The following is a 55,650-nucleotide window of genomic DNA, read 5'->3' on the forward strand; positions in this document are numbered from 1 at the left end:
TGGTAAGCTCAAGTGCTTCCGGCGTATCGCCACTCGTTACGATAGGAAGGCCCTGTACTATAAGTCTTTCGTGTATCTGGCAGCTTCTCTAATGTGGCTATGATCCGCAAATGTCGATTCTGCCTAGGGTACGATGGTTGTTGATTGAGTACGGTTGGGTCGCGCCGAGCTTACTCGGGGAAGGAGTATCATGCAGGTTTTCGGACTCGATGTCGGCGGCTCCGGGATAAAAGGGGCCCCGGTGGACACGCAGACGGGGGAGCTCCTGGACGAGCGGGCGCGGGTGGGCACGCCGGACCCGGCGACCCCGGAGGGCATAGTAGAGGCCGCCGCCGAGGTAGTCTCCCGCTTCGGCTGGAACGGGCCGGTTGGCTGCGGATTCCCGGCGGTAATGAAAGGCGGCGTGGCCCACACCGCCGCGAACATAGACGAGCAGGCGGTGGGCTTCGACTTCGGGGGCGCGCTGGAAGAGGCGCTGGGGTGCAGGGTGGGTCTCGTAAACGACGCCGACGCCGCCGGTCTGGCCGAGGCACGCTGGGGGGCCGCCCGGGACAACAACGGCCTGGTCCTCGTGCTCACCGTCGGCACCGGCATCGGGACGGCCCTGATCTCGGACGGCACCCTGGTCCCGAATACCGAGCTCGGCCACATAGAGCTCGGGGGCCGGGACGCCGAGAGCTACGCCGCCGACGCCGCCCGTAAGCGGGAGAACCTCGGCTGGAAAGAGTTCGCCGGACGCTTCAACGAGTACCTCGGAGCCATGGAGCGGCTCTTCTGGCCGGACCTCATAGTGATCGGCGGCGGGGCCAGCAAAAAGGACGAGAAGTTCTTGCGGCGCCTCGAAGCCCGGGCCGATATCGTACCGGCCGAGATGCTCAACACCGCCGGTCTCGCCGGGGCGGCCCTGGCCGCCGCCGACAACATCGGGGCCCCCGCGTAGCGGGTTCCCGGCCGGTGAGTGCTCTGGTGTAGAATCCCCGGGTCATCCTGGACAGCGACGCGAGAGGACCCGTGGAAGCGTTGGAAGATGCGGCTTCCCCCGGCATGCGAACAGGCATCCTGGCTGCCAGGACACTCGAACGGGCCTGCCGGGAACACGAGCCGCCCCCCGGCGACGCCCGGCTCGGGCTCTACCTGAATTCCGTGCAAGACCTGGCCCGGAGCCTGGGACTGGAGCTCTCCGCGCTCTCGCAGAGTGCCGGTCTGGAAACGCAGGGCCTCACACCTCCGGGAACCGTGGGAAGTTCTACAAGTTTGGGCAACTCGGGAGGCTCGGGAAGTTTGGGAACGGCGCTGGTAAGTGCTGCGCTGCTCGCGGCGGACCTCGCGACCCTCGCCGCCTGCACGGCACCGGAGCTGCCGCCGGAGAGCGCCGGTTATTTCCGGGCTATAGAGGCCTCCCGTCTGGCGGCCGCCTCGGCTCAGTCAATGGTCTTGGAGCACCGGGCGTTTTGGGCCGCAGGCTCTTCAGGAGAGCCCGGGGATTACGAGAAGCGGGATCTCCGGGGGGCCGAATGGCGGGCCAGCCTCGTCTCCCGGCAGATCGAGGACATGCTCCGGGAGGAGGATTAGGCGCGCAGGATAGCCCGGGGAGCCGTGGGCGGAGGTTTCGGGGTTCCGGCGTTTGACACTCGGAGGCTAATCCGGCATCCACGACGCCCCCGCGAACCCTCCTACGATGCCCTACGGGACTACGAGACCCGGAAGACCTCTCCCGGATCCTCCCCCGCGAGGCGCGCCGCCGCTGCCCGGGCGACCATTAGCGGGTAGCGGTCGTCGTTTGGTACGAACTCCTCCAGCGTTACCGGAGTCCGCCGGACCGCGCCTCCGGCGGCCCACTCCTCGGCCATTATCTCCCCGCCGCTGTAGAGAAGCTCGACGTCCGCCAGCCGCAGCTTCAGCAGCGCCTCCACCTCCTCCTTCTGGAGCCGCACGTCCCCGGGCTCCAGGCTCTCTATGAGGAGGAATACCTCGTGCAGCTCGCGGTCGGTGCCGAGGGGTATATCCTGCTCGACCCGCCTGGAGCCCAGCGGCACGAGGCGATCCGGCTCCGGCGAGATACCAAGCTCTTCCTCGACCTCGCGCAGGCCGTCGAGACCGGACTCCCCGGCCGACAGATGTCCGGCGGCGGTCGTGTCGAGCCTGCCGGGCCAGTTCTCTTTCTGCGCCGCCCGGCGCTGGACGAAGAGATGCGGCCCCGCTGCGCCGGCTCCGGGCGAGACGATCCAGCAGTGGAAGCACCGGTGGTAGAGGCCCCGGCGGTGGGCCTCGCTCTTCCGTACGGTCCACCCGGCAGACTCGCCGGAGGGATGGAGCACGTCGACCATCTCTTCGGTATCTCCAGCCTCTCCGGTATGCCTCATACTCTGGAGGTTAGCAGAGAGTTATCAGAGAGTTGGTAGAGAGTCGCCGGTAAGTCGCCGGGGAAGCGGGCGTAGAGTCTAGCCGGCCAACCGGAGCCCGAGGTAGACGAGATCGCGCTCCACCCCGTCCATCTCCGCGACACGGGGCATGTGGGCCCAGCGGGAGAACCCGAAGCTCTGGAAGAGCCCGAGGCTCGCCTCGTTGTGGGCGAAGATGCCGGCGATCAGGGTCCGTATCCCGAGCCCCCGGCCGTGGCGCACCGCCTCGCCTACCAGCAACCGTCCGACGCCCGCCCCGCGCCACTCCTCCGCTATGTACACCGCGACCTCGGCGGTGGCGTGATATGCGGGCCTGGGATGGAAGTCCCCCAGGGCGATCCAGCCCGCCGGTGCGCCGCAGGCGGCCTCCGTTCCGGGCTCGGCAACCCACACCGGTCGGCGCGCGTCCCGGTCAAGAAACCAGCCCCGGCGGGTCTCGACGGACACGGGCTCGGTATCCGCCGTGGCAACGCGGCCAGGGACGGTGGAGTTGTAAATTCCGACTATCCCCGGCAGGTCGTCCAGGGTGGCTTCGCGAACGCGCATCTTCTTCCTCTTTCCTGTTCTTACTGTTCTTGGTGTTCTTGATGTTTTGATGTTCTTGCCGCCGCCGGGGCCGGGTTTTACGGTAGTGCTTGCATCCGGTTTGTCAAAGCCACCGGGATGGTATAGTTTGCCAGTATTATTATGGATCTGGTGGATCTCAGCGAGACATCGAGTATCAGCGCGCTCCCCCACGGGGGGCGCTACCGGCATCGCCGTAATAGCCGTAAGACCCGGCCCCGCCAGATCTCCTTCCGTGCAGTTCTAGTCTGGGAGTAGCCCTGGAAGCCGCCATATTACCTAGCGTGAAGATACTCGCCTCCCTGCTCCTGGTGGCGCTCAACGGCCTGTTCGTCGCCGCGGAGTTTGCGTTCGTCAGGATACGGGCGACCCAGGTAGACCGCATGGTGAGAGAGGGCAGGACCTCGTCGAACCTGGTCCAGACGGCGACCAGCAGGCTGGATCAGTACCTCGCCGTCTGCCAGCTCGGGATCACGATCTCGTCCCTCGGTATCGGCGCTTTGGCGGAGCCCGCGATAGCCCATCTCATAGAGCCCATCTTCGAGAGCGTGGGCGTTCCGGGCGCGCTGGTCCATCCGGCCGCAATCGCCATCGCGCTCCTCATAGCCTCGTTCTTCCACGTGGTCTTCGGGGAGCTCGCGCCGAAGACGCTCGCGATCCAGAAGGCGGAGGGCACCTCGCTTTTCGTCGCGCCGTTCATGCGCTTTTTCTACTATCTGCTGTACCCGTTCACCAAGGTATTCAACGGCACGGCAAACGCCGTCACCCGGGCGTTCGGCGTGCCGCCGGCGGGCGAAGGCGAGGAGTCGCACACCGAAGAGGAGATCCGCACCCTGATAAGCCAGTCCACCCGGCAGGGATTCCTGGAGGCCGACGAGTCCGAGATGATCGGGGGCGTCTTCGAGCTCGGCGACACGACGGTGCGGGAGATCATGGTCCCCCGGCCGGACGTGGTCTCCTTCTCGGCTGATACGCCTCTTAGCGAGCTGGTCACGGGGGCAGCCGCGGGCAACTACACCCGCTACCCGATCTACGAGGGCGAGACCGGGGATGGGATCATCGGGGCGGTGCACGTCAAGGACCTCTTGCGGAGCACCGCGGAGTCGGTTGGAGACACGAACCTCGAAGCCACCCCGGTAGAGAGGGAGATCGTACGCGAGGTTCTTACCGTGCCCGAGAACCGCCGCATAGACGATATCCTGGACGACTTCCAGAAGCGGGAGATCCAGATGGCCGTGGTCATAGACGAGTGGGGCTCTTTCGAGGGGATCGTGACCATAGAGGACATCCTGGAAGAGATAGTAGGCGAGATCCGGGACGAGTTCGACGAGGAGGAGCCCCTGCTGCGCAAGCTCTCCAGCGGAGCCTACTCCGTGGACGGGCGAATCCCGATAGGCGTGGTAAACGAGGCCCTCGAAGCCTCATTCGAGAGCGAGGACTTCGACACCATAGGCGGCCTGGTTCTCGGCCAGTTAGGTCGCGCCCCCGAGGAGGGAGACGAGGTGCTCGTGGACGGACACCTGATGCGCGTGGACGAGGTGGACGGCTCCCGGGTCTCCCAGCTACTGGTGCAGGAGGCGGAGGAAGAGCACGGGGATCATGGAAAGGAGCCGGAGCCCGGCGTCCGGCGCTCCCAGGAGCCTTCCGAAGGGCACGAGGGGAAGAACGACTCCCACGACGAAAAGGATTAACCGCCGACTAGCCCGACTAAGCGCCGGAGGCGAAAGATATGTAGATAATCGCCACCGCTATCGTGATGATTATCGAGACGATCAAGAGCTCTCTCACGTTTTCTCCCCCGTAACTCTACTGTAGAGGCCTGTAAAAAGCCGGTAGCGGCGATGTTACACGAGTTTATACCCCCGTCGGACGGTAAGGGCGGCAACCCGGAAGGCCTGATTATCCCGGCTCATCTACCCGGTAATCCCGCGTTTCAGGAAAAGGGCACTTACCCTCCGCCGGTTCTGCGGGAAATCTCCTCTGGACGGGGCGGTGAGTATCGGCTCTCGGTGGCTCGCTCCCGGCATTCTCCGTGCGTAGCCCGTCTCGGGGCATCGGGAACCATGTCGTTCGTGCTGCGGACTCCGACTCTATACTGGGTTCCGCTCCTCCTGCAGGGAGTAGAGGCGGGCGTAGAGTCCGCCGGCGGATATCAGGCTCTCGTGCGTGCCGCTCTCGGCGATCAGGCCATCCTCGAGCACCAGGATGCGGTCCACGCCGCGCACCAGCCTGAGCTCGTGAGCGATAATGAACGAGGTGCGGCCTCCGGTCAGGGTGCGCCAGCTATCCTCGACCGCCTCGGCGGCCTCGGCGTCTAGACCGGCCTCCGGCTCGTCGAGTATGAGGACCGGTGCGTCGCGGAGCATGGCGCGGGCGATGGAGACGCGCTGGCGCTGGCCGCCGGAGAGGCTCTCGCCGCGCTCCGACAGGAGCGTGTCGTAGCCTTCGGGCATCTCCCGCACGAAAGTCTCCGCCCCGGACAGGGCTCCGGCGCGTTCGATCTCCTCCCTGGTGGCTCCGGGGTGTCCGTAGGCTATGTTCTCGGCGACCGTGCCGCGGAAGAGCATCGGCTCCTGGGGCAGGAACGCGACCGAGTCCCTGAGGGACTTCAGCGTGTACTCCCGGACGTCGCGGCCGTCCAGCGTCACCCGGCCGGAGGTAGGGTCGTGCAGCCGGGCCATGAGGCTGGTCACGGTGGTCTTTCCCGCGCCGCTCACCCCCACGAGCGCGACGCGGCTGCCGGGCTCGGCCTCGAACGAGATCCCACGCAGCACCTCCTCGGTCTCTGTAGCTTCCCTCCCATCCTTCATCCCCTCGGCGGCGTCTCCCCCGGCCCGGCCGTCCCCGGCGTAGGGGTCCTCGTAAGCGAAGCGGACGTCCTCGAAGGCGACGCGGCCCGCGAGGTTGCGGGCGGGCACGGCGTCCGGACGCTCGACTATGGAGGGCTCGGCGTCGAGAAGGTCCACGATGCGCTCGCCGGAGACGAGGGAGGTGCCGATCTGGTTCATCTGCCGCGAGAGGGCCCACAGCGGGGCGAGGAAGAGCCCGAGATAGGTAAACGCTACGGTCAGCTCGCCGGGCGAGAGCTCTCCGGCGAGCACCAGCCGGGCCCCGAAGTACAGCACCAGCGCGGTCCCGAGCCCGCCGACGAGCCCGAGGACTATGCTGAACTTCGCCTCGATGCGGGAGGAGTCCACGCTGGCCCTAAGAGACTCTCGGCTCTCGGTGCGGAAGCGGTCCAGCTCGTGCTCCTCGCGACCGAACATCTTCACGGCCCGGATGCCGGTGATGGACTCCTGCATCACGGAGGTTATGGCGCCCTCCCGCGTGCGCACGACCCGCATCCGCTCCACGAGCGAGCGCCGGTAAAGCCTCACGGCGATAAACAACCCCGGCACGGTCAAGAGCGCGAGCCCGGTCAGCGTCGGGCTCATCCACAGCATCACGACCAACATCCCCACGAGCACGAGCAGGGACGATCCAACCTCGACCAGGGAGTCTATGAGCAGCGTGCGGACCTCCTTGACGTCGCTGGTGACGCGGGTGATGGTGTCCCCCGTGCGGCGTCCGCCGTGGTAGTCGAGGCCGAGGTCGTGGACCTTACGGTACAGCGCGTCGCGCATGTCGAAGACCGTCTCCTGTCCGAGACGGGTCAGATAGTAGCGGCGGAAGGCGGATATGCCCCGGCTCGCCACGGTTATGGAGATCAGGAGAAACGCCGCGAGCGCGAGTATCATTTCCGGCCGCCGGGCGAACTCCGGCAGCCATTGTGGAGGAGGGGCGGAATCCGGGACGACGGAGTTGATCGCTATCGCCAGCGGCCAGGGCTGGGCCAGGCTCGACGCCGTCTCCAGCAAGAGCAACGCGAGCGAGGCTAACAGACCCTTCTTGCGAGGCCTCAAAAACGGCGCAAAGCTCGCGAATATGCCCCTGGTACGGCCCAAGCCGCGTCTCATCTCGGTAAAACGGCCTTTCACCAGGTTAGGATAACGCACGCCCAGGGGTTAAGATGTGTTATTGGCGACTCGCCGGCGGCCCCAACGCCGGTGACCGAGCAGCACGCAAAAGAACGTAAAAGCACGTATAAGAGCGTATACGGGAGAAGCCGGGTTTGACCCAGGAAGCTCAGGATGCACGGGAAAAGCGAGAGACTCACGGGATCATGGCCGCGGTAGAGGATCTCATGTTCAAGAGCAAGATCTCCGAGACCGCCGCCACGCTCGGGGTCGAGGCATCCTTTCCGCGCAGCCCGGAGAAGCTCCTGGACGCCGCCCGCGCCGCACCGCCGAACCTCCTAATACTGGACCTCGCCTCCTCCCGTTTCGAGCCGCTGGAGCTACTGCGCACCCTCGGCTCCGACGAGACTCTGTCCGGAGTGCCGACGGTGGGATTTCTGCCCCACGTCGAGAAGGATCTCGCCCGCGCCGCGAAAGAGGCGGGCTGCGGCAAGATCATGGCCCGCAGCGCCTTCACCAGGGACCTGCCGAAGGTGGTCTCCGGGGAGAAGGTTTGAGCGATTCCGTAAGCCCCGGGAACCTCGGCTGGGAGCTTCTCTCCTCCGAGGAGCTCCATAGTACCCCGTACTTCAGGCTCCGCTCGGACAGGCTGCGGCTGCCGGACGGAGCTGTAAAAGACCCTTACTACGTCCTCGAACGCCCGGACGCGGCGATAATCCTGGCCGTTACGCCCGATAACGAGGCGGTGCTCGTGCGCCAGTACCGCCCCCCGCTCCGGAGCGAGGAACTCGGGCCGCCGGCCGGGCTCGTGGAGGCCGGGGAGGACCCGGAGAAGGCGGCGCGGCGTGAGCTCAGGGAGGAGACGGGCCACGGCGGCGGCGAGTGGGAGCCGCTAGGAGCCGTGGCGTCCTCGCCGAGCCTGAAAGATAACTGGGCCTACCTGTACCTCGCCCGGGGCGTCGAGCCCGTGGGGGAGGAGGACCCGGACGAGTTCGAACGCCTCGTGGTCGAGACCGCGCCGGTCAGGGAGCTCGAAGCCATGATCTCCCGCGGCGAGATAGTCAGCTCCAGCGGGGTGGCGGCCATAATGCTGGGCCTGGCGAGGATGCGAGGGGGACCGGGAGAGCCTTGATATTCTTGATACAGACCACTAGAGCAAAGCGGGGTGCGTGGTGCCGGTAGAGCTACTGCAGTTCGGCGGCCTGGTGGCGGTGATCGCGATCATCGCCCTGTTGTGGTTCGTCTTCGTGTACAAGGCCCGCCGCACCGGAGAGGGAGACGGAACCCCGCGGGGCGGACCCCGCGAGGAGGAGACCCGGCCCGGAGCCGGCGGCGCGGAGGGCAGGGAAACAGAAGAGTAGCCCGGAAATAGCAGAGCCCCGGGGATCTCCCGGGGCTCTGCTAACCTTTGCTAACCAGCGTGGGGCCGGAGGTTTCCCGGCCCGCTTCCGGCGGGCTCTAGCAGGTGAAGGAGCTACCGCAGCCGCAGCCGCCCTGGACGTTCGGGTTGTTCACCGCGAAGCCGGCGCCCATGAGGCCGTCCACGTAGTCGAACTCCGAGCCCGCGATGTAGGGTACGCTCATCGCGTCTATCAGCACCTTGACGCCCTTCAGGTCCAGCACCTCGTCGTCGTCGTTCGTCTCGTCGTCGAAGTAGATCGAGTACTGGAACCCGGAGCACCCACCGGGCCGGACGCCGATGCGCAGGCCGAGATCCTCCTCGCCTTCCTGCTCCATGAGCGCCTTCACCTTCTCGGCGGCGTTGTCGGTCATGGTTATGAGAGTCTCCTGCTGCTGCTCCATTAGCACCCCCTGCAAAATGCCGTAGTGGGCCAATCAAATTAACGATTCGATTATTACACCGCTTACCTCCGAGTTCAATGCAGCCCCCTCGCCGCTCCTACCTCCGCTCCTACCTCCGCTCCTATCCCCCTCCTACCGCCGCCGGAGCCCGCGCGGCCTCCAGCCGGCCCGGAGTCTCCCCGGCGACCGGCGTGAGAGTGCGGCCGAGCCGCGCCGCGCCAGCGAGGCCGGGTTCACCGCGCCCAGGGCGCGTCGCCAGCGCGGCAGCCGCCGACAGGCAGCCAGCGCCCCGGTGTGGGCGGAGAGGAGGTCGGAGGCGGGATCGGGGGCATAGAGCCGTTCGGAGTAGGCGTGGGCCAGGTAGAGGAAGGGATCTTCCGGTAGCCCGGCCCCCCGGGCCAGCCCGGAGAGCGTCTCGGCGGGCGTGAGGGAGGCGGGAGCCGAGGCCTTTCCAGGCATGCCATCCTCCAACCTGCCGGTAATGTCCCTGTAGTAGTCTCCCGGACGGCCCCGGCGCAGGAGGGCAAGCTTTGTGAGCGGGACGGCGACGAGTGCGGCGGCTGCTGCCAGGGCGGCGACCAGCGCGTAGGGGAGCATCCGGGGTCCACTCTCGCCCTCTTCCCGGGCGCCGCCGGAGTCCTCCTGGGGGGTGGGCTCGGAGGATGGGCCGGACTCCACCCAGGGGCTGTTTCCGGAGCCCTCCAGGGCCGGGTTCTGGGCCCGCAGGTCGTCCGCGTAGGAGGCTCCTCCGCCGGAGCTTGGGGCGGGGGCATTCTCCTGCATGGCGTCCGTTACGCCGAGACCGGGGGTCGGGTCGAACGGGTACCACCCGACCTCCGGGAAGTAGACCTCGACCCAGGTGTGCATGTTCTCGCCCCGCACCACGTACTCGTCCTCGTTTACCTCCTCGCCGGTGGTCGCGCCGTAGACCACGCGGGTCGGGACGCCCATCTCGCGGGCCACGAGGGCCATGGAGGTCGCGAACTGGGTACAGAAGCCCTCCCGGCCCTCGCCAAGAAAATGCTCCAGAGCCTGGTCGGCGCGGCGGTAGTCCACGGCGAGGTTGTAGGTAAAGCCGCCGTCGTAGAGCAGGTAACGCTCTATGGCCCGGGCGGTCTCGTAGGGATTGTCGGGAGAGTAGTCCCGCTCGATGGTCCGGGCGGTCTCGGCAATCTCCTCCGGCCGGTCGGGGGGCATCTGCAGAAAGCGCGCCCGGACCGCCTCGGGGTACCCGGTTCCCGCCTCGGAGAGCTGTCTCGTGGTGGGCTGCGGCACCTCGGAGACTACGCCGTACCTCTCGCCCTCCTCTAGCCTGCCGCTTACGGACCAGGAGCCGTCGGCGTTCGACTCGGCGTAGGGGAGGGATACGTCCTGGATGTTGTAGGCGCCGAACACGAGTCCGGTCTCGGCCTCGAGTATCTCGACGCTCTGGCGGACGGTCTCGGTCTCCACGCCGGGGGCCACCTCCTCGCCGTCGCCCTCATCGCTGCCGAGGGTCGAGGACCACCGGACGCCATCGAACTCGTCCAGGGTACCGCCGCGCCAGTACAACGGCTCCGGGCTGCGGACCCGGATCAGCTCCGCATCCCGGCCGGACTCCAGGTAGGGTCCGACGTCGGCCTCGGTGGCCAGCCGCGAGGTCTCGCCGGTCCCGATCTCGGTCCAGTCGAGGAGCGCGGGCTGGATGACGGCCCCGGCGAGCGGCGTCTGGGGCAGGACTAGCGCGGCGGCGGTCACCACCAGCGCGGCCACGACGCCCCGCAGCCCGAGCCCGGCGAGGCCGGGGCCGACGGTCAGGAGCAGCAGGGCCACCGCCGCGGCCAGGAAGACGGCGAAGTACGGCCCCACCCCCCGCTCGAAGCCGACGGTCGAGATCACACCCAGGGTGACGCCCAGGATGGCGACGCTAAAGACCGGGCTCTCCTCGTAGAGTGTCGCGGAGACGGAGAGGCCGGAGACCAGCACCGCCACGGGGGCGAGCAACAGGGTTAGCCCGGGGTGCGCGTCGTACGGTACGGGCTGGGCGTACATCGTGCCCAGGGCCTGCGGCACGTCACGCTGCAAACTCTCCACCAGCCCGGAGCCGCCGGTGAGGCCGAAAGGGTTCAGGGCGGCCGGACCATAGGCCGCGACGACTCCGTACAGAGGCGCCGCCGGTACCATGAGCCAGAAGCGGTACCCGCCGGCGGAGCCCGCCAGCGCGCCTACCAGCCCGGCCCCGAGCATGGTGACGGTGGCCGCTCCCCCGTCGCCCTCGAACAGCAGCCCGAAGGACGCCCCTACCGCGAGCGCCGCCGCGTAGAGTGAGATCCGGGCGACGATGCCGTAACGGGCGCGCACCCTAGACTCCTTGAGCCTCGGAAAGCCCGGAGGCCCCGCTCCCCCGGCGCAGCACCCGCACGCCGGCGCCGGTGCCTCTTATCTCGTCCACGAGCCCTTGCAGCGACGCCTCCCGGTCCCCACTACCCTGCGGACCCGGCGGGTGGGCGCGGGAGGCGAGCAGGATCACGGTGGCGGAGAAGCCGGGGGAGGATAGCTCCCTCAGGGCGTCTACGAGAGCCCTCCGGCCCCCGGGACGCTGGGGCTCGCGTTGGATCAGGATCACGTTGTCCCCGAGGCCGTCTGTATCGGCCTCCTCGCGCAGCGCCTCGCCGCTATCCACGCTACCATCGGCCTCCGCGGCAGCCAACAGCCGCATGGCGGCGTGATACTGCGACCGGCCGCCCGTGGCGCCGGACCCGAAGCTCGTGCAGGAGGCGGCGCGGTCCGTGAGCCGGAGCCGGTACGTGAGCCCGGCCCCGTCCAGGTACGAGACCACGGAGGCGGCGGCCGAGACGGCCTCCTCCACCTCCTCCATCATGCCGCGCCCGGCGGGGACGGTTCGCGGCCCCAGGAGATCCAGCACCACCGAGTACCGCCGTGGCGCGTCGGGGTCGAACTCCTTGACCACCATCTCGCCGGTGCGGGCCACGCTCTTCCAGTGGATAAAGCGCCGGTCGTCGCCGGGCCGGTACTCCCGCAGGCCCGAGAACTCCTCTCCCCGGCTCGCCGGGCGGATGCGGCCGCCCGGCTCCTCGACGCCGCGAGCCGTCAGGAGCCCCGCGACGTCGTGGACCTCCGGGTAGACGAGCACCTCCCTCTCGAGCCCGGCGTCGCGCCGGAAGCGCAGGAGCCCGAAGGGGTCGGTGGAGGCCAGCCGGACCGGGCCTATCGTGTACAGCCCGCGCCGGGGAAAGGACACGGCGCTCTCCACGGGCCGCTCGCCCCCGGCGGGCACGGCGGGAGGCCGGAATACGTGGCGGTGCGGTAGCCGGTCCTCGACCTCGACCCCGGAGAGGTCGAGCCGGGAGCCGTTGGTCAGGCGCAGCCCGACGGTGGTGGAGTCACCGGCGGTTATCCCCTCCGTGCGGGAGAGCCGCCGCTCCGCTCCCAGGGCCCGTGAGCCAACCAGCCCGAGCACGAGGGCGGCCCCGCAGAGACCGATCAGGGCGTAGGAAAGCTGGTAGAACTGCGTGGTGCCGAGGGAGAGCGCGACGCCGAGGGAGCTCAGGCCGACGAAGAGCACCTGCCAGCCTCGTCTGGTGGGCAGCACCCGCACGCGAGGCAGCCCGCCGGATGCCTCGTGCGGGCGGCCGGCCGGGCGGACCAAGCCCGGTTAGACCGCCTCCGGCACCGGCACGGAGCCGAGTATCCCGCGCACGAGCCCGGCCTCCGGCCCCCCGGCGACGCCGGCTCCGTTGCTACTATTGCCGCCGCTGCCCGGTTTGCTGCCGTTAGCGCCGTTGACGCCGTTAACACCGGGGCCGCCGTTCTGGTTCCCGGCCCGGCGGGCCTCGGGGGAGAGGATGATCCTGTGCGCCAGCACGTGCGGGGCCACGTACTTCACGTCGTCCGGGGTGCAGTATGGTCGCCCCTGTATGGCGGCCCGGGCCCGGGCGGCGGCGAGCAGCATGCGGCTGGCCCGCGGCGAGGCCCCGAGGCTTACCGAGGAGTGGCCCCGGGTGGCCGAGGTAACGTCTACTACATAGCGCATCACGGCCTCGGCGGCGTGGACCTCCTCGACGAGACGCCGCATCCCGACGAACTCGTCCAGGTCCACCACGGGCTCTATGGCGTCGAGCGGGTCGGCGGAGAGCCGGAGCATCTCGAGCTCGGAGTCGGCGTCGGGGTATCCGAGATCCAGCTTTACCATGAAGCGGTCCAGCTCGGCGTGGGGTAGCGGGTAGGTGCCCTCGTGCTCGACCGGGTTCTGGGTGGCCAGCACCCCGAAGGGCCGCGGCAGGGCGCGGGAGTCACCGTCCACCGTGACCATGCCCTCCCCCATCGCCTCCAAAAGGGCGCTCTGGGTCTTCGGGGAGGCGCGGTTGATCTCGTCGGCCAGCACCACGTTGGCGAACACGGGACCGGCCCAGAACTCGAACGAGGAGTCACGCTGGTTGTACACGTTGAGGCCCGTAACGTCGGACGGCAGGAGATCGGGCGTGAACTGTATCCGGCGGAACTCCGCCGCGACCGAGCGCGCCAGGGAGTGCGCCAGGAGCGTCTTACCGACGCCGGGCACGTCCTCTATGAGCGCGTGTCCCCCGGCGAGCAGGGCGACCAGCGAGAGCATCGCGCCCTCCCGCTTGCCGGAGATCACCCGACTGACGTTGTCTATTATCCTCTCCGCCGCCTCTGCGAGGCCCTCGTAGTCCAAGCGTATCTTCCAGTCTCTGCCAGCTATCCAAAACGTCCGTGTTAGGTCCCGCGTACTTACCCGCTACCGGAAGCCGAAAAAAGCTCCGAAAAACTCCGGCCCCGGCTTCGCAGCTTGTAAGCTCGTAACAACATCAACGTAGTCGTCCCCAGAGATAGATACCACATCTCCGGGCGGAGAGGCGTAACCGGCGGCCTCCCGGCCCGTAAAAGCCTCTAAAATCCTGAAATCCTAAAAGTCCCTGAAAACCCTCCAAAGACCCTCTAAAAACTCCGAGGCGGTTAGACGGCGGGCTCTCCGTAGAACTGCTCGACGTAGCGGCGCTGCGTCTCGTTCAGTCCCCGCGAGTACCACACCATTACCACGTAGCGCGGCTCTTTGGGGGTGGTCTTCGGGTACATGCCGCACTCCATCGGCAGGCGGTTGGCCTTGCGGGAGTTGCACTTGGTGCAGGCCGTAACGACGTTGTCCCAGGTGTTCTCGCCGCCGCGCGAGACCGGCTTCACATGGTCGCGGGTCAGGGACTCCTTGCGGTTCAGCTCGTTCTGGTGCTTGCCGCAATACTGGCAAGAGTAGAGATCCCGGGCGAAGAGGATGGTGTTGGTGACATGCCGCCTGAGGCGGCGCGGTATCTCGACGAACTTGATTAGCCGGATCACCAGCGGGTAGGGATACTCCTCGTTCTCGGAGCGGAACTTGCGATCCAGTTGCGCCTCGACGATCTCGGCCTTCTCCGAGACGACGAGGACTATGGCCCTCTTGGTCGTGACCAGGGCCACAGGCTCATAGCTGGCGTTCAGCGTCAAGCATTTAGCCACGTCGGAAGTCTAACATACCCGGATGCTTGTCAAACGCGGAGAAGTGTGGAACCGCCGTAGAGAACCGCTTACACCCCGTTAATGCCCTGTTTCACCGGCCGGCGAGGTCTTCGGGGAGGCCAGTATCGCGTCCAGCAGCGGCCCCGTTCCAAAGGCCGGGCCCCGGAACGGGTCGGCCGCCGGCAGCCCGGTCTCGGCGGCGACCCCGTCCACGAACAGCGCGGCGGCCTCCTCGTCGAGCCCGGCGGTGTTGACGCTGACGGCGACGACGGGCGCGGACTTTACGAGACCGGCGACCGCTTCGTAAATGCGGGCGACGGCCGCAGGGCCGGGCCTCGGGACCCCGGGCACTATGGGCTCGTCGGAGGCGTCGGCGCAGAGGAGCAGACAGTCCGGGCACGAGCCGTGCAAGAGCCCGGCCGTTACCCCGGAGTAGGCCGGGTGACCTATGGAGCCCTGGCCCTCGACCAGGATGAGATCCGGCTCCGTCCGGGCGGCTTCCAGCACGAGTTGCTCCGAGGCTCCGGCCACGAAGTCCGAGACCACCGCATCCACGCAGACGCCCCAGCCCGAGATCACGACCCCCGTCTGTCCGGTGGCGGCGAACTCCGTGGAGATACCCCGCTCGCGGGCGGCGCGCTCGACCTCCAGGGTGGCCGTCATCTTGCCGACGGCTGAGGAGGTGCCGACGGCGAGGGCGACCTTCGGCTCCACCGCGAACCCCTCGCCCGAGAAGATCGGCACCTCGGGCGCGTGGCGCACGTCCCACACCCGGGCCTCCGGGAGCTCCGGCGCGAGCCTCTGGTGCAGCCCGCTCACGATCTCGATCCCCTCCTCCGCGGCCTGGCGCAGCAGCCGCATCCAGGGCTCCAGCAGCTGGCCGCCAGGCGGGGCGAGCCCGACGAGGAGCGAGGTCGGCTCGTGGAGCAGCGCCTCTTGCAGGGTGGATACTATCGGGGCGTCGCGCTCCTCGGGGACGCCGCCGATCACGTCGCGGACGCGGCCGCCGGCGAGCGTGGAGTCTATTACCGCCACGACCTCTCCCGGACCGCCGCGCCCGTAGCGCAGCAGGCCGTGGGCCGTCTTCGCGTGGCGGTTCGCGAACCAGCCCTCGGCCAGCACCGCGTAGCGCCGCCGGGGCGCGTCGCCTTCCGGGCGCAGCTTCACGAGCCCTCCGGAACCGGGTCGACGCCCAGACCCGGACGGTCCGGCACCGTTATCTTCGCGCCCTCGTATTCGAGGCCCTCGAAGGGATCATCCGCCAACAGCAGCGCGCCGTCGAGGTCCACGTAGTCCACCAGCCCCGAGACCTGGGTCGCGGCGGCGATCCCGAGCGAGGCCTCGACCATACAGCCGAGCATGACCCTCATCCCGTGGGCGCGGGCGGTGTGGATCATCTCCAGCGCCCCCCGGATGCCGCCGCACTTCGACAGCTTGACGTTCACCCCGTCGGCGTATCCGGCGAGCGGCGGCACGTCGGCCGCGACCAGCGCGCTCTCGTCAGCGATCACGGGCACCCCGCCGGAGGCCCCGGCGGCCCGGCCAAACGCCTCCGGCCCCGCGCCGGCCGGTACCGGCTGCTCGATCATGACCACCCCCGCCCCGGCGAGCTCGCGCACCGCCTCGGCGGCCTCGTCCGGCGCGAACGCCTCGTTCGCGTCCACCCAGACCTCGGCCCCGGTCTCCCGAACGACCTCCCGCACGGTCTCTATGTCCCGCGCCCCACCAACCTTGACCTTGAGGACCGGATACCGGGAGAGCTCCCGGGCCCGGTCGAGGGTCGCCTCGGGCTCGTCTATGCCCAGGGTGTAGGAGGTGGTGGGCCGGGGCCCGGTGAGCCCAAGCAGCCGGTATACCGGCACCCCGAGCCTGCGGGCCGCGAGGTCGTGCAGGGCCGAGTCGAGCGCGCAGAGGGCGCTGGACGGCAGATGGGCGTTCGCCATCAAGGTCCCGCGCAGGTCCCAGGGGTCTCTTATCTCCACGCTTTCGAGGGCTTCGAGGACGCCCCGGGCGTCCTGACCGTAACGCCCGCTCGGGGCCGCGAGCCCGCGCCCAGTGTGACCAGCCTCGCTCACCGTCAGCACGACGTTGTCGAAGGCGTCGGAGGAGCCGCGAGCTATGGTGAACGTACGTTCGGGATGTACCGTGACCGTGTCGGCCCGTATCTGCAGCGTCATCCTTCCTCCCCACTCATACCCGGCCCATTCCCGGCCGCCGCCGCTTTCAGCGAATACCGGAGGCTACCAGAACAGGCCGAGCGCGGCATCCAGACTGTAAGATCCCGCTCCAGCCAGGATCAAGGCCAGCGACACCACCGCGAGCGCCACGTTGTACTCGTATCCGCCGTTCTGGATAAAGAACCCCCGGCCGTCATGCGCCCTCAGCGCGGCGACCACCATCGTGGCCCCCAGCACGAAGGCGGCCAGCGGCGTCAGGAGCCCGAGGAGCACCAGCGCCCCGGCCCCGAGCTGCAGCACCCCCGTAAGCAGCGACATCTCGCGGGCCGGGCGGATACCGGCCTGCTCGAACCGCCACGCCTCGTGCCCGGGGCTGGAGCCCCCGACCCCCGGCACGAGCTTCTGCGCCCCATGCGACACGAACACCAGCGCCAACAGCGCCCTCAACAAGAGCAACGCGAGATCTACCATACCTAAACCCTTCTTTCGGCTAAATTACGAGACGCGGAAAAGGATACGGGTTGTGGAGCGTATGTTGATAGTTTGAGCTTATCTGGAACAGAAACGCGGTAGACGATTCACGAACGCTCGTTTTTGATTTAAAGAAAACTAAATATCATGACGTAGACTTACACACATGTTGAGCTACGTTGAATTGAAGTTTGGGTCAGCCTCAGGAGCTACACCGTTGGGCTTTGACCCTGGTACTGTAACTATCTTCGTTGGCCCCAATAACTCAGGCAAGAGCTTGTTGCTAAGAGAGATGGAGCAATACATAGTAGAGCAGCAAATGCCAGATACCAAAATCATTGCTTCTATCGTTCCTCGGCACATGGATGCGGATGCGATAGATCGAACGATCGAAGAAAGGGAAATTACGCCACCCACTGAACATAGTTCTGGTGGTCCCGGGACTGTTTTTGTACGTCGTCCTAGACCTGCGGGAGTTAGTTCAGGTAGGTCTGCAGGCTGGGTTAGGCCTCATCACATCAAGGAGTCCATGAGGCAGGTCAGCACTGCGACAACTAATGGGCATCCCGATATAAGAGATGTGTTCCACAACTTACTAGCACTATTTCTTATAAGGTTGGACGGTCTATCCCGCTTTCAGCTAACGCAGCCGCAACCAGCGGGAGACTTGATGGCTGAACCAGAGAATCACTTAATGGCTGTGTTCCAAGATCCAGACGCCCGAGCACGCATGCGGGAAATCACTTATGAGGCTTTTGGAGAATACTTTGTACTAGACCCAACCAACATAGGCCAACTTCGTATTAGATTCGCTGATAGGCCACCTGAAGATTCTTCCGAAGAGCAAAACTGGGATGATCGTACAAGAGCTTATCATTCTGAAAATGTACTGATAGACGAAAAAAGTGACGGGGTCAAAGCATTTACTGGACTGGTCGCAACACTATTGAGCGACGACTATAGAGTGATGTTGGTAGACGAGCCAGAGGCGTTCTTGCACCCGGTGCTAGTCAACAAGCTGGGATCTAGAATGACTAAGATAGCCGCTGAACGTGGCGCCAACGTTTTTGCCTCTACGCACAGTTCGGAGTTTCTAATGGGATGCGTAGAAGCCGGTGATGTAAACGTCGTCCGGCTAACTTACAAAAATGGCTCTGCTAGCGCCAGACATCTTCCGGCTGATGAACTCCGGGAATTAACTAGCGTCCCGCTATTGCGGTCAACGGGAATTCTTAGCGGGTTATTTTACGAGGGCGTTGTAGTCTCGGAAAATGATACTGACCGAGTGATCTACCAAGAAGTCAATAACCACCTTCTAGAGGCTAGAGCCGGAGGCGCGTCAGACACTTTATTCGTTAACGCCTACGAAAAGTCCACGCTGCGGCGCATCATTGAACCTTTGCGTAATATGGGGATTCCGGCAGCTGCCATTACGGATCTCGACATTGTTAAGACCAATGATTTTAGCAATCTGCTGAGATCGGCAGCAGTACCAGAAGCTACGAGAGACTCGTTGAACACTCTCAGAAGCCGAGTAAAGCAAGCCTTCGAACGTGGTGGTCTCGATATGAAGGATGTCGGTATTGGGGGCTTGGCAGGCAGCGACAGAGAGGATACACAAAACCTCATAAACGCCACTGCCGAGTATGGCATATTTATCGTACCCGTGGGAGAGCTCGAACACTGGTTTCGTAGAACGCACTCACTGACAGACCAGCCAGGAAAAAAGTCCTGGGTTCCTTGGATTCTAGACCTTATGAATACGCGCCCAGAGCTATTTGAAGTAGAGGACGACGACATCTGGGCTTTCCTAAGACAAGTCGGAGAGTGGGTAGAGAACCCTGAGAGGAAAGGAATGCCGAGGCAACCGTAGTCTTGCTTCACAAACGGTGGTTTTTGAGATAATAGCCATAAAGAGCTCCCTGATAGCCGGTCGCTGAGAAGGGCTTCTCTGACCATCGGGAAGCTCTTCTTGCTCTTATGGTAGGCGTGTTCATCCTATAATCATTCGTCCTCTTCCGCATCCTCCGCTTCCTCTTCTATCGCAGCGGCGGAGGTAGCTATAAAGACCAGCTCCTTGCCCCTGTCGGGGTAGTCCACGAGCTCCACCTCTCCGGTTATGGCTACCTGCTCGTCTATTAGCTCTTCCACGTTCTGTACGGCGGAAACCTCGACCTCCACGCGCAGGACGTAGCCCGTGTGCTCGCCCTCATCTCCGGTGTCGTGTCTCTGTAGACGTCCCTCCAGATAGGCCACTCGTCTCTCCTTTCGCAGTTTTGTGAGAGTGCAAGGCATTGTAGATGCTTTGCGGGGCGAGAGGGCGGGGTCTTGCCGTTGCGGGAGGCTTTGGTGAACAGTCGGTGGTCGTCGTGGCGAGCCCGGCTCCGTGGCCTATATTCCTCCGCGCGCCAGAGACAGGATGACCGTGTAAACGGCTACGGTTTATACTCCGCGCGTAGGCGCCAGCTACTCGAGCTACTCAACCGACGCGGGGTGGTCCTTTTGGCGGATACCGTGGTAGAGGTCCTGATCGTCGAAGACGATCCGGTGATACTCAACACCCTCTCCTACAACCTCTCCCGGCAGGGGTACAGCGTAAGCAGCGCGGCCTCCGGCTCGGAGGCCCTGAAGCTCGCGCGCGGGTCCAGGCCGGATCTCATCCTGCTGGACATCATGCTCCCCGGGGAGTCCGGGCTGGACGTGTGCTCCCGCGTCCGCGCAGAGGATAACGACGTCGTGATAGTCATGATCACGGCCAAGGACGCCGAGGACGACAAGGTGCGCGGCTTCGAGGCCGGCGCGGACGACTACGTGACCAAGCCTTTCGGCATGAAGGAGCTATCCGCCAGGATCGGCGCGAACCTCAAGCGGAGCCTCGCGCAGTCCCCGGGCGGGCGGGGCAGGATCATCGAGGCCGGGGACCTGGAGCTCGACACCAAGAACTTCGTCGCCCGGGTCAAGGGGGAGCCGGTGGAGCTCCGGCTAAAGGAGTTCGAGCTGCTCGTCGCGCTGGCCTCCGCCCCCGGCGAGCTCAAAGGCCGCGAGGAGCTCGCCAAAGAGGTCTGGGGGCACGCCGGGGTAGGATCTTCCCGTACCATAGACGTTCACGTCCGCCGCGTACGGGCCGCCCTCTCCGAGAGCTCCGGCTACGAGTACATATCCACCGTCCGGGGCCGGGGCTACCGCTTCGAGGCCCGGCCCGCAGAGGATACGGAAGACGGCCCCGAGAGCTCCCCGGTATCTTCGACCGGGATCGCGGAGTAGCGGCGTCCGGCGGCCGTCCGGGAAAGGTTAGCTAGAGGAGTTGGCGCGACGGCGCGAAGATTCCGAGCCCGTAACCCCGGCGGAGCTCGCGCGGGTAGACAGGATGCGGCGCGACTTCGTGGCGAACGTCTCCCACGAGCTAAAGACCCCCGCCACGAGCCTCCAGCTCCTCGCTGAGAGCCTGCTGGAGGTGCTCGACGATGATCCCGGGCAGGCCCGTTTCTTCGCCGAGCAGCTAAAGAGCGAGACCGGCCGCATGAACCAGCTCATCTCCGACCTGCTGGACCTCGCCCGGCTCGAAAGCGAGGAAGGCGTCCCGGACCCCCGGCCCGTGGACGTGCGCTCCGTACTCATGGTGGTGCTCGCTCGCATGAGACAGGTCGCCCGCGGCAAGGAGATAGATCTGCGCTGGAAACGCTACGGCGAAGCCTCCCGGTACATCATAGAGGGCGACGAGACCCAGATCACCTCCATGTTTACCAACCTCGTGGACAACGCCGTGAAGTACACCCCGCCCGGCGGCGTGGTCGAGGTGATAGGCGACGCCGCCGGGGGCGGAATCTCCGTGAGCGTGTCCGACACCGGGATCGGCATCCCCCGGGACAAGCTCTCCCGGCTCTTCGAGCGGTTCTACCGGGTGGACAAGGCCCGCTCCAAGGAGACCGGCGGCACCGGACTCGGGCTCTCCATAGTCCGGCACATAGCCGAGAAGCACGGCGGCCGGGTCTCCGTGCAGAGCGCCCCCGGAGAAGGCTCCACCTTTACCGTACATCCCCCCCGCCGGTAACCTCCGGTAACCGCTGGTAACCACCGGCAGCCTCCGGCAGGATCAAGCGGCTTCGAGCCAGAGACCGGACGTGCGGCTCGCGGCGTACCTGGCGGACCCGGCCCGGCGGTTGGCAGAGCCCCGGTCCGGGTCCGGGGCTAGCCTCTTCTACCGGCGCGCCACAGCACGGTCCGCACCCGGGCAGCGAGCTCGTCCGGCGAGAAAGGCTTTACCACGTAGTCGTCGAGACCGGCTTCCAGCCCCTCGATTATGTCGCGCTCGCCGTGGCGGGAGGTGAGCATTATGACCGGCAACCCGGCAAACCCTTCGCTCTCCCGCACGCTGCGCACCAGCTGCAGGCCGTTCATCCGGGGCATCAGGCTGTCGGTAATGAGCAGGTCCGGCGCCTCCTCCTCGAGAAGATCCAGCGCCTCCCATCCGTCTTCGGCCTCCTCGATCTCACACCCGAGCCCGGAAAGCTTCACGGTGACGATGCGGCGCACCACCCTGTCGTCGTCGGCCACGAGTATCCTGGCGCCTTCCAACTCCATACCAAAGCCCTCCTCATCACAAGACCTCACGGGCGTGAAGCATCCTGATGTACGCGATTTGTACACAATTTGGTTGTACTCGATACAATTTGCCCTGTCAGGGTCTCATAGAGTTCCCGGACACTATAAATATAGTAGACAACGTCCGACAATCTAGCCGGGATGTATGGATCTAGCTCTGACATATCGTACGTGATGCTGATAGTGGTGGCGCTCATGGCGTTTCTGATACTCGCCTTGATCCTCGCCACGGCGGGCGTAAAGTCCGCCCGTCATGCGAGAAACCTCCTCCGGAAATCCCGGCGGAGACAGATAGAGCCGGACCTAGAACGCTTCCTCATCGAGGGGGACTCCTCGGGCCTGCACGGCCTTCACAGCCTTCACAGAGGCGATAGGGATCGCTATCTGGCCCCACTCATGGTGGAGCGCATGGACGTGCTCCGGGGATCGGAGAGGCTCCGCATAGCCGGGCTCGCGGGGGAGCTGGGGCTGCTCGACAAGTATCTGCGCGACCTCTCCTCGCGGGGCAGGTGGCGCAGGGCCCGGGCGGTGGAGCGGCTGGGCTACTTCGGCGGGCCGGACGAGGCTCCGGCGGTAGCGGCTCTCCTCGCGGACGAGGACGAGACGGTGCGGGCCGTGGCGGCCCGGAGCCTGGCCCGCATAGGCTCGGAGGCGGCGGTCGAGGCCCTGGTCCGCACCCTGGACGACCCATCAGAGCTGACCCGCCTCCGGGTCGCGGAGAACCTGGACCGCGTGGGCCGGCCCGCCGTTGCCCCGCTGGTGGCGCTGCTCGAGGAGGCCGCGGTGCCCCGGGCAGGGTCCCGTGGGGAACGAGCCCCGTACGGACCGGCCTTCGCCTCCCGGGTGCTCGGGGGGTTGCGGGCCCAGGAGGCTCGCCCGGCGCTCCGGGCCGCCGTCCAGGGCGACGACGAACCCGACATCCGGGCCCAGGCCGCCCGGGCGCTGGGCATGATCGGAGACACGGAGGACGTGGCTCTGCTGGTAGAGGCGGCGGGCGACAGGCAGTGGCCCGTCCGGGTCCAGGCCGCCAACGCCCTGGGCTCCATCGGGGAGCCCGAGACGGCACCCGTACTGGAAAAGATGGTCGCCGACCGGGAGTGGTGGGTGAGGTCGGCCTCGGCCGGCGCGCTCGCGAACATGGGACGCCCCGGCGAGGACGCCCTCGTCGGCCTGCTCGGCTCCCCCGACCGTTACGCCCGCGACCGGGCCGCCGCCACCCTGGAGAGGAGAGGCATAACCCGCCGCTTCATCAGACAGCTGCCGCTGGAGAACGCCCGGGGAGAAAGGGCCCGGGCGGCGCTCTCCGCGCTGGCCGCCAGCGGCGTCACCCGGCACCTCCACGACCTCCTGCAGGAGATGCCGGAAGGCGAGGAGAAGAGGATGCTGGAGGGTATCGTGCAAGCGCAGGGTAAGGGAGCCGGAACAGAGCCGGATACCTCAAGCCAGAGCCCCGGAAAACCCGGAGAAAACCGGGCGTCTTGAGCGTCTTGAGCGTCGCCGGCTTCATCCTGTGGGTCAACTACGCGATACTCGTCTACTTTCTCCTGATAAACGGGTTCTACCTCTTTCTGTACCTGATGTCGTTCGTGAAAATCTCGGACTACGCCCGGCGGGAGGCGTTCTCGGGCCTTTCGGAGCTGATGGTCTCGCAGTACGCGCCCCCGGTCTCGCTCATAGTCCCCGCCTACAACGAGGAAGCAACCATAGCGGCCAGCGTCCGCTCCTTTCTCGCGCTCCACTACTCGAGTTTCGAGGTCGTGATCGTCAACGACGGCTCGACGGACCGGACCATCGAGATACTCCGGGAGCAGTTCGGCCTGACGGAATCCGATCAGCCGGTAAGAAAGCAGCTACAGACCAGGCCGATAAAGGCGGTCTACGCCGCGGCCTCCGAGAGCCTGATCGTGGTGGACAAGGAGAACGGCGGCAAGGCCGACGCCCTGAACGTCGGTATCTGCGCCGCGAACTACCCGATAGTGTGCTGCATAGACGCCGACGTAATCCTCGAAGAAGACGCGCTCCTGCGCATAGCGCGGCCCATGATCGAGTCAGCCGACGTCTCCGCGGTCGGCGGCATAGTCCGGGTGGCCAACGGCTGCGAGGTCGACTCCGGCAGGGTCGTCGAGGTCGGCACCCCCCGGAGCGCGATCCCGAACTTCCAGATCGTGGAGTACCTGCGGGCCTTTCTCGCCGGGCGCACCGGCTGGGGCGTGCTGAACGCGCTGCTCATAATCTCGGGGGCGTTCGGCATGTTCCGCCGCCGGGACCTCATAGCGGCGGGCGGCTACGTCCACGACACCGTCGGCGAGGACATGGAGCTCGTCACCCGGCTGCACCGGGTACTGCGCGAGGAGAACCGCCGCTACCGCATAGAGTTCATCCCGGACCCCGTCGCCTGGACCGAGGTGCCGGCTACCGTGAAGGTGCTGCGCCGTCAGCGGGACCGCTGGCACCGGGGCCTCATAGACACCCTCGTCAGGCACCGCAGGATGTTCATGAACCCCCGATACGGCACCGTCGGGATGCTCGCGATGCCGTATTTCTTGTTCTTCGAGTTTCTGGGCCCGGTGATAGAGCTGACGGGCTACGCGGCCTTTGCCCTCGGCCTCGCGCTCGGCTACCTGAGCTTCGCCTTCGCCGCGGCATTCTTCCTGGTCGCGGTGGGACTCGGGATCGTGCTCTCGGTCGGGGCGATCTTCATGGAGGAGCTGCGGCTCAAGCGGTACCCGCACTGGAAAGACCTCGCCAAGCTCACCTTCTACGGCGTAATAGAGAACTTCGGCTACCGCCAGCTCGTCACCGTGTGGAGGTTCCTCGCCATAATCTCCTTCCTGCGCAACAACCAGTCCTGGGGCTCGATGGAGCGCCGGGGCTTCGACCCCGCCAAACGCTCGAAGAAAAAGGGCTGAACTCTACTCCCACCCTCGCCGGAGCCCTTCCTTCCCTGCGCTAGACTCCGTAACGATAGTGGAAGCGGAGAAAGGAGCCGCATTGCGCGACACGCTACCGGAGCAGAGGACCGGGTTCACCGCGGAGCTGTGGGGCCGCGCCAGGCCCGTGTACGAGCGGATACTCGGCCACCCGTTTCTCGCCGGGCTCTCCGACGGCACGCTATCCGGGGACCGCTTCAGACACTACGTTACCCAGGATGCGCTCTACCTGGCGGACTACGCCCGCGCCCTGAGCCTCGTCGGCGTGAGTTCCGGCGAGGGCGAGACGCTGGAGATGTTCAACCGGCACGCCGGGGGAGCCATCGTCGTCGAGCGCGAGCTACACGGCGGCCTGCTGGCCGGGCTCGGGGTCTCGGAAGGGGACGCGGAGCCCGCCCCGACCACCCTGGCCTACACGAGCTATCTCCTGAGGACCGCGGCCCTCGAGCCGTATCCAGAAGCCCTGTGCGCCGTGTTGCCGTGTTACTGGATCTACCGCGAGGTAGGCGACGCCCTGGCCGAGAAAGGCTCCCCGGAGGATCTATACGACGACTGGATACGGACCTACGCGGGAGAGGATTTCGACTCCCTAGTCTCGGAGGTGCTCGACCTCACCGACCGTGCGGGCAGGAAGCTCTCGGGACCCGAACGGGAGAAGGCCGGGCGCGCCTTCGAGACCGCCGCCCGCTACGAGTGGATGTTCTGGAACATGGGCTGGACGCTTGAGGGCTGGCCCGTGGGGTGACCCGTGGACTGCCCCCGCGCACCGCACGTATCCCGCGCGTAAACGCGTAGAGGAGGGCCGAGGTATCCGGCCCTCCTCTACAAACCCACTATGGAGCCCGTGGGGACTCTCTAGCTCTCGGAACCCTCGACCTGCCCCTGCGAGCTTTCGGAGCCCTCGACCCGGATGCGCTCCGGCTGCCGCACCTCGGCGGCGCCCTTCAAGGTCACCTCCAGCACGCCGTCGTCGAAGCGGGCGTGGACGTCGCCGCCGCTAACGTTGTCGGGAACCCTGAAGCTGCGGCTAAACGAGCCATAGTGCAACTCCCGGGAATGATACCCGGAGCCCTCACTCTCCTGCTCGTCCTGGCGCTCGCCAGAGATGGTCAGTACCCCGTTGGAAAGCGTAACCTCCAGGTCGTCCTGCTTTACGCCCGGCAGCTCGGACCTGAGCACGAGATCCCCACCGCGGCTCAGGACGTCCGTGGCCGGACTCAGCAACTCCGGCTGCGCCTGCCGGACCGGACGCCGGCCAAACCTGCCGACCATCTCGTCCAACATCCGGTTCATCTCACCCTGCGTGTCCATAAAACCCCTGAAAGGACTCAGCATATCCGCCTCCTTCTGTACTCCCCCGCATCCTCGCGGGCTTCCTCCGATTACGATCCCATAATAGCCCTTTAATACAGTTTTTCAACAGCTTTTCTACAGAAATTTACGAAATTTTTCCAGTTAATCTCGTGTTTTAATATGTTCGTCACGGGCTTACGATTACGGGAATTGCGGGAGTCAGGGAGCGGGAGAAGAAGGCGATGCAGGAGCGGGATGTCGGCGGGTATTTGATACGGGTTCGCAGGACGCGGATGTGGACCCAGGGCGAGCTCGCGCAGGAGGCGGGGGTTAGTCCGACGACGGTTTCCGGCATAGAGAGTGGCAAGATCTCCCGGCCCCACTTCGGCACCTTGAGGAAGCTGGCGCGGGTGCTGGAGGTGAACCCGCAGGATTTTTTCGAGCAGGAGCCGGCGGAGGGCGTAGGTAGATCCCCCGCCGCCCTGAGTCTGAGATGGGCGAGATCCACGCGGGATCTTGAGTTCGAGCGCGAGCTGGACCGCGCCTCTTTGCAGGGATTGAAACGGCTGATCCGGATACTTGAGGAGGAGCGCGGGCGGCTGCAGGGGCTCTATGGTGAGTTTCCGCCGGGTAGCGAGGAGCGGCTCCGCGTCAAGGGCGAGCTACGGCACATCGCCGCGCGATCCGAGTCCGTCTCCACGTCTATGCTATTCCACCCGGAGAGGCGAGAGGGTTAGCGGTCCTCCTTGCGGCGCCACTCGCCGTTTTCATCTTTCGTGTACTTCGTCTCTACGGTGCTCCAGGCCACCCGGTGGGCGCGGCTCTCCTCGCCGTACTCGTCCAGCGCGCCGTTGAAGGCCTCCTTGTAGATCTCCTGCGCCGGCTTCGGCAGGTTGTCCTTGACGCCTTTCGGCAGCTCGGTAATCTTTTCGTAGGGCATATTCTCCTCCTGTTTCACTACTCTCGGGGGAGCCGTACCCACTCTCACCTGACACTACTCCGGTAAAGAAACCCTACGGCCAAAAACAGTGCCGCCATGTATATAACGGTGCGGTCGGCAAGCTCGGGGAGCAGGACGCCCACGATCAGGGCCGCGGCGAACACGAACCGGAGCATCATAAGAGCATCATAAGAGCGTCATTATGCTAGAAACCCGGCCCTTCCGCCCGCGCCGCGGTTACCTCACCTCTCCACTCTTCCTCGTCTGCTCGCCTGCTCGTCTATGTATTCGTCCATCTATCCGGGCCACCGAATCTGGCCATCATCCCGGTCCCCTTGTCCCGTATCCGAGAGCACGGCCTCCACCTCCCGCCGCACGCCATCCGCGCCGGGCAGATCCCCGCAGAACCTTGCGACGTCCCGGAGATCATCGGCTGCTTTCTCCCGCAGCCCGGTCTCCAGCAGCGGGGCGCCGAGCCTTACGGCGTGTAGCGCCAGGTTTGCGGCGTCACGGGGGTCCGTGATCTCCTGCGGCGCCAGCCGGGCCACGGCGAGCGCGCGCTCCCACAGTGAGTAAAGACGCTCCTCCATCGGGTTGGCCCGCATCGCCCGGCCCACCAGCTCCAGAAAGCGGTCCAGCACCGCGACCTGTCCGCTGGTAAATGCGGAGCGCCGGATCTGGTCCAGCCCGAGCCCGACCACGTCGTCGAAGCCATAGTAACCGACCCGCAAGATCACCTCTGAGCCCTGTAGCTCGTAGTGATGCAGCCCGCCCGGCATCTTCTTGTCTCCCAGGGCGATCAGAATCGCCTCTATCCGGTCCATCGCCTGCATCGAGGAGGTGGGGTCGTTCACCCCCGGTGAAAGCCCGAGTATGGCGATGTCTGCGAGCTGCCTGAGTCCGAAGGCGAAGTCCTGCTGAAAGGAACGCTCCTTACCCGTGATTATCGCCTTGTGCAACTTATCTTCGATCTCACCGTCCATCTCCACCCCCTCGGAGGCCCAGATCCTGGCTATTGGCAGCCCGGCGGAGATGAAGAAACCCTGGCCAGAAGGGAGGTCTACGAACGTCTTGCCGCCCCCGTCTCCCGAAAGACCTCCAACAACCTCCGCTATCGAGCGCCGGTCCAAGTGCTGTACGTACCCACTCTTCCGGCAGAGCAGCACCGCTGGCGCGCCCCCGGTTACGGGGGGCTCCTCGGCATCCGTCCGGCTATCTCCCTCCAGGTCCTCGAGGTCCCGGATGTATCGCAAGGAGTCGAGGTGGGCGCCCTTGACGATGGACGAGGACTGGATCATGTCCGCGACGTGGTGGATAAAGTAGATGAGGAGACCGACGCAGCCGAGCGCCAACAGCATGGCAACCGTAAGCCCGAGTACCGGCACGAAAGGCTCTGCCGAGGAGCCGGTCGGGGTGCGGATTATCCGGAGGACCTGTATGCAGTAGGTAAAGGTGCCCAAGAACGTTCCGAGCACCACCTGTATCCCCCGGTCGGCCAGGAAGTTCTGCATCACCCGGGGTGTGTACTGTGAGGAGGCAAGCGTCAACGTTACTATGGCCAGTGAGAAAGAGGTGGCGGTGACCGTTATGATGCCGCCGGATATGGCACCCAGCAGCGAACGCGCGGCGTCTGCGCCCCCGGAGAAGATCAGCGGCGACCCCGTCACCCCGGACACGAACCTCCTGTCCGCATACTGCATAGCGAAGAACAACAAAAGGCTCGCGGCCACCAGGAGAGCCGGCACGAACCAAAAGCTGGAGTTCAGCCTGCCCCACAGAAAACTCAACCTCCGCTTTAACAAGCACACTCCTAATATCTCTGGACACGAAAAGCGTACCCTTTACCCGGATACGCGCCAGCTTCACCGACCCAAGCCTCAACTACCCATTCTAGCCCCCGGTGGAGAAGTGGTCCCAGCCAGAGAGCGACTCCTGCCTCTCGCCGCGCCGCAGAAACTCGACTCCGGGGTGGGCCGTGATCTCGCCCACCACGCTAACCGGCGTGCCGCAGGCCGCACGCATCCGGTCCAGCGTCTCCTCCGGGGCGGCCACGAGCAGCTCGTAGTCCTCGCCGCCGGTCGCCGCGAGCATCCCCGGGTCACGGCCCTCCGACTCGGCAAACGCCCGCGTGTCCCCGGCTACCGGCAGCCTCTCGAGCTCTATGCGGCAACCAACCCCGCTGCGCTCGCACAGGTGCCGCACGTCAGAGGCCAGGCCATCCGAGAGGTCTATCATCGCCCGGACCCCCGCCGCCGAGGCCGCCCTGCCGGCCTCCACCCGGGGCTCTGGGCGCAGGTGCCGCTCCGCGAGCCGCGAAGCCTCTGTCCCGCGTCCGGCCTCCAGCGCCAGGAAACCGGCCGCCGAGGCCCCGAGCTCCCCGGTTACCGCCAGGAGATCCCCGGCCCGGGCCCCGCTCCGCAGCACCGGCTCCCCACCCGCCGGAACGCCCCCGATTATCGTGACGTCCACGGTGAGCGCCGCCGCCCCGGTGGTGTCGCCCCCGAGCGGGTACACCCCGAACTCCCGGGCGGCCTCCAGCATTCCTTCCATGCACCGCAGGGCCGTCCCGGAGTCCGGTGACCCGCCGGAGCAGAGTATGAAGCGGGGCTCGCAACCCATCGCGGCCACGTCGGACACGTTCACGGCGACCGCCTTGTAACCCACATCCTCCGGCGTGGCCCAGTCCAGAAAGTGGTGCCCGTACACCAGCATGTCAGCCGCGACCACCCACTCCGCATTACCGAGCCTTACCACGGCGCAGTCGTCGCCTATGGGCACCACCACCTCGGGCGGCCTCTCCGGCAGCCCGTCATACAGCCTGCGTATAACCTCGAACTCTCTCACCGGAGCGCGGTCTTCACATTCTGTATTTTTGTATTATAGTGTTGATGCACATTCACGATTCAGGCTCTCCCGGCACGGTTCATGCGCTCGATGGCGGACCACAGGTCTTGTATCTCGCGGGGTTTGTACCAGGTCTTTAGGCTCTCCCACTCAGATCTCGTGGCCCAGACGTGGGCGTCGTGGGCCTCGTCTTCGAGGCGTATTGCTCCGCCTGTGTAAGGCGATACGAAGCCGACGCCGGCGTATAGCTCGTGGTCGTCGGGGCCGCGCCAGGGCTCTACCCGCGCCCACCACGCCGGCCCGGGATGAGCGTCTACTCCGGTCTCTTCCAGGGTCTCGCGGCGGGCGGCGGCGGCGAAGTCCTCGCCCGGCTCCAGCATGCCGCCGGGGTTCTCCCAGAGGCCGACGGGCGGTTTGCGGCGGCGCAGGAGCAGGGCTCGCGGCTCTGTATTATCGTCGCCCGGGTTCACGAGCACCGTACCGGCCCCGAGGTTCGCAACCACCTCTGCGGGCTCCCGGGATTCGGAATCACCGGGGCCAGTGCCGGGGGTGGCGCGCGGCGGTGAGAAGGGCGCGGAGGGCGTGGAGGGCGTTACGGGCAGGGTGTCGAGCACCCGGGGGACGCGCCGAATGTCATCCAGGCTCCACCAGCTAGGCAGGGTGAGCCACTCCTCTACGGTGGCCCAGCGGTGATCCAGGTGCTCGGCTGAGAGGCGTACCGCGCGCTCGGTCTCGACGGGGGCCCGGGAGGCGAAGAACACGCTCCCGAGGAGGTCTCCGGCGTTACCCCCCGGCCGTGGTCCGACCCAGGTGGCGAGTATCCTTTCGGGGTGCAGGGAGAGCCCGGTCTCCTCTTGGAGCTCGCGGATCGCCCCGGCGGAGAAATCCTCGCCGGGGGCCAGCCGTCCGGCGGGCGGCTCCCAGGTGCCGCCCGGGCGTTGTAGGAGCAGCATCCGGTCGTCGGATAGGACGGGCAGGATCCCGGAGACGAGCGAGGCTCTGACGCTCAACCGGTGGCGCGGGACCGGGGAGCCGGGGGCAGGTAGGCGCGTAGCTCGCGGGCGGCGGCGGCCGGGTCTTCGGCGTCCAGCACGGCCCGTACCACGGCGAACCCCGGCGCGCCCGCCTCGGCCACCTCGCCGGCGGTCTGCAGGGTCACGCCGCCAATGGCGAACCACGGCACCGGCGGCTGCTCTTGGGAGAGGGCACTGACAAGCTCCAGCCCGCCGACGTCGCCGCCGGGCTTCGTCGGGGTGGCGTAGACCGCGCCGACGCCGAGGTAGTCCGCGCCGTTTCGCAGCGCCTGCCGGACCTCCTCGACCGTTCCCGCGGACCTCCCGATCACGGCTTCCGTTCCGAGAGTCCGGCGGGCCTCGGCGGTCGAGGCGTCGTCCTGGCCGAGGTGGACGCCGCACTCGATGCCCTCGGCGGCGCAGAGCCGGGCGAGCTCCAGATCGTCGTTTACCGTGAAGATCGCTCTGGAGCCGCCGGAGCCGTCGGTGTCTCCGGCAAATCCGGTGTCGCAGGCGGCCGAGATCTCCCGCGCCAGCGGCAACAGCTCTGCCGCAGGCCGGCCCTTCTCCCGGAGCTGCACCACGTCTACCCCGCCCCGCACGGCGGAGCGTACCCTCTCGGCGAGATCCGGGCGCGGGTCGGTAACGAGCAGGAGACGGGCATCTTGCAGCCGTTGCCGGGGCCCGGTCGGGCTCAACTTCCGACCCTGCGCGGCGCCCACGCGACGACCTCCAGCCTGCGGGAGAAGTGCAGGAGGGGCGCAGAGTCCGGGAGCTTCAGGCCGATCTGGCCGGTCATCTCCAGCTCGGAGACCTCGGCCTCGGCGGGCTGGAGCCGCCAGTCGTCGTGGTGGATCTCACCCCGCCGCAGCCGGCCCGCGCTATCGGCGGCGTAGAGACAGTAGCGATCCGTTAGGAATCGCTCCAGGTCTCCGGCCTCCACGGGCGGCCCGGTTGGCCGGTAGCGGGCCGTGAAGCGCGTGTCGTGGGCGCGGCGGTGGGTACGGACGCTGCGGTAGTCCACGCCGTCAGACCCGTGCGGGCGGCAGGACATGGCCGCGTCGTAGTACGGCAGGCTGAACGTGGCGCGGGCCAGGCGCACGGCGAGCGGGTTGTGGGCGTCGAGGCTGAAGAACCAGATCCCCGGCTTGCCGCCAGCGGTCACGTAGGTGCGCAGATTCAGCTCCGGGAAGTCCGAAACGTGCGGCACGCCGGGCAGGTACCGGGGACTGACGCCGCTCATCCTGAACGGGACCACCCCGAGCCAGGCGCTGCCGTCGAAGGTGTCGAGATCCAGGGCCGGCGGTATAAGGGGACGGAGCGCGTCGTATCCGACCGGCCAGTGCATGAAGAGCAGGTCGTGCCAGCGCATCGAGAGCGCCCACCGCCCCTCCGGCGGCGGATAGGGACGATGATCCCCGCGCTCTAGCAAGCTGTTTTCGGCGCCGTCCGGCATCCCTCTATCCTAGCACCCGGCTTCCTCGGAGCACCCGCAGCAGGAAGTACCCGATCACTGCGCCCGGGATGGCGGACAGCGCGAACGACCCCGCGAGCACCAGAAACCCGCTGGTCGCACCGGAGAGCCCGGCGAGCGGCGCGAACAAGAGGGCACTTAACGAGGCCCCGATCAAGACCGTCCCGAACGGCTCCGCAAAGGCCGCCGCGTCGCGTCGCAGGGCCCGGTAGGCGAATCCGACCGCGAGCGCGCCGAACGGGCTGCCGGGGAAGGCGAAGATGCTCCCGGTTCCGGTTGCGAATCGCAGGGTCGCGGTAACGAGCGCCGAGCCCGCCGCCCACCACGGCCCGAGCGCGACCCCGGCGATTACGTTGATCGCGTGCTGAAAAGGAAACACCCGCGCCCCGCCGACCGGCACCGAGAACAGCCCGAGCAACACCCCGAGCGCAGCCAGTAGTCCGGCAAGAACGAGCTTGCGGGTAAGCCCGGAGACCGCACTCCCTTCCTGACTTCGAGTGCCGCTGTTCAACCTAGGTATCCAAACTACGTCTCTCGCACCCGCGGTTCGCCCAGGCCTCCAGGGTCCTGCGCGAACCGGGCGAGCGCATCCAGCAGCCGGGGCTCGAAGGTCCCGGGGCCGTCGGCATCCTGAGCGGCGGCCTCTCCGGCGCGCCCGAAGTACGCGAGCGCGGCTGCGGCGGTCTCGGGGTCGAGGCCGTCCCGTGTGTCCTGTACGGCGGCGAAGCAGCCAATGGCCGCGGTCGAGGCGCAGCCGGTGCCCACGACGCGGCCCATGAGCGGGTGTCCATTCTCGACGGCCAGCGTACCGCCCGGGCCGGAGACGTAGTCGGTGGGGCCGGTCGCAGCCACGGTGGTGCCGAGCGTGCGGGCGGCCTCCACGGTGGCCTCCCGGGCGTCGCCGTTTTGTAGAGAGAGGCTCTCCACGCCGCGCACCTCGCCGGAGAGCCCGGCGAGCGTCGCGACCTCCCCGGCGTTGCCGCACACCGCGGCGACGGAAAGCTCCGAGAGCACGCGCTCTGCGGAGCGGGTCCTGAGCGCGGTGGCCCCGGCTCCGACGGGATCCAGCACGACCGGCGCGCCCCGGCGGTTCGCCTCTTTTCCGGCGGCGAGCGCGGCCTCCACGAAGCCGGGGTCCAGGGTGCCGAGGTTTATCACGAGGGCGGAGGCGGCGGAGGCCATCTCCTCTACCTCCTCGGCGCTCTGGGCCATCACCGGCAGCGCCCCGGTGCAGAGTGTGACGTTCGCCACCAGGTTCACGGTGACGTAGTTGGTCAGATGGTGTACGAGCGGCCTGCGCTCTGCGAGCCTTTCGAGTGCTTCCGTCGCCTCCACTAAAGATCCTCCTCCGGTAGCGTAATTACCCCGCCGAGGGCGTGGACGGGTCCAGCCCCGGCCCCGATCTCGTCCAGCCCGTGTCTCACGGCCCCCGAGGCCACCTTCCGTGCCCGCCAGGCCGCCGCCTCCAGCCCGAAACCCCGCGCCAGGAAGCTTGCCAACGCCGAGGAGTGGGTACAGCCCGCGCCGTGTGTCGCCCGGGTGTCGTGGAGCTCGCCTTCTATTCGGATAAACGTCTCGCCGTCGTAGAGCAGGTCGTCGCCGCTCGCGGTGTGGCCGCCGGTTATGAGCACGGCGCGCGGGCCGAAGCCGTAGAGTATCCTCGCGCACTCCTCGATACGCTCCTCATCCACAGGCTCACCGGGCAGGGCCAGGGCGAACGCCTCGTTCACGTTCGGCGTGATCGCGGCCGCCAGCGGGAACAGCCCCTGCTTGTAGATCTCGACGGCCTCGTCTTCCAGGAGCACTGCGCCACTCTCCGCGACCATTACCGGGTCCACGACGAGGTTCGGCAGCCCGAGGCGTTGTACCGTCCGCGCGACGGCGGAGATGATCCCGGCACTGAAGAGCATCCCGGTCTTTACGGCGTCAGCGCCTATGTCCGTGGCGACGGCCTCGATCTGCTCCGCCGCGACCTCCGGCGGCAGGGCGTGAATACCCTCGACCCCGAGGGTGTTCTGGGAGGTGGTCGCAACGACCGCCGTCGTCCCGTACACCCCACAGCGCAGAAACGACTTGAGGTCGGCCTGTATCCCGGCGCCACCCCCGGAATCGCTGGTGGCGACGCTGATCACCCGCTCCAATCCTCCTCCTTCCGGTAGTTCGTCAGCTGAATAATCAGATGCATCACCAGGCGAATCATCAGGTGGCGCGGGCCGCCCCCTCGTGGGCCTCGACCTGCCGCCGCGACGGCCTGGCCTGGGCGAGGGCCGCCAGCAATAGCCTCACCCCGACCACGGCTATAACCAGGCTCGGCACCAGGTACACCGCGTTGTAGGCGGCCGAGTACACGGCCGGATTCCAGCCCTCGGGCGCGTAGGTGGCGAAGAACACCACACCGCTAAAGAAGTGCGCCACGAACCGGGCGGCGGTGGCGGCCAGCGTACCCAGGATGGTGCCGAGCGTCGTCGGCCGGAAGAGCCCGGCGAGGCCCAGCGCCCCGAACGCCACCGGATAGTCGAGCAGCACCTGGACCGGGTGCACGATGAACGGATCCACCATCAGGCTCAGGAAACCGTACACCACCCCGGCCAGCACGCCGGGCACGACGCCCTGACGCAGGGCGAACAGGATCAAGGGCACCATCTCCAGTGAGATGGACCCGCCGAACGGTAAATCCAACAGCTTCACGAAGCTAAGCACGAACGCGAGCGCTATGGCCAGCGCCGCCTCGGTAAGCACCCTTACATTCCGTACACTTCCCACCGCGACCTCCCTGTCTCGACTACGAAGGTAGCGGGGAGGCTCACGGCAAAAGAACCTCCCTGCGCCGGCATTATCCGGATCAGGTCCACGGGTCGGTTACCAGACGCTTCTTACGCTCCTCACGAGCTCCGTCCGGCACCCTCTCAGCCTCTCGGCTCCCCGGTTGCCTATTAGACGTTAAATGTACCCTAATGTATCGCCACGGGCAAGCGCACCGGCGGTCTCCTTTACGCGAGCACGGCTATTCTTTCGCCGTCACCCCGGAGGCCCACAGGAGCCCGAGAACCGTGGTGGAGGCCGTGATCTCACCTGACCGCACCTTGGCGAGGGCCTCCGCGAACGGCATCTCCACCGCCCGCAGAAATTCCGTGGGCTCCGGCTCCGGTCCGCGCCCGTCGGGCACCGCCCGGCAAGAGAACAGGTGACACACCTCCGTGCTGCGGCCCGGGCTGGTATGTACGGAGGTGAGGTGCTCCAGCGCCTCCGCCCGGTAGCCGGTCTCCTCCAGAAGCTCCTTGCGGGCGGCCTCGCGCGGGTCCTCCTCGAGCTCCACCCCGCCTCCAGGAAGCTCCAGCGTCGTGCCGCCGACGGGCTGGCGGTACTGCCGCACGAGCACGACCCCGCCGGCCTCCGTAACGGGCACCACCACCGCGAACCCGGAGCTTTCGAGCACCCCGTACTCTATGCCGGTCCCGTCCGGCAGCGTAACGTCGTCCACCCGGAAAGAGCACCACGGGCTCCGGTACAGGTACTCCATCCCGAGCGTGCGCCAACTCTCACTCACAGAACCACAGTATAGTGCCCAAGTAAGAGAAGACGCACAAAAAGGAGGGGCCCTCGGGCCCCTCCCCTATCCTTCTTATCTCCGGCCCCCATGAGAAGGGCCGTCACCGGCGCCCGGCTACTCGAAGTGCTCGGCGGCCTTGGTGATGTAGCTCTCCATCTCGTCCGGGACCTCGTCCTCGGGGTAGATCGCCTCGACCGGGCACTCCGGCTCGCAGGCGCCGCAGTCGATGCACTCTTCGGGGTTGATCATGAAATGATCCCCACCGTCGTAGATGCAGTCTACCGGGCAAACCTCTACACAGCTCTGGTCCTTGGTGCCGATGCACGGCTCGGTAATTACGTAAGTCATATCGCTCCTCTCAAGCTACTCTCAAAGCCCCTGTGTTTTCTGGTCTGACGCCGTTATACCAGCGCAATCCCGGCCACACAGCGCCCGAATGACGACCGTCGCCACAGGGCTTGAGCAGCATCACGCCTGCATGTGACCCAGATCAAATACACAGGATTTTTGCCTGCAAATAGGACTTATTGGGAAGCGGTTGCAATAGTATAGCAGGTCTCTGGTGCCGGAGGTGCGGCTTGTGTGGGACTTGTGTGGGTCTGGCCCGGGGCTCAGGTCTTGAGGCGGAGCCCGGCCGGGTCGAGGATGGTGATGGTCTTGGCTTCTAGGTCCAGGATGCCTTCGCGGGCGAGCCGGGAGAGGGCGCGGGATAGCGCCTCACGGGAGATGCCGGTCGCCTCGGCCATCTCCTGGCGCGAAAGGGAGGGCTCGAAGACGACGCCGCTCCGGGTGACGCGCCCCTCCTCCCCGGCGAGGGCGAGCAGCAGCCGGGCCACGCGCTGGGGGGCGCTGTGGAATACGAGGTCGCCGACGAGGTCCTCCAGCTCGCGGGATCGGGAGGCCAGGGCGCGAGCGAGACGTACGGCGCCCTCGGGATGGGAGTTCATGATCTCCACGATGTCGTCGCGGAAGATGGCGTAGAGCACGCAGTCGGTCAGGGCGGTTGCGCCCTGACTCTGGGGCTGGCCTTCGAGCGCGGAGGCCAGCCCGAGCACCGCGCCGTCGCCGACGACGCCCAGGATCTGATCCCGGCTCTTCTGCCCGCCCGAGGAGCGCAGGAGCTTCGCCCGCCCCTCACGCAGGAAGTAAACCGCCCCCGAAGGCTCCCCCTCCCGGTACAGCGGCGTCCCCGCGCCGACCTCCAGAACCTCCGCGGTAACCGCGAGGTCCTGGAAGAAACCCTCGCCTATACCGGAGAAAAGCTCGAACTCCTGCAGGCCCTCTAGCTTTGAGAGGTGCTCGACCGCCCGGCAGCGGGCGCCGGGCATCCGGGTCCAGGACGGCGGGGCGTTCTCGTACACCGCTACCTTCTCTCCTCGCAAGTCTTCACAGTTCCTTTATACGCCAAGTAAGGTGATTCTGCAGTCAAATATGGAATTCAGATCGAGATCAGGTCGAGAATGGTGAATTGTCCACCCCAAGCCCTACATCCGCAGCTCTTCCAGAAACTCCGACGGTACGTCGCCACTCGATACGAGCAGGCGGTCTCTTGCGCGGGTACAGGCGACGTAGAGCAGGTGACGCTCCGTGTCGTAGACTTCGGCTAGATCCGCCTCGTCCGATACGGTCTCTATCCGCTCCTGGGACGGGATAACCTCATCGTCGCAGCCCATCACGACAACGGCTCGGAACTCTAGTCCCTTTGCGAGATGCATCGTGCCGACCGAAACATGTCCGCCGCTCATTTCCAGGCTCTCGTCCAACACCTTGAACGGGAGACCGGCATTCTCGATGGCACTGCTAGCCCGGTCCAGCTCCGCCGCCGAGCGGACGAAGATGCCCGTCTCGTGCGGCATTACGCCTGCTTCCCGCAAGCTCTGGGGCCACAGGCCCACCGCTTCGGCTTCCTCTTCTAGGCTATCCAGAACCCGGATCGTGGGCATTGGTCCATTAAACACCGAGACCGTTCTGCCCCTTTCTTCTACGTTGCCGTCCACGTCGGAGAGCTCGGAGTCCAGCAGCCGGTCGGCCTGCGAGCGGATCTGGTGCGAGGTCCGGTAGTTGATCTGCAGCGTCCGGGACCGTCCGCGGATGTCTATGCCGAGCGCCTTCCAAGAGACGGGAGACTGGGAGATCCTCTGCCCCGGATCCTCGGCGAAACCTATAAATCAGTGTACTTTTTGTTGGATCCGCGTGACTTTTCTAAGGGATATTTTTGCTCATTGACTGTAATCTTTTTCGACACAGCTTCTTGTATGTCTATCGAAAGGTCATGCGTTAAATAGGTGAGCAAAATGGCGATGTCTGCGATCTCGGACGTGATCGCTGCGTGGTGCTCTTCTACCACTCGTGGAACTTGCTGATCACTCGACCAAACAAAGTACTCTAGTAGCTCTGCTGCTTCCACCGAGAGTGCAGACGCCACATTGCGCACTGTATGAAATTGCTCCCAGTCCCGAGCTTCTCGGAACTCTAAAAGAGCGTTAACCAATTCGGGTGTGAGCATTTCTCCTCTTATATCTGTTCATTCTTGAAAGCAGTTCTCGTTGTGCCAACTCAAGAAGTCTTCACTCGGACGATGGCCAGGATCTTGAGGTACGTTGGAAAGAGTTTTTCCGTGCAAACGATAATACGGTTGCCCATTGAACCATTGTTCTTTGATTTGCGGACTCACTTCCACGCGCAACTCTGGCGTTACGGTAACGAGACCGGCATCGAACAGCTTGTGAAAGTCTGATCGCAGGAGCATACCGTTCGACACCTCGTTTACGCCACTTCTCGCAAAGGGCCTAATGTGCGCCGCTTCGAGTACGGGAAGAGTACTTTCCCCGGTGATCGCACAACGGCGTCTGTAAGCATCTGTAACCGCCACCCTAAAGGCACCTTGCCCCAGACGAGGCTTTATGATCGTAGGTTCGCCGTAACGCGCACCGGCCTCTTGGACCTGATCCGGTAGACCACCAGCAAGCGAGCTCTTGAATCTTTCCTGAACCGCCGCCCACAAATTTACCCCGCTTGATTCTTGGGTATCATAGTAACGTCCTCGGACAACGTTACTAGCCCAATCTGGAGGATTGGCGATCCAGTTTTCCTTCCTCCAAAAGAAGGGGGACGTCAAGATAGTGCATCCAATTTCCGGGTCTCTTGCACTCGGATCGGAGACAAGCCGTCTGATCATCGTCTCAAAGGCTTCACGAGATTCTGCACCATTCTTTATCCCGAACACTTCCCAGGCGAGGGACAGTGGCAGTTTGGAGAATTTGACGAAAGTCCCGCCGCCCGCAACGTGATTGTATGGTCGCTTGAGCTTGAACAAAAATGGTGCTCCCGTTTCTAGCCCGACAAAGGGAGCTTTACCGCTAGGCTGCCAAAAATTGACCTCGTCTACGTTAGCGTTGCTCAGGAAATCGAACCATCCGTTATCCGTCACCCCTAGCCATAGCTTCATCGCAATACCCCGTAGGTAAATATCAATCCATGTAAATAAGCGGCCAGGTGGGGAACATGCCTATAGAACTCGGTCGCCGTCTCATCACCGGATAGGCCGTCGAAGTCGGCGAAGAGTCTAGGCTCGAGGTCGGCGGCCTCTTCGTCCTTCTCGGTGCGGCGCATCAGGTCGTCAACCAGCACCTTGGGGTGGACCTTCTCCTGGATGTACAGCGGCGGCGCGTGGACGACGAGGTCGGACCAGTCCTGCTCGTCCTTGCCGCGCCACACGAGCTGCGGGTCCAGGTCCCGGTTGCGGCGCTCGTAGGCGAGGCGCACCGGGTCTTGCTCCTCCTCCCGCATCACCGACTGGTGCTCGGCGGTCGGGATGTTCGGGCGCGTGGCATCCTCGTGCGTTAGCGTCTCCACGGACTTTGCCGACTTGTTGGTCTTTCTCGCCATGGGGTTAGATCAACCTTCCTACGCTTCCTCGTCGAAGGCCAGTTCCAGTTCCGCAGCCGCCGCTGCTAGCCTCCTGTCTCGCGTCCACAGCCGCGCGCCGCTATGCAGGACCGTGGCAGCCAGCAGGTGTACGTCCAGGTAGCCGATGCCCCGGCCCATCAGGGCGCGACGCTCGATAAACTCCAGAGCCTCGGGGTCCGTCGCCGTTGGGGCGGCGGGTAAATCTTCCAGAAGCCGGAGCACCTCGCGCCGGTCCTTGAGGTTGCCACAGGCCAACTCACCGATCACGAAAGGATGCATCATCACCTGTTCCGTCTCCAGGGCCTCATATAGCTTCTGCTCGCCCGAACGCAGGTGATCTATCCAGACGGAGGTGTCTACCAGGATCACGCAGACTCGGGCCGCCGTCGGGGAACAGGATCCAGGTCCGGGTCGCTGCCGCCGAGCCGTGCCAGACGTCTGGCGCTCTCACGTTCGATCAGGGCGCGCAATCCTGAGTGGATCAGGGCAGTCCGCCCCTCCACGCCGCTTACGCGCCGGGCCTCTTCCAGTAACTTCTCGTCCAGATTCACGGTGGTGCGCACGATTCTCGCCTCCTCTGTATGTGCATGAAATATACATCATATGACGCTTATTTTCATGTACATATACCCGCAATCCTACCGCTCGTTCATCTCTTCGCGGGTGAACTTGCGACCGCCGGTACGGAGCTTGCCGCGCAGTTCCTCTACCACCGCCATCGCCCTCTCGGCCTGTTGCTCGCGCCGCGCGTAATCCTCCAGCCAAGCCCGAAACTGCTCGTTCAAGGTGCTGTGTTCGGCCCGCGCCCGCCTGCGAGCGGCCTCGATCAGCTTTTCGTCGGCACTGAAGGTGATGTTCTTCATCAGACGTACCTCTCTGTCCCCTTTCATGTCACGTATAGACGCGCCACTCCCGCGTCAGTCTCTCCGCGTCAGACATGGATGGCCTCTCGCTCCACGAACGGGCGCAGCTCCGGGCGGAGTGCCTTGTCGGTAACGAGGTCCACGGGTCTTCCTAGCAAGTCCTCCAGATAGAACTGGAGGCCGAAGTACTGGCCCGAGGTAGCTGGGCCATCGAAAGCGACCAGTATGTCCACGTCGCTCTCCTCGTCGGCCGTGGCGCGCGAGGTGGAGCCGAACAGGGCGAGCTCCCGCACGCCGAAACGCTGTCTCAGCTCCGGCATGCAAGCCCTGATCCGGTCTAGATCCTCGTCGGTTCTTCTCATACCCTCTCCCCGATAAGCGATGCCACCATCTTATCGAACTCGGACTCTACCTTCGCCTCGAAGTCGGACTCTATCTGGTACGCCTCGGTCAGCTCGGCGAAGGCCCAGCGGCCGTAGCCGCCGTGGTTGTTTACGCCGGGTATCCAGTAGTTATCCATCGTGGACTTTTTGCTCTTTGCGTCCTCGCCTCTGAAGCCCTTGATCTCAACCACCAGGTTCAACGGATCATCTTCCCCGTGTCCGTCGTCCACCTGCACGATAAAGTCGGGGATGTACTTGTGCGGCTCGGAGCCGTGGAGGTACGGGACCTCCAGGCCCAGGTTGTGGTTCTTGACGTAGGAGACGACCCTCGGGTGAGACTCGGCCACGCGGCAGAGCTCGGCCTCCCAGTCGCTGTCCAGCACGGCCCAGTTGACGTGGCAGCGGCGGGCGTCCGTCTCCCAGCGCTCGCTCTTGGAGGTGTTGAAGTTGACGTGCACCGTCGAGCCCGTGTGGTTGTACGGGTCGAGCACGGCCTTGATGGGTTTCTCCCCGACGAGTGCCTGGGTGACACCGGCGGTGATGCGCTCGCAGACCATGTCCGCGAGCTCCTGGTACATGAGCTGCGCCGGGTAGGTATCGCCCTTGCACACCAAGTAATTATCTAGCCACTGCCGGGTTATGCGCTTGAGTTGCCCGAAGAGGTGCAGCTTCGGCTCCTCGCCCGGATCTCGCCACCTGGTGTACAGCAGGCGCCGGGTGAGGTGGAAGAGCAGGGTGGAGCGGCGCATGTCGCCCAGGTGCTCCAGGCTCAGATCCACGTCCTCGCCGATGATCCCAGCGTTCTTGGTGACGGACGGCCCGACGAGGTCCGGCGTCAATTCAAGCACGGAGTCCTCGCCGAACTCCGCCGTCAGCCGCTCTTCCGGCAGCTCCACCCGGTAGCCCTCGACGCGGGGAAACCGGATCTCCAGCCCGTCCCGCTCGGGCCGGACTGCCTTTACCTGCACCGTCTCGCGCGGCGGCTGCGGCGGCGCGACGACGGGCTTCGCGGTGAAGTCGAACGGGATGCCGAGCACGTCGGCGTACTCGACGTTGAACAGCTCGTCTTCGTTCAGGTCGTAGGACTGGCGGCGCAGGGCGCGCCCGATCACCTGCTCGCACAGTAGCTGCGTACCGAACGCCCGCACCCCGAGCACGTGGGTGACGTTGCTCGCGTCCCAGCCCTCGGTAAGCATCGAGACAGAGACGACGCAGCGGATGGAGTCCCCGAGGCGGCCCGGCTTTCCGACGGTGTTCATGGCCTCCCGCAGCAGGTCCTGCTCGGTGAGGTTATCGGCCTGGCGGCGGTCGCCGGTGCAGTCCACGATCTCACGCCGGAAACGCTCTATCTCATCGGACGCCATCTCGCGGAAACCTTTGTCCAGCACCTCGCCGGACTCAAGTTGCTCGCTGTCTATGAGGAGCGTCTTCGGGCGGGCCAGCGGGTCGCCGTGCTCGTTGAAGTTACGGAACAGCGGCAGGCGCCCGTTCTCCAGCGTAGTCGAGCCGTCGTCGTTCTCGCGGTTGAAGCCGGAGATGAAGTCGTAGACCAGCTTGGAGACTGCGGTGTTCTGGCACACCACGATAAAGCACGGTGGCACCCCGATCCCGGCCTCCTCCCACAGCCGGTGCGTCTTCTCGTAGTGGCTGTAGAGGGCCCAGAGCGCCGTCTGGAGCTCTGCGGGCAGGCTTAAAGGGTCCAGGTCTTTCGCCTTACCCCGGCCTTTCTTCGGCATCCGGGCGCGGACGTTCTCCCAAAGGTTGCGGAACTTCGGCATCTCGCCGCCGGGGATGTTGTCGGCGACGGGGACGCGCGGCAGCTTGACGATGCCGCACTCGATGGCGTCCATCAGGGAGAAGTCGCTCATGGTCCAGGGGAAGAGCGTCCCCTCCGCGTAGCCGGAGCCGCGCAGGAAGAAGGGCGTGGCGGAGAGGTCCATGACGCGTGTCACGCCGAGCTTGCGATTTACCGCTTCGAGGCCCGAGATCCAGAGCCGCGCCGCCTCGTTGTTCTTCTTGGCCTCGTCCCGGTCCTCGCCCTTGAGCTCCGGCTTCTCGTCCTCTTCCGGCTTCTCCCGGTAGCAGTGGTGGGCCTCGTCGTTGATCGCCATGACGTGCTTCATGCCCATCAGGTCGGGCATTACGCGCTGCAGCATCTGGCCCTCGGTTTCGAGGGTGTCCAGCTCATCGCCCCGGCCCTGAAGGAGCGAGCAGCCGCCTTTGGAGAGGTCCATGCGCTCGCGCAGCTTGAAGGCATGGTAGTTGGTGATGACGATCTTGGCCCGGCCCAGGTCGGCGAGCATGTCGTTCGGTACCATCTCGCGGCCGTGATAGTAGCTGTCCGGGTCGTTCGGCTGCAGCACGCGCAGCCGGTCGCGGATGGTGATCCCGGGCATGACTATCAGGAATCCGCGGGTGAACCGCTTGCTCTGCGGACGTCGGACGGCGTTGATCGTCTACCAGGCGATGAGCATCGCCATCACGGCCGTCTTGCCCGCTCCGGTGGCGAGCTTCAAGGCGAGGCGCGAGATCTCGGGGTTCGCGTCACCGTTCGCGTCGGAGAGGTGGTCCAGGAACGCCCTGCCGGTCTTCCCGGCCTGCGGCGCGACCTCGGTCAGCCAGATCGCGGTCTCCACCGCCTCAAGCTGACAGAAGAAGGGCCGGATGCCGCCGAACTCGTGGTGCCGCCAGTGCTGGAGTAGCCGGGCCGTCTCGGGTGTAACCTGCCAGTCGCCCGGGTTCGGACGGCTTCTCCACTCGTCCACGTGCCGGCGGAGGCTGTTTATCATCGAGGTGGGGTCGTACTGCTGCTGCTCGGTGGAAAGCCCCTTGCCTTCGTCGTAGACGAACTGTTGCTGTTCGGAAGATCCCTTGCGCTTCCTCGGCTTCGGTATCGGGGTCGTGAACTCCGCGGGTCGGCGACTCTCTATGACCTTCTGAGTAGGCTGGCCCTCGTGATCAAGCTCCCAGTGACGACCAGGATACTTGTACCAGGATACTTGTAAGGGGAGTTGAGGATAGGTTGCTCGAAGAACGGGTTGACGGCGATCTCGTACCTCCCCTGGATGGTGGACTCTCCTTTTTTCATTGTAGTATGCAAGCCTCTTACGGCTCACGCTCCCGGGAAAGGTCGCCTCGGCTGCTCCGGTCAGCCCCGAACCTCCGGACCCGTTTACACCTTGTAGACTACCCCGAGTAAGAACTTCACTTAGGAACTTCGCTGGAGGAAGCTCATGGCATCACTCGGAGGCAAGGTCGCCCTCGTAACCGGGGCGAGTCAGGGGCTGGGAAGGGCGCTCGCGCTCGCCTACGCCCGAGAAGGAGCGAAGCTCGTCGTAAACGCCCGCAGCGAGGAGAGCATCCGGCCCGTCGTCGAAGAGGTGGAAGGGCTCGGCGCGGAGGTGCTGGCGGTGCCCGCCGACGTCGCGGAGTCGGAGAGCGTGGACCGGCTCGTCTCGCAGGCCGCCGACCGCTTCGGCGGCATAGACGTGCTCGTGAACAACGCCGGGCTTCTGGGACCCCGGGTGAAGATAGAAGAGTTCCCCGAGGATGAGTGGCGCAAGGTGCTGGACGCGAACCTCACCGGGGTGTTCCTGGTCTCCAAGGCGGCCACACCCCACCTGAACGCCGGGGCCTCCATCATCAACCTCGTCAGTGGCGTGAGCGTCGAGGGGCGGCCCGAGTGGGGCGCGTACTCGGTGAGCAAGTTCGGCGTCGAGGGGCTGACCCAGATCCTGGCCGCGGAGTTAAAGGATCGCGGAGTGCGGGCGAACGCCGTGGACCCCGGCGGGATGAACACGGACATGCGCGCCGCCGCCTACTCCCGCGAGGATGCCGAGAGCCGTATCACCCCCGAAGAGAACGTGGACGTCTTCCTCTACCTCGCCTCGGACGAGTCGCAGGGCGTAACCGGCGAGCGCTTCAAGGCCCAGGAGTTCGTGAGGTAGATCTAAGGAGACTCAGGAGTCTCGAGAGATAAGAATCCAAGGGTCCGGCGCTATCCGGCGGCCTTTGGAGCCGGTTGGCTGGTTGGCGTCATATAATCTGCGCTTCGAGGGTACTTCGGGGATACATAGGGGCGACCGTGCCGCGACGCCCGCGAGAGAGGAGAGATATGGCTTTGGATCCAAACATCAAAGAGATGCTAAATGCGATGGAGCGTTCGGGGCAGCCGCCCATAAGCGAGCTGGAGCCGCCCCAGGCCCGCGAGATGCACAAGCAATTAGTCCTCGGGATGGAGATCACGAGCGTCCCGGTGTTCACCATCGAGGACCGTAAGATACCCGGTCTGGCCGGCGAGGTGCCCGTCCGCGTCTACACCCCGGAGGGAGAGGGGCCGCACCCACTGCTCGTTTTCTTCCACGGCGGCGGCTTCGTGCTCGGCGGCCTCGAGGACTACGACCCCGTCTGCCGCAGGCTGTGCTCCCGCTCGGGGCACGTGGTGGTCTCCGTGGACTACCGGCTGGCTCCGGAGAGCAGGTTCCCCGCCGCCGTCGAGGACTGTCTGGCCGCTACCCGCTGGGCCGCGGACAACGCCGCCTCCCTGGCCGGCGACCCCAGCCGCGTCTCCGTGATGGGCGACAGCGCGGGCGGCAACCTGGCGGCGGTGGTGGCCCGCCGCATCAGGGACGAAGGCGGCCCGCGGCTCGCCGGTCAGGTCCTCATCTACCCGGTCACCTACCAGGTCGGGCCGGACACGGCCTCGCGCAAGGAGAACGCCGAAGGCTACTTCCTGACCCGCGACGACATGGCCTGGTTCGGGGGTCATTACTTCGAGAGCGTCGAGGACGCCAAGGGCCCCGACGCCTCCCCGGCCAACGCCGAGAGCCTCTCGGGGCTGCCGCCCGCGCTCATCGTGACCGCCGGGTACGACCCGCTGCGCGACGAAGGCGAGGCATACGCCGGGAGCCTCGCGGAGGCCGGCGTGCCGACGGATCACACCCGCTACGACGGCATGATCCACGGCTTCCTCAACTTCTACGGCGTCACCGAACGCGCCGACGAGGTGGCGAGCCAGGCCAGTGAGTGGTTGAGGAATATCGCCGGCGAAGGGTAGCCGCGGAGCAGGAGCCCGTAGATGTTGAATGCCGTAGAGCTCGGAGTCCTCGATGGCTGCGCAAATCACTACGAGCTTTTCTACTTCCTCTTCGCCGAGGTGAACTACGGCGGGCAGGTGGTGAGGAAGAGCCCGGAAGGGGAGCCGGGGATCTCCGTGCCGGGCGATGAGGTGGCCCGGCACGCACAGCGGCTCATAGAGGCAGGGCTTATGCGGTGCTGGCGCATTCGTGACGATCCGGGAGATAATGGCCCGTTTCTAACGCCGGAGGATCAGACCGCCGGGCTCTATCGCGAGCGCGTCGAGATAACGCAGCCCGGCGAGCCGGAGTTCGCCGCCTACCGGGGCTACGATTGCGTGACCTTCGAGGAGCACCTGGAGCGGTTCGGCCAGGGCCCGCACGAGTTCAGGATCACACGTTCCGGCATAGACGAGATAGAGAGGCCGGAGTACGAGGCTCTCTACCAGGAGCGGTAAGGGAGCCGTAAGAAGCGGCGCGGGATAGGTCGGCGTCAGAGCAGGGAGCTTATGGCCCGGGCTATCGGCTCCGGGTGATCCTCCGGCGTAAAGTGTCTGCCGCCCTCCACCCTCTCCAGAGTGCCGCCGAGCTCGTAGGCTAGCCGGTAGCCGTACCCGATGGGCTGGAAGCTGTCGGCGACGCCCCACACGACGCGGGCCGGTACGTCGAGGCGTGGCAGCTCGTCCGCGACGGCCAGCGTGTCGGCGGAGTCCAGAGAGCGGGCCTGCCGCACCAGCGCCGCCGCCCCGTCCGCCTGCTCGTACAACGGCAGATGCTCGGCCACGGACTCCCGCCACCGGCTGCGGCTATCGTGGCCGAGACCCAGGAACATCCCGTACACGCGCCGGAACATCGCGGACGGCATACGCTCCGCCAGCGGCCCGGCGGCCCGCAGCGCTCGCACTCCCAGGATGGGCCAGGAGTCGTAGCTGATGCAGTTGGTGAGCACGAGGCCGCGCACCAGCTCCGGGTGGCGCACCGCGAGTATCTGGGCCACGCCCCCGCCGAGGTCGTGGCCGCAGACCACGGCCCCGCTCTCCAGCCCGGCCTCCCGCATCCAGGAGGCCAGGTACTCCGCCTGACGCCCGACGGAGATGTCGCGGCCCACACCCTCTTCTATGGAGCCACCGTAACCGACCATCTCCCAAGCCAGCGAGCGTGCCCCTTCGAGACGGGGCACGACGTGCCGCCACAGCCGGGGCGAGGTCGGGATGCCGTGAACGAGCACCACGGGCGCACCCGAGCCTTCTTCCTCCCAGCGCATCTTTATGCCCTCTACCTCTGCGCTCCTGGACTGCATACGCTCCTCTCGGGCATAGAAGATGATCGGGGAAACGTACCGGCGAGCGGGGCCCTACGCCGCTCCCAAACAGGTTTTCATAGTTTTCAGGGGTCTCCGCCGCTCTCCACCGGCAGGTCCCCCCGGCCGCCCCACTCGTTCCAGGAGCCGTCGTAGTTGGAGAGGTTCGTGTAGCCGAGGCGGTACAGGTTGAAGAGAGCGACGGTCGCCGCGACGCCGCCGTTGCAGTAGGCGACCACCGGCGCGTCGCGGTCCTCCGGCACCCCGGCCTCCCGCGCCAGTTGCTCGATCTCGGCGCGCGCGAGGAACGTGCCGGTCTCCGGGTCTTTGAGGGCGTCGGCGTGCAGGTGGCGGGCCCCCGGGATATGCCCGCCGCGCGGGCCGCGCCGCACCTCGCCGGTAAACTGGCCCCGGTCCCGGGCGTCGAGCAGCAGGGTATTACCGTCTTCGCTTGCCACGAGCGCCTCCGCCGCGCCAGAGCGCAACCCGGGCCGGGGCTCGAGGGTAAAGTTTGCAGGCACCGGACGGGATATCTCGTCCGTGACGGGGCGGGCCTCGGCGGTCCACTTGCGCCAGCCGCCGTCCAGTACGTATGTCTCGTCGTGGCCGTAGTACAGCAGCGCCCACCACAGCCGGGTGGCGAACTGGCCGCCGGTGTGGTCGTAGATGACTACGCGCGTGGAGTCCCCGATGCCCCGGCTCTGCATCGCTGCCGCGAACCGCTCCGGCGGCGCCAGCTGGGTCGGGACGGGGTCGTCGGGGTCCGTTATGTCCGTGGTCCAGTCCACGAAGACCGCACCGGGGACGTGGGCCTCGGCGTACTCCTCGGGCGCGCCGCGGTAGATGGCCTCCTGGGAGCCGTCCTCGCGGGTATGTTTGTCCACGTAGCCCCGGATGTCCACGACGCGCAGGTCGGGGTCGTCCAGGTGTTCGGCGAGCCAGGACGTGCTTACCAACGGGTCGTTCTGTTGAGGGTTATCCACTATCCGGCCTCCTCGAAGAGATCGTGCTTTCGCACGTAGGCGTCGGCCAGCTCGTAGGCCGTCTCCACATCGTCCTGGGCGAGGCGGCCCTCGACGACCTCGTTCTCCAGGTACTTTTTTACGGGTTTGATCCAGGGCCCCGGCCCCCGCTCGTAGCGGGCCATGAGCTCGTTGCCGCCGACGGGGCTCGTCAGCTTCTCGACCTGATCCTCTTCGCGCACGGCGTCCACCCGGTCCTTGAGGCTCTGCCACGAGGCCTCGGCCACCTTGCGCCTGCGCGGAGCGCTGCCCGTGATGTCGGCGCGGGCGAGCCTTAGCAGGGTGTCCACGTCGGCGAGCACCCGGCCGCCTTTTTCGAGATACGTGTCCCGGATAAAGCGCCGCACCGCCGAGTCGGACCACGGGTCGCGCCCGGCGGCGTAGCTCATGGGGCGCATGTGGTTCACGACGAGGTGGGCGACGGCGTCCGTGGCGTCCTTGGGGTAGGCGAGGCGGTTCATGGCCCGGCGCGCTATCTTCGCGCCGACGTTCTCGTGGCCGTAGAAGTGGATCTTTTTCGGCAGCGTGCGGCCGCCGCATTCGGGGCAATCGCCCTCTTCCGGGGTCTTCTGGGTGCTCTTCGCGCCACAGTACGTACAGCGGTGCTCGTACACCAGCGTGCGGGGCTTTCCGATGTCGTGGAAGAAGGCCGCCTTGCGCAGGCCAGGGTCGGCCTCGACGCTCGAGACGACCATGAGCGTGTGCTCGAAGACGTCCTTGTGATGGAACTCCTCGTCCTGGCTCACGTCCACCGTCTCCATGAACTCCGGCACTACGTACGGCATCAGCCCGAGCCGCACCAGGGAGCGCAGGCCGTCCGCGGCGTTGTCGGTGACGAGGATCTTCTCCCACTCGTCCCGGATGCGCTCCACCGAGATGCTCTGTAGCCAGGAGGCGTTGTCCAGGATAGCCTTTTCGAGGTCCGGGGTGACGGCGAAAGGCTTCGTGTCGGAGGAGAGCTGCGCCGCGAAGCGCACCGCCCGCAGCATCCGCAGGGGATCGTCGCGCATCCGGTCCAGCGGCTCTCCGACGGGCCGGATCACGCCCCGGACGAGATCCTCACGTCCCCCTTCGGGGTCCCGCACCCCGCCCGTAACCGCATCGGCGGCGACGGCGTTTATCGTGAAGTCGCGCCGGGCCAGGTCTCCCTCCAGCGTCTCGCCGAACGTGACCTCCGGGTGGCGGCTGCCCGCCGTGTACAGGTCGTGCCGGTAGGTCGTGACCTCCACCGAGTAGCCCCCGACCTCCGCGCCGATGGTCCCGAACCGCTCGCCGACGGTCCACAGATGACCGGCCTGGGGCCTGAGGAGGCGTTTGATCTCCTCGGGTCGAGCATCCGTGGCGGCGTCCACGTCCACCCCCGGACGGCCCAGCATCAAGTCCCGCACGTACCCGCCGACCAGATAAAGCTCGTGCCCGGCTCCGCCGAACGCCTCCCCGAGCCGCGACAACGGCTCCGGCACTTCTATGGTGTCGGCGCCGCGTCCATCCCGCTGCTTTCTCTCCATATCCTCCATAGCTCGCCATATTCTAATAGCACTCGCGGCGGGTGGAGCGGGGTTATCCTCTGAGGTGTTACCGGGGAGGCCATCTCTGCTAACATCCGGGATATGTGGCGTCAGGATACAGACGAGCGCGTGGCCGTCTTCGTGGACGGGGCGAACCTCTACCACTCCATAAAGACGTACTACAAGGGTATGCTGGACTACGCGCAGCTACTCTCGGCCTCGGTCGGGGATCGCAAGCTCCAGCGCGCCACCTTCTACATCGTCGAGAAGCAGGAGACAGACGAAGTCACGCCCGGCGCGGCCTCCTCGCGCTCGTTCGTGTACAACCTGAACCGCTTCGGCTACAAGGTACGCTCAAAGCCCCTGATAGTGCACGAGACCGTGAGCCCCGACGGTGAGAAGACCGTCTCCCACAAGGGCGACTGGGACATAGGCATTATCGTGGACATGATGCGGCTCGCGGGCCACGCCGACACCTACGTGCTCGTCTCCGGCGACGGCGACTACTGCGAGGCCATCGAGTACCTCCAGAGCGAGCGGGGCATCCGGGTCGAGGCGATCAGCGCCACCCAGTGCACCTCCCAGGCCCTGCTGGACATCTGCGATCTGCACACCGACCTGGCCGAGATCCCGGACCTCTTCAAGGAGCCGCGGGGCGACCGATCCGGGGACCGCTCGGGCGAACGCTCCGCCGTCGGTAACGCCGGTAACCAGTAGGTAATCAGTAACCCACGCTGGTACGGCGCCCGCGGATTCATGGAGGTCATGGAGGCTTTCTACGCATCCCCGCCCGGCAAGCTCCAGAGGCGATGGTACTCGACCGCAACGACCGCAGGCGTAATTAGAAGGAGCTTGTAGATTGTCCCCGGGCCAGACATCCCGGGACAGGTTCACCGCCCCGGAGAAGTGGGAGAAGGTAGATTCCGGCGGGCCCGGGGGCTTCGAGGACTCCAGGGCCACCTACCGGCTGCCGGACGGCTCGGAGTACGTCTGGGAGTCGCGGCGGCACCGCAAGGGTCTCGGGCTCAGGACCCGCTCGGGGCGCTCCGCCCGGCTACAGCACCGGGCGCCGGAAGCCGGCAAGGGTAACCCCTGGCTCGGAGGTTTCGCGCCGCACAGGCTCGCGTGGTGGATCGCGGTCGTTTTTATCCTGGGCTCGGCGCTGTTTACCCTGGGAGCGGCCGCCTCGCTCTTCCCCCCGGTATTCGGCGGCGAGGCGGCGGAGCTCACCGCGAGCCTCGCCTACTTTACGGGGGCCTCTCTGTTTACCGGCGGCGTGTACCTGCAACTGCTGGAGGCCATAAACTCCAGCGATTACATCGGGATGAAGCCGCCGCACTACACGCCCCGGCAGTTCAAGTGGTTCGCCTGGCAGCCGCGCCGGCTGGAGTTTATGGCGCCTTTTCTGCTCCTGTTCGGGGCCATCTCCTTCAACTTTGAGACCGCGCTCGCCGTACTCTCAGACCTAGATATAGTAGTGTTGCCCACGGCCATCGCCCTGGCCAGCCTCGTGGGGGCGGTATTCTTTCTCGGGCCGAGCTACATGCAGATGATCGAGGTCTGCCACCGTTACCTCTGCGTCAAGGAGCGCGAGTTCTCCTGGTGGGTTACTTTCTTCTACGTGGTCGGCTCCGCCGGTTTCGTCGTCGGGGCGGTCTTCGGGTTCGAGGTGCCGGGCCTCTCCTCCCCCGTGGAGTCCCTCATCACGAAGGTAACCTACGCCCAGGGGGCCGTGTTCTTCCTCGCCGGGAGCTACCTGCTGCTGCCAGAGATGTACTCTGACTAGACGTCTGGTCGGCCGAGCGTGGCATGGAAACTACGGCCCCTTACGGCTCGCCGATCACTCGCACCTCGGGCTCTAGCTCGATCCCGAGCCGCTCCTTTACCGTCTCGCGCGCGATCCGCATAAGCTCCAATGCGTCTTCGGAGGAGCCCCCGCCCAGGTTCACGAGGTAGTTGGCGTGTACGCTGGAGATCTCGACGTCCCCGACCCGCGTGCCCTTTAGCCCGGCGGCTTCGATCACCCGCCCCGGATAATCTCCTTCGGGCCGCTTGAAGGTCGAGCCGCAGCTCGGCTTGCTCGGGGAGCCGGACATCCTCTGCCCCCGGTACTCGCGGATACGGGCCTGCAGATCTTCGGCATCCCCCGGCGTGAGGCCGTAGCCCGCCCGCAGCACGGTCCAGTCCGGCCGCTCGTGCAGGATGCTGTGGCGGTAGCCCAGGTCCAGCTCCGCGTTCCGCATCCGGACGACGCCCTCACCGGGTCTGTACACGTCGGCCCAGACGAGCACGTTACGCGTCTCGCTGCCGTAGGCCCCGGCGTTCATGTACACCGCGCCCCCGACCGACCCCGGTATCCCCGTGGCGAACTCGAGCCCGGCGAGTCCCCGGGCGGCGGTCTTGTTCGCCAGCACCGGATAGAGCACCCCGGCCTCCGCGATCACGCTCTGTCCACCCTCACCACCCGGACCGTCGAACTCCACGCCGGTAAGCTGCTTGCCGAGCCGGATCACGAGCCCCCGGATACCTCCGTCGCGCACGAGCACGTTCGTGCCGCCGCCGAGGACGGTTACCGGCACCCCGTTCTCCTCCGCGTCGGCGAGCGCCCGCTCCGCCTCCCCGGCGCTGTCGGGCTCCAGCAGGGCGTCGGCGGGGCCGCCGATCTTCCACGCCGTGTAGCGTCTGAGGGGCTCGTCGAGCTTCGCCCCGGGAAACAAAGTTTGCAAGGTACCCGAATCAGTGTCCACACTCTGGAATATAGGGCAAGAGGACGGGTTTTGCAGTGCGCCGCCACGCGTCGGTCTGGTGAGTCCGGCAGCTCGGGTAGACGCCGGCCTTTTGACGTACAGTGTGTCCCCGGGGAGAAAGAGACCGAGAGGAGAGGCGTCGGGCCGTGAAGCTAGCCACCGTTACCACCGTGGATCGCCGGGAGGCCGGATCGGGACACTCGGCGTACCCCGGGTGCTCTGGTTACTCAAGGAGCCCGGCTTGAAGGCGATGGTGCTCGCCGCCGGCAAGGGCACGCGGCTATTCCCGCTGACGGGTGAGATCCCGAAGCCGATGGCCCCGGTCGTGGACACCCCGATCATAGAGCACATCTTCGGGCTGCTATCCGGGCACGGCTTCGACGAGGCGCACGTCAACGTGAACTACCTGGCCGACGCGCTCCTAGAAGCCTACAGCGGCCCAGGGCACCCGGAAGGTTTCAGCGTAAACGGCATGTCCGTATATCTGAACCGCGAGGAGGAGCTTACCGGCACCGCAGGCGGCGTCAAGCGCCTGCAGGATCAGTTCGGCGAGACGTTCGTCGTCGTCTCCGGCGACGCCCTCACCGACGTGGATCTGACCGGGCTAGTCGGGTTTCACCGGGAGAAGGGGGCGCTCGCGACCGTCGCCCTGCGCCGGGTGTACGACACCTCGGAGTTCGGCGTGGTTGAGCTGGACGACGAGTCGAACATCCGGGGATTCCAGGAGAAGCCGGACCCGAGAGACGCCATCAGCACCCTGGCGAACACTGGGATCTACGTCTTCGAGCCCGAGGCGCTGAATTACGTGCCCGAGGGCGAGTTCGCGGACTTCGCCCGGGACATCTTCCCGAAGCTACTGGAGCACGGGGAGAAGTTCGTCGGCTACCAGGGAGATTTCTACTGGTCGGATATCGGCACCCTGGCCGCCTACCGCGAGGCGCAGTACGACGTGCTCTCCGGCCGGGTAAAGGTCCGGGTGCCCGGCAAGAGCCGCGAGGGCGACGTGTGGAAGGGGGAAGACGCCCAGATCCACCCCACCGCCCGGCTAGAAGGGTACGTCGTGATCGGACGCGACGCCGTCATAGGTCGCGACGTGCGCATAGAGGGCGACGTTACCGTCGGCGCCGACTGCTGGGTCAGGCCCGGCGCGACCATCAAACGCAGCATCCTCCTGCCCAGAGCCTCGGTCGGCGACGGAGCATACCTGGAGGATTGCATCGTCGGCCACGGCTACGACGTGCGCCCCGGCGAGACGATCCGGGGTGGGGCACTGATCCGGCGCTAGCCCCGCTACTCCTCGGGCTTGACCAGCCGGTACCCGAAGCCGCGCACCGTCTCTATGAGCCTGGGGTTCTGGGAGTCGTCGCCGAGCTTGGTGCGCAGCCGCTGGATGTAGACGTTCACCGTGCGCTCCTCTATGTACTCGTCCTCGCCCCAGACCTGCCTGAGTAGAGAGCCGCGCCCGAAGACCCGGCCGGGGCTCTGCGCCAGGGTGTGGAGCAGCCGGAACTCCCTCGGGGACAGCGACACCTCCTCACCGTTTTTCACGACCCGTACCCGGTCGGGGTCTATCTCCAGGTCGCCGACGTAGATCTGGCCTGCGGAGTGCCCGTCCGGGGAGCTGTCGCGCTTGCGGAAGATCTGCTTTATCCGGGCGACGAGCTCTCTGGCGTTCACCGGATAGCGCATGTAGTGGTCAGCCCCGAGCTCTATCCCTACGATGCGGTCCATCGTGTCCTCGTCCCGCAGGAGAGCGACGGTCGTAACCCCCGGGCCCTCCACGGCCGAGATCACCTGAAACCCCCGCTCGTCCGGCAGCCGGGTATCCACGACCGCCACGTCGAACTCCCGCTCCTCCGAGATCTGGCGCGCATGCCGCCCCGTACCGGCGGGCAACACCTTCCACCCCTCCTCGGAGAGGGCGCGCCGCAGGCCTAGCCGCTCCTCTTCATCCCCGACCACAAGCAGAATAAACAAGCTCAACCCGATTAGGCTTCTCCAGAGTCTCCAAAAGTGTCCTCCACGCTTACCCCGGAAGTATACCCTCGGTACCCCACCCGGAGAAACCACCCTTGAGAGCAGCCCCGATCAAGGGTATGATTGAGAAGCTGTACGCGCTCGTAGCTCAGTTGGATAGAGCGTCTGACTACGAATCAGAAGGTCGCAGGTTCGAGTCCTGCCGAGCGCGCAGAGTATTTTCGATAGATAAAATCGGGCCGGGACTCTGCGAGGTTCCGGCCTTTTGCTACGCTTGCGGTTGTTAGGTTCGGGCTAGCAACTCCAATGGAGTTAGCAGGGCTAGCAGTGGGAGGTTCAAATCCGTCCCTAGTAGCTGTCTCCAGCGCGTTCGTGGTACTCGCTGTTTTGCGCGTGTCGCTGTTGAGGCTTTCAAGTCGCACAGTATGTAAGGGGGTAGCTATGAAAGGTAGCCACAGACGAGTCAGTGTTGTTAGCGTAATGGAAACGTTTTGGGCCGTCGGAGTCAGCTATCTAGCGGCGAAGCTGCTAGCCCGAGCCTAATCAGACGGGCTAGGGTCCAACCGAGCTCTGGCCTTTTTCATGCTCTTTACCCCGGTACAATCGTATCGGGTGTGGACTTTAGAGAAACAACCTCTGTACTACAGCCAGTAAGGTTGTAGCGTTAGAGATCATCCAAATTGCTGCGGAAACTATAGTGCCAACTGGCAATGGTTGCGTAGCTCTCTTATTTGACGATTGAGTAACCTGAATGAGCTTGGGCTTGATGAAAAGTAAGTCTAGGGCTCCAGCTAGTGACACGACTCCTATTAGCCCAAGTATTAGGATAAGGAGTTTAAGCACTAAGCTAACCCAGATTGGCATCTCTAAAAAGGTAACTCCAAAGAATAAAACGGCTGTGGGAGCAAGCAACAAAGAAGCAAGCAGCAAAGCTAGCCATCCTTCTGTACTGGCAACAGACAAGAAAGACTTGATATCTCCAACCTCAAAAGCAGTTCCGACCAGGCTCCAAATCAGTAAGGATATGGCAAGAGAGATAATCAGATCAGATAATATGGAACTAGAGGCGAGTTCAAAGAACGCGGGCATTAAAATTATGAATAGGCCCATGCAGGCTAGGATGAACGCTACCCCTAAACCAGATAAGCCACTGTCGCGTAGCTTCTGGACAAACTGAGCTTTTTCGCGGGCGTCGGCGGCACGTTCCTTTTTACTACGCGGTCTGTTACTCACAGTGTGTTCCCGTAGGCTTGTGTTTGATACGAGAAGGGTAAGTAAACATTGTGAATCTAAAACCTGACAAAGACCTCCAAAGCGTCATCTTCACTGTACT

General features: G+C 65.5%; 60 protein-coding genes, 1 tRNA gene, 2 pseudogenes and 1 riboswitch. Of the genes and pseudogenes, 21 read left to right on the forward strand and 42 right to left on the reverse strand.

Going from position 1 to position 55,650, the window contains the following annotated elements:
- Window positions 1-190 precede the first annotated feature (190 nt).
- Together ppgK and ABD53_RS16745 are read left to right on the forward strand one after the other, a co-directional pair.
- Window positions 191-940 (forward strand): polyphosphate--glucose phosphotransferase, encoded by a 750-nt coding sequence (ppgK, locus tag ABD53_RS02085; RefSeq protein ID WP_047864021.1) that lies wholly within the window; start codon window positions 191-193, stop codon window positions 938-940.
- 71 nt (window positions 941-1,011) lie between these two features.
- Window positions 1,012-1,572, forward strand: coding sequence for a hypothetical protein (locus ABD53_RS16745; RefSeq protein ID WP_152670524.1), 561 nt, complete (start codon window positions 1,012-1,014; stop codon window positions 1,570-1,572).
- Between the two features lie 119 nt (window positions 1,573-1,691).
- On the opposite strand, the gene ABD53_RS02095 is transcribed toward ABD53_RS16745, so the two are convergent.
- Together ABD53_RS02095 and ABD53_RS02100 are read right to left on the reverse strand one after the other, a co-directional pair.
- Window positions 1,692-2,327, reverse strand: a complete 636-nt coding sequence (locus ABD53_RS02095) for an NUDIX hydrolase (protein WP_160309599.1) — start codon at window positions 2,325-2,327, stop codon at window positions 1,692-1,694.
- Window positions 2,328-2,441: 114 nt separating this feature from the next.
- Complete coding sequence (locus ABD53_RS02100; RefSeq protein ID WP_047864023.1) at window positions 2,442-2,948, reverse strand: GNAT family N-acetyltransferase; 507 nt, start codon at window positions 2,946-2,948, stop codon at window positions 2,442-2,444.
- 302 nt (window positions 2,949-3,250) lie between these two features.
- On the opposite strand from ABD53_RS02100, the gene ABD53_RS02105 reads away from it, so the two are divergent.
- Entirely contained in the window at window positions 3,251-4,657 is a 1,407-nt protein-coding gene (locus ABD53_RS02105) for a hemolysin family protein (RefSeq protein ID WP_235401238.1), read from the forward strand.
- A gap of 399 nt (window positions 4,658-5,056) precedes the next feature.
- Here the strand turns inward: ABD53_RS02105 and ABD53_RS02110 are convergent, their stop codons facing one another.
- Window positions 5,057-6,910: an ABC transporter ATP-binding protein gene (locus tag ABD53_RS02110; RefSeq protein WP_160309600.1), complete on the reverse strand. Its 1,854-nt coding sequence runs from the start codon at window positions 6,908-6,910 to the stop codon at window positions 5,057-5,059.
- Between the two features lie 167 nt (window positions 6,911-7,077).
- Between ABD53_RS02110 and ABD53_RS17140 the strand changes: the two genes are divergently transcribed.
- The 3 genes from ABD53_RS17140 to ABD53_RS02125 are packed head-to-tail and all read left to right on the forward strand — an operon-like array spanning window position 7,078 to window position 8,283.
- Window positions 7,078-7,479 carry a PleD family two-component system response regulator gene (locus ABD53_RS17140; RefSeq protein ID WP_047864024.1) on the forward strand — a complete coding sequence of 134 codons (402 nt, stop codon included), beginning with the start codon at window positions 7,078-7,080 and terminating at the stop codon, window positions 7,477-7,479.
- Window positions 7,476-8,054 carry an NUDIX hydrolase gene (locus ABD53_RS17145; RefSeq protein ID WP_047864025.1) on the forward strand — a complete coding sequence of 193 codons (579 nt, stop codon included), beginning with the start codon at window positions 7,476-7,478 and terminating at the stop codon, window positions 8,052-8,054. The genes ABD53_RS17140 and ABD53_RS17145 overlap by 4 nt, the downstream gene beginning before the upstream one ends.
- A gap of 40 nt (window positions 8,055-8,094) precedes the next feature.
- A complete protein-coding gene (locus tag ABD53_RS02125) occupies window positions 8,095-8,283 on the forward strand; it encodes a hypothetical protein (RefSeq protein WP_152670526.1) in 189 nt (62 codons plus the stop codon).
- A 97-nt stretch (window positions 8,284-8,380) separates the two neighbouring features.
- Here ABD53_RS02125 and erpA read toward each other — a convergent pair whose 3' ends face one another.
- The 8 genes from erpA to ABD53_RS02165 form a co-directional block, all read right to left on the reverse strand.
- Window positions 8,381-8,725: an iron-sulfur cluster insertion protein ErpA gene (gene erpA / locus ABD53_RS02130; RefSeq protein ID WP_047864165.1), complete on the reverse strand. Its 345-nt coding sequence runs from the start codon at window positions 8,723-8,725 to the stop codon at window positions 8,381-8,383.
- 132 nt (window positions 8,726-8,857) lie between these two features.
- Window positions 8,858-11,065, reverse strand: coding sequence for a transglutaminase family protein (locus tag ABD53_RS02135; protein ID WP_047864027.1), 2,208 nt, complete (start codon window positions 11,063-11,065; stop codon window positions 8,858-8,860).
- Window position 11,066: 1 nt separating this feature from the next.
- The gene (locus ABD53_RS02140) at window positions 11,067-12,374 is read right to left on the reverse strand and encodes a DUF58 domain-containing protein (protein ID WP_047864028.1); all 1,308 of its coding nucleotides are present in this window, start codon (window positions 12,372-12,374) and stop codon (window positions 11,067-11,069) included.
- A gap of 6 nt (window positions 12,375-12,380) precedes the next feature.
- Window positions 12,381-13,421, reverse strand: a complete 1,041-nt coding sequence (locus ABD53_RS02145) for an AAA family ATPase (protein ID WP_084709183.1) — start codon at window positions 13,419-13,421, stop codon at window positions 12,381-12,383.
- A 281-nt stretch (window positions 13,422-13,702) separates the two neighbouring features.
- Window positions 13,703-14,227: an HNH endonuclease gene (locus tag ABD53_RS02150; protein WP_053057559.1), complete on the reverse strand. Its 525-nt coding sequence runs from the start codon at window positions 14,225-14,227 to the stop codon at window positions 13,703-13,705.
- A 90-nt stretch (window positions 14,228-14,317) separates the two neighbouring features.
- Window positions 14,318-15,406, reverse strand: coding sequence for a DUF1611 domain-containing protein (locus ABD53_RS02155; RefSeq protein WP_053057560.1), 1,089 nt, complete (start codon window positions 15,404-15,406; stop codon window positions 14,318-14,320).
- A complete protein-coding gene (locus tag ABD53_RS02160) occupies window positions 15,403-16,416 on the reverse strand; it encodes a dipeptide epimerase (protein WP_047864030.1) in 1,014 nt (337 codons plus the stop codon). Before ABD53_RS02160 ends, ABD53_RS02155 begins: the two co-directional genes overlap by 4 nt.
- A 63-nt stretch (window positions 16,417-16,479) precedes the next feature.
- Window positions 16,480-16,887 (reverse strand): DoxX family protein, encoded by a 408-nt coding sequence (locus ABD53_RS02165; RefSeq protein ID WP_047864031.1) that lies wholly within the window; start codon window positions 16,885-16,887, stop codon window positions 16,480-16,482.
- 217 nt (window positions 16,888-17,104) lie between these two features.
- On the opposite strand from ABD53_RS02165, the gene ABD53_RS16340 reads away from it, so the two are divergent.
- Window positions 17,105-18,760 (forward strand): AAA family ATPase, encoded by a 1,656-nt coding sequence (locus ABD53_RS16340; protein WP_160309601.1) that lies wholly within the window; start codon window positions 17,105-17,107, stop codon window positions 18,758-18,760.
- A gap of 131 nt (window positions 18,761-18,891) precedes the next feature.
- On the opposite strand, the gene ABD53_RS02170 is transcribed toward ABD53_RS16340, so the two are convergent.
- A complete protein-coding gene (locus ABD53_RS02170; RefSeq protein WP_047864032.1) occupies window positions 18,892-19,143 on the reverse strand; it encodes a hypothetical protein in 252 nt (83 codons plus the stop codon).
- Window positions 19,144-19,389: 246 nt separating this feature from the next.
- Between ABD53_RS02170 and ABD53_RS02175 the strand changes: the two genes are divergently transcribed.
- Complete coding sequence (locus ABD53_RS02175; RefSeq protein WP_053057561.1) at window positions 19,390-20,151, forward strand: response regulator transcription factor; 762 nt, start codon at window positions 19,390-19,392, stop codon at window positions 20,149-20,151.
- Window positions 20,152-20,191: 40 nt separating this feature from the next.
- Window positions 20,192-20,938, forward strand: coding sequence for a sensor histidine kinase (locus ABD53_RS02180; RefSeq protein ID WP_053057562.1), 747 nt, complete (start codon window positions 20,192-20,194; stop codon window positions 20,936-20,938).
- A gap of 137 nt (window positions 20,939-21,075) precedes the next feature.
- Here the strand turns inward: ABD53_RS02180 and ABD53_RS02185 are convergent, their stop codons facing one another.
- Window positions 21,076-21,468 (reverse strand): response regulator, encoded by a 393-nt coding sequence (locus ABD53_RS02185; RefSeq protein WP_047864033.1) that lies wholly within the window; start codon window positions 21,466-21,468, stop codon window positions 21,076-21,078.
- 195 nt (window positions 21,469-21,663) lie between these two features.
- On the opposite strand from ABD53_RS02185, the gene ABD53_RS02190 reads away from it, so the two are divergent.
- From ABD53_RS02190 to tenA, 3 genes are all read left to right on the forward strand, one after another.
- Window positions 21,664-22,971, forward strand: a complete 1,308-nt coding sequence (locus ABD53_RS02190) for a HEAT repeat domain-containing protein (protein ID WP_047864034.1) — start codon at window positions 21,664-21,666, stop codon at window positions 22,969-22,971.
- A complete protein-coding gene (locus tag ABD53_RS02195) occupies window positions 22,968-24,398 on the forward strand; it encodes a glycosyltransferase family 2 protein (protein ID WP_200900245.1) in 1,431 nt (476 codons plus the stop codon). Before ABD53_RS02190 ends, ABD53_RS02195 begins: the two co-directional genes overlap by 4 nt.
- Before the next feature lie 82 nt (window positions 24,399-24,480).
- Complete coding sequence (gene tenA, locus ABD53_RS02200; RefSeq protein WP_053057563.1) at window positions 24,481-25,164, forward strand: thiaminase II; 684 nt, start codon at window positions 24,481-24,483, stop codon at window positions 25,162-25,164.
- Window positions 25,165-25,274: 110 nt separating this feature from the next.
- On the opposite strand, the gene ABD53_RS02205 is transcribed toward tenA, so the two are convergent.
- Complete coding sequence (locus ABD53_RS02205) at window positions 25,275-25,754, reverse strand: Hsp20/alpha crystallin family protein (protein ID WP_047864036.1); 480 nt, start codon at window positions 25,752-25,754, stop codon at window positions 25,275-25,277.
- Window positions 25,755-25,954: 200 nt separating this feature from the next.
- Between ABD53_RS02205 and ABD53_RS15575 the strand changes: the two genes are divergently transcribed.
- Window positions 25,955-26,449, forward strand: a complete 495-nt coding sequence (locus ABD53_RS15575; protein ID WP_053057564.1) for a helix-turn-helix domain-containing protein — start codon at window positions 25,955-25,957, stop codon at window positions 26,447-26,449.
- On the opposite strand, the gene ABD53_RS02215 is transcribed toward ABD53_RS15575, so the two are convergent.
- The 23 genes and pseudogenes from ABD53_RS02215 to ABD53_RS02310 all read right to left on the reverse strand — a co-directional run bounded on the left by ABD53_RS02215 (window position 26,446) and on the right by ABD53_RS02310 (window position 43,776).
- On the reverse strand, window positions 26,446-26,652 hold the full coding sequence (locus ABD53_RS02215) for a ChaB family protein (protein ID WP_047864037.1): 207 nt from the start codon (window positions 26,650-26,652) through the stop codon (window positions 26,446-26,448). The genes ABD53_RS15575 and ABD53_RS02215 overlap by 4 nt on opposite strands.
- Before the next feature lie 44 nt (window positions 26,653-26,696).
- Complete coding sequence (locus ABD53_RS17770) at window positions 26,697-26,831, reverse strand: hypothetical protein (protein WP_268778261.1); 135 nt, start codon at window positions 26,829-26,831, stop codon at window positions 26,697-26,699.
- A gap of 117 nt (window positions 26,832-26,948) precedes the next feature.
- Complete coding sequence (locus tag ABD53_RS02220; protein WP_152670527.1) at window positions 26,949-28,454, reverse strand: DUF2254 domain-containing protein; 1,506 nt, start codon at window positions 28,452-28,454, stop codon at window positions 26,949-26,951.
- Window positions 28,455-28,542: 88 nt separating this feature from the next.
- A complete protein-coding gene (gene thiL / locus ABD53_RS02225; RefSeq protein WP_053057565.1) occupies window positions 28,543-29,496 on the reverse strand; it encodes a thiamine-phosphate kinase in 954 nt (317 codons plus the stop codon).
- A gap of 59 nt (window positions 29,497-29,555) precedes the next feature.
- Entirely contained in the window at window positions 29,556-30,506 is a 951-nt protein-coding gene (locus ABD53_RS15580; protein WP_053057566.1) for an NUDIX hydrolase, read from the reverse strand.
- Complete coding sequence (thiE, locus tag ABD53_RS02235; protein ID WP_053057567.1) at window positions 30,503-31,231, reverse strand: thiamine phosphate synthase; 729 nt, start codon at window positions 31,229-31,231, stop codon at window positions 30,503-30,505. Before thiE ends, ABD53_RS15580 begins: the two co-directional genes overlap by 4 nt.
- Window positions 31,204-31,965 carry a YqjF family protein gene (locus tag ABD53_RS02240; RefSeq protein WP_200900246.1) on the reverse strand — a complete coding sequence of 254 codons (762 nt, stop codon included), beginning with the start codon at window positions 31,963-31,965 and terminating at the stop codon, window positions 31,204-31,206. Before ABD53_RS02240 ends, thiE begins: the two co-directional genes overlap by 28 nt.
- Before the next feature lie 4 nt (window positions 31,966-31,969).
- A complete protein-coding gene (thiW, locus tag ABD53_RS02245) occupies window positions 31,970-32,494 on the reverse strand; it encodes an energy coupling factor transporter S component ThiW (protein ID WP_047864039.1) in 525 nt (174 codons plus the stop codon).
- Between the two features lie 14 nt (window positions 32,495-32,508).
- Window positions 32,509-33,318 carry a hydroxyethylthiazole kinase gene (gene thiM, locus ABD53_RS02250; RefSeq protein WP_047864040.1) on the reverse strand — a complete coding sequence of 270 codons (810 nt, stop codon included), beginning with the start codon at window positions 33,316-33,318 and terminating at the stop codon, window positions 32,509-32,511.
- Complete coding sequence (gene thiD, locus ABD53_RS02255; RefSeq protein ID WP_235401252.1) at window positions 33,318-34,115, reverse strand: bifunctional hydroxymethylpyrimidine kinase/phosphomethylpyrimidine kinase; 798 nt, start codon at window positions 34,113-34,115, stop codon at window positions 33,318-33,320. Before thiD ends, thiM begins: the two co-directional genes overlap by 1 nt.
- 67 nt (window positions 34,116-34,182) lie before the next feature.
- Entirely contained in the window at window positions 34,183-34,746 is a 564-nt protein-coding gene (thiT, locus tag ABD53_RS02260; protein ID WP_047864042.1) for an energy-coupled thiamine transporter ThiT, read from the reverse strand.
- Between the two features lie 39 nt (window positions 34,747-34,785).
- Window positions 34,786-34,918, reverse strand: a riboswitch (TPP riboswitch).
- A gap of 69 nt (window positions 34,919-34,987) precedes the next feature.
- Window positions 34,988-35,530, reverse strand: coding sequence for an NUDIX hydrolase (locus tag ABD53_RS02265; protein WP_152670528.1), 543 nt, complete (start codon window positions 35,528-35,530; stop codon window positions 34,988-34,990).
- A gap of 117 nt (window positions 35,531-35,647) precedes the next feature.
- The gene (locus ABD53_RS02270) at window positions 35,648-35,881 is read right to left on the reverse strand and encodes a 4Fe-4S dicluster domain-containing protein (protein ID WP_047864044.1); all 234 of its coding nucleotides are present in this window, start codon (window positions 35,879-35,881) and stop codon (window positions 35,648-35,650) included.
- A 263-nt stretch (window positions 35,882-36,144) separates the two neighbouring features.
- Window positions 36,145-36,894 carry a Crp/Fnr family transcriptional regulator gene (locus tag ABD53_RS02275; protein WP_047864045.1) on the reverse strand — a complete coding sequence of 250 codons (750 nt, stop codon included), beginning with the start codon at window positions 36,892-36,894 and terminating at the stop codon, window positions 36,145-36,147.
- A gap of 123 nt (window positions 36,895-37,017) precedes the next feature.
- Window positions 37,018-37,692: pseudogene (locus tag ABD53_RS02280) on the reverse strand (3'-5' exonuclease); the annotation flags it as partial.
- Window positions 37,693-37,694: 2 nt separating this feature from the next.
- Window positions 37,695-38,039 (reverse strand): nucleotide pyrophosphohydrolase, encoded by a 345-nt coding sequence (locus ABD53_RS16345; RefSeq protein ID WP_084709190.1) that lies wholly within the window; start codon window positions 38,037-38,039, stop codon window positions 37,695-37,697.
- An 18-nt stretch (window positions 38,040-38,057) separates the two neighbouring features.
- Window positions 38,058-38,963 (reverse strand): HNH endonuclease, encoded by a 906-nt coding sequence (locus tag ABD53_RS16350; RefSeq protein WP_200900248.1) that lies wholly within the window; start codon window positions 38,961-38,963, stop codon window positions 38,058-38,060.
- Window positions 38,964-38,977: 14 nt separating this feature from the next.
- Window positions 38,978-39,421, reverse strand: coding sequence for a hypothetical protein (locus ABD53_RS02285; protein ID WP_053057568.1), 444 nt, complete (start codon window positions 39,419-39,421; stop codon window positions 38,978-38,980).
- Between the two features lie 18 nt (window positions 39,422-39,439).
- On the reverse strand, window positions 39,440-39,811 hold the full coding sequence (locus ABD53_RS02290; protein WP_047864047.1) for a type II toxin-antitoxin system VapC family toxin: 372 nt from the start codon (window positions 39,809-39,811) through the stop codon (window positions 39,440-39,442).
- The gene (locus ABD53_RS02295) at window positions 39,808-40,005 is read right to left on the reverse strand and encodes a type II toxin-antitoxin system VapB family antitoxin (RefSeq protein WP_047864048.1); all 198 of its coding nucleotides are present in this window, start codon (window positions 40,003-40,005) and stop codon (window positions 39,808-39,810) included. Before ABD53_RS02295 ends, ABD53_RS02290 begins: the two co-directional genes overlap by 4 nt.
- Window positions 40,006-40,080: 75 nt before the next feature.
- A complete protein-coding gene (locus ABD53_RS02300; protein ID WP_047864177.1) occupies window positions 40,081-40,305 on the reverse strand; it encodes a hypothetical protein in 225 nt (74 codons plus the stop codon).
- A 68-nt stretch (window positions 40,306-40,373) separates the two neighbouring features.
- The gene (locus ABD53_RS02305) at window positions 40,374-40,667 is read right to left on the reverse strand and encodes a nucleotidyltransferase family protein (protein ID WP_047864049.1); all 294 of its coding nucleotides are present in this window, start codon (window positions 40,665-40,667) and stop codon (window positions 40,374-40,376) included.
- A pseudogene (locus ABD53_RS02310) lies at window positions 40,664-43,776 on the reverse strand (BPTD_3080 family restriction endonuclease). The gene ABD53_RS02305 and the pseudogene ABD53_RS02310 overlap by 4 nt, the downstream one beginning before the upstream one ends.
- A 145-nt stretch (window positions 43,777-43,921) precedes the next feature.
- Here ABD53_RS02310 and ABD53_RS02315 point away from each other — a divergent pair.
- From ABD53_RS02315 to ABD53_RS02325, 3 genes are all read left to right on the forward strand, one after another.
- The gene (locus ABD53_RS02315) at window positions 43,922-44,635 is read left to right on the forward strand and encodes an SDR family NAD(P)-dependent oxidoreductase (protein ID WP_047864050.1); all 714 of its coding nucleotides are present in this window, start codon (window positions 43,922-43,924) and stop codon (window positions 44,633-44,635) included.
- A 167-nt stretch (window positions 44,636-44,802) separates the two neighbouring features.
- Window positions 44,803-45,744, forward strand: coding sequence for an alpha/beta hydrolase (locus ABD53_RS02320; RefSeq protein ID WP_053057569.1), 942 nt, complete (start codon window positions 44,803-44,805; stop codon window positions 45,742-45,744).
- Window positions 45,745-45,765: 21 nt separating this feature from the next.
- A complete protein-coding gene (locus ABD53_RS02325; protein WP_047864051.1) occupies window positions 45,766-46,221 on the forward strand; it encodes a hypothetical protein in 456 nt (151 codons plus the stop codon).
- Window positions 46,222-46,256: 35 nt separating this feature from the next.
- Here ABD53_RS02325 and ABD53_RS02330 read toward each other — a convergent pair whose 3' ends face one another.
- The 3 genes from ABD53_RS02330 to ABD53_RS02340 form a co-directional block, all read right to left on the reverse strand.
- Window positions 46,257-47,063, reverse strand: a complete 807-nt coding sequence (locus tag ABD53_RS02330) for an alpha/beta fold hydrolase (RefSeq protein ID WP_047864052.1) — start codon at window positions 47,061-47,063, stop codon at window positions 46,257-46,259.
- An 86-nt stretch (window positions 47,064-47,149) separates the two neighbouring features.
- Window positions 47,150-48,046: a sulfurtransferase gene (locus ABD53_RS02335; protein ID WP_047864053.1), complete on the reverse strand. Its 897-nt coding sequence runs from the start codon at window positions 48,044-48,046 to the stop codon at window positions 47,150-47,152.
- Window positions 48,046-49,593 (reverse strand): HDIG domain-containing metalloprotein, encoded by a 1,548-nt coding sequence (locus ABD53_RS02340; RefSeq protein WP_053057570.1) that lies wholly within the window; start codon window positions 49,591-49,593, stop codon window positions 48,046-48,048. Before ABD53_RS02340 ends, ABD53_RS02335 begins: the two co-directional genes overlap by 1 nt.
- Window positions 49,594-49,722: 129 nt before the next feature.
- Here ABD53_RS02340 and ABD53_RS02345 point away from each other — a divergent pair, with 129 nt between their 5' ends.
- A complete protein-coding gene (locus tag ABD53_RS02345; RefSeq protein ID WP_160309603.1) occupies window positions 49,723-50,310 on the forward strand; it encodes a LabA-like NYN domain-containing protein in 588 nt (195 codons plus the stop codon).
- 142 nt (window positions 50,311-50,452) lie between these two features.
- Complete coding sequence (locus ABD53_RS02350; protein ID WP_047864055.1) at window positions 50,453-51,379, forward strand: hypothetical protein; 927 nt, start codon at window positions 50,453-50,455, stop codon at window positions 51,377-51,379.
- A gap of 40 nt (window positions 51,380-51,419) precedes the next feature.
- On the opposite strand, the gene murB is transcribed toward ABD53_RS02350, so the two are convergent.
- Window positions 51,420-52,319, reverse strand: coding sequence for a UDP-N-acetylmuramate dehydrogenase (murB, locus tag ABD53_RS02355; protein ID WP_200900251.1), 900 nt, complete (start codon window positions 52,317-52,319; stop codon window positions 51,420-51,422).
- A 271-nt stretch (window positions 52,320-52,590) separates the two neighbouring features.
- Between murB and ABD53_RS02360 the strand changes: the two genes are divergently transcribed.
- Complete coding sequence (locus tag ABD53_RS02360) at window positions 52,591-53,625, forward strand: sugar phosphate nucleotidyltransferase (protein WP_235401254.1); 1,035 nt, start codon at window positions 52,591-52,593, stop codon at window positions 53,623-53,625.
- Between the two features lie 5 nt (window positions 53,626-53,630).
- On the opposite strand, the gene ABD53_RS02365 is transcribed toward ABD53_RS02360, so the two are convergent.
- Entirely contained in the window at window positions 53,631-54,323 is a 693-nt protein-coding gene (locus tag ABD53_RS02365) for a response regulator transcription factor (RefSeq protein WP_047864057.1), read from the reverse strand.
- Between the two features lie 131 nt (window positions 54,324-54,454).
- On the opposite strand from ABD53_RS02365, the gene ABD53_RS02370 reads away from it, so the two are divergent.
- Both ABD53_RS02370 and ABD53_RS16750 read left to right on the forward strand, forming a co-directional pair.
- Window positions 54,455-54,528 (forward strand) — tRNA-Arg (locus ABD53_RS02370).
- 552 nt (window positions 54,529-55,080) lie between these two features.
- Window positions 55,081-55,494, forward strand: coding sequence for a hypothetical protein (locus ABD53_RS16750; RefSeq protein ID WP_152670529.1), 414 nt, complete (start codon window positions 55,081-55,083; stop codon window positions 55,492-55,494).
- Window positions 55,495-55,650: the final 156 nt, after the last annotated feature.

Origin of the sequence: Rubrobacter aplysinae, assembly GCF_001029505.1 — a bacterium.
Taxonomy (GTDB): domain Bacteria; phylum Actinomycetota; class Rubrobacteria; order Rubrobacterales; family Rubrobacteraceae; genus Rubrobacter_A; species Rubrobacter_A aplysinae.

What these genes read in the sequence shown, in the direction of transcription:
- ABD53_RS02190 (WP_047864034.1), top strand. Translation starts at nt 21,664, where the DNA reads ATGCTGATAGTGGTGGCGCTCATGGCGTTTCTGATACTCGCCTTGATC.
- ABD53_RS02360 (WP_235401254.1), top strand. Translation starts at nt 52,591, where the DNA reads ATGGTGCTCGCCGCCGGCAAGGGCACGCGGCTATTCCCGCTGACGGGT.
- ABD53_RS02215 (WP_047864037.1), bottom strand. Translation starts at nt 26,652, where the DNA reads ATGCCCTACGAAAAGATTACCGAGCTGCCGAAAGGCGTCAAGGACAAC.
- ABD53_RS02240 (WP_200900246.1), bottom strand. Translation starts at nt 31,965, where the DNA reads ATGCCGGACGGCGCCGAAAACAGCTTGCTAGAGCGCGGGGATCATCGT.
- ABD53_RS15575 (WP_053057564.1), top strand. Translation starts at nt 25,955, where the DNA reads ATGCAGGAGCGGGATGTCGGCGGGTATTTGATACGGGTTCGCAGGACG.
- ABD53_RS02315 (WP_047864050.1), top strand. Translation starts at nt 43,922, where the DNA reads ATGGCATCACTCGGAGGCAAGGTCGCCCTCGTAACCGGGGCGAGTCAG.
- ABD53_RS02305 (WP_047864049.1), bottom strand. Translation starts at nt 40,667, where the DNA reads ATGAGAAGAACCGACGAGGATCTAGACCGGATCAGGGCTTGCATGCCG.
- ABD53_RS02095 (WP_160309599.1), bottom strand. Translation starts at nt 2,327, where the DNA reads ATGGTCGACGTGCTCCATCCCTCCGGCGAGTCTGCCGGGTGGACCGTA.
- ABD53_RS02300 (WP_047864177.1), bottom strand. Translation starts at nt 40,305, where the DNA reads ATGAAGAACATCACCTTCAGTGCCGACGAAAAGCTGATCGAGGCCGCT.
- ABD53_RS02270 (WP_047864044.1), bottom strand. Translation starts at nt 35,881, where the DNA reads ATGACTTACGTAATTACCGAGCCGTGCATCGGCACCAAGGACCAGAGC.
- ABD53_RS02320 (WP_053057569.1), top strand. Translation starts at nt 44,803, where the DNA reads ATGGCTTTGGATCCAAACATCAAAGAGATGCTAAATGCGATGGAGCGT.
- ppgK (WP_047864021.1), top strand. Translation starts at nt 191, where the DNA reads ATGCAGGTTTTCGGACTCGATGTCGGCGGCTCCGGGATAAAAGGGGCC.
- ABD53_RS02205 (WP_047864036.1), bottom strand. Translation starts at nt 25,754, where the DNA reads ATGCTGAGTCCTTTCAGGGGTTTTATGGACACGCAGGGTGAGATGAAC.
- ABD53_RS02325 (WP_047864051.1), top strand. Translation starts at nt 45,766, where the DNA reads ATGTTGAATGCCGTAGAGCTCGGAGTCCTCGATGGCTGCGCAAATCAC.
- ABD53_RS16345 (WP_084709190.1), bottom strand. Translation starts at nt 38,039, where the DNA reads ATGCTCACACCCGAATTGGTTAACGCTCTTTTAGAGTTCCGAGAAGCT.
- ABD53_RS02160 (WP_047864030.1), bottom strand. Translation starts at nt 16,416, where the DNA reads ATGACGCTGCAGATACGGGCCGACACGGTCACGGTACATCCCGAACGT.
- ABD53_RS02285 (WP_053057568.1), bottom strand. Translation starts at nt 39,421, where the DNA reads ATGGCGAGAAAGACCAACAAGTCGGCAAAGTCCGTGGAGACGCTAACG.
- erpA (WP_047864165.1), bottom strand. Translation starts at nt 8,725, where the DNA reads ATGGAGCAGCAGCAGGAGACTCTCATAACCATGACCGACAACGCCGCC.
- ABD53_RS02185 (WP_047864033.1), bottom strand. Translation starts at nt 21,468, where the DNA reads ATGGAGTTGGAAGGCGCCAGGATACTCGTGGCCGACGACGACAGGGTG.
- ABD53_RS02340 (WP_053057570.1), bottom strand. Translation starts at nt 49,593, where the DNA reads ATGGAGAGAAAGCAGCGGGATGGACGCGGCGCCGACACCATAGAAGTG.
- ABD53_RS17770 (WP_268778261.1), bottom strand. Translation starts at nt 26,831, where the DNA reads ATGATGCTCCGGTTCGTGTTCGCCGCGGCCCTGATCGTGGGCGTCCTG.
- ABD53_RS02100 (WP_047864023.1), bottom strand. Translation starts at nt 2,948, where the DNA reads ATGCGCGTTCGCGAAGCCACCCTGGACGACCTGCCGGGGATAGTCGGA.
- ABD53_RS02165 (WP_047864031.1), bottom strand. Translation starts at nt 16,887, where the DNA reads ATGGTAGATCTCGCGTTGCTCTTGTTGAGGGCGCTGTTGGCGCTGGTG.
- ABD53_RS02330 (WP_047864052.1), bottom strand. Translation starts at nt 47,063, where the DNA reads ATGCAGTCCAGGAGCGCAGAGGTAGAGGGCATAAAGATGCGCTGGGAG.